Here is a 57,671-nt window from a genome sequence, read left to right as displayed (position 1 = left end):
CCATTTCACTGTGAATTTTAAGAGAAAATACAATATTCCGTCTATAGTTTTTTTATAACTTAATAAAACATTTACATTTCATTATTCAGTGGGGGATGAAGAACCCCTCCACTGATGGAAGTTTTATTTAGTTTAAGGTTGTTGCAGAAGGGGTAGAAACTGTTGAACAAGAAACGTTACTACAATCAATGGGATGTGACTATGTACAAGGATTTTATTATGCGAAACCGTTAACAGTATCAGAATTAAAAAATGAATTTTAACCGAAAAACACTAGCTCCCTGAAGAGCTAGTGTTTTTGAAATTAACTAATTTTTGTATCAAGTGTTTCTGTATTCTTTTCAGTAGTATTTTTCATGATAAATGGATAAAGAACTAATCCGATTACGAATAATCCTATTCCTAGTAAGAACGTTTTTATATCAGCTGTCCCTGTTTTGATAACCCAAATTGAATATATAAGAGCAAGTACTGTAATTACTCCGTCAACTTTGCGAGAGCCTTGCATGATGTCATATGTTTCGCCAGTAATAACGAGTTTTAATTGATACAATGTTGAGACAAGGTACGGAATTAAATAGGCAAGTGTAGCGACAACAATTGCAAAGTTATACGCCTCTGATACTGAACCAGAAATAGTAGAGAATAAGAATATTTGTGTCATGATATTTGTTAATAATAATGAGTTCGTTGGGCTTCCTTTTTTATTTGTTTTTCCAAAGAAAGCTGGGAATAATCCGCTTTTTGCTGCTTGATAAGGAACCTCTGCACTTACAACAATCCAGCCGACTGTAGAGCCGAATAGAGAGACAAGTGCTAGGAATGCCATAATATATGCACCTTTATTACCGATAGCCATACTTAATGCGTCAACCAATGGTTTTTGTGATCCTTTTAGCGCCTCTTGTGGAAGAGCACCCATTGTTAACAATGTAATTGATACATAAATAAGAAGCGCAATTACTAATCCGAAAATCGTTGCTTTTTTTACATCGCGCTGTGATTTTGCACGGTTTGAAAGCATAACGGCTGACTCAATACCAATAAACGCCCAAAGTGTTGAGATGGCAGCAGCATTGACTTGTCCGCCTAATGGGATAGACTTTCCAGCTTCATTCATAAACGTTTGCCCATCACCGAAATTCGCTGCATTAAAGATGAATAATGTAATGATAATAAACATCGTAAATCCAATAATTTTTGCAACAGTTGCAAGTAAGTTCATATTACCAGCACGATCAATATTTTGAGAAAGAATATATTGAATGCCCCATAGCATGATACTACATACAGCAAATGTTAAGGCTTTTCCTAGTTCTAATGAGAAACCATTTGTCGTGAACAAAATTTGTTTACTTTGCATAACTGGGAAAAACGTAGATAAATATCCTGCAAATGAAATAATAACAGAAGCTGTTGCTGCCCAGTTTGCCGCCCAGTAACCCCACGCCATGCTATAACCAGCAACTTTACCAGCTTTTGGTGAAGTGAACATTGCTTGCGCATAGCTTTGCGGACCTGCTTTTAAATTTGGTTTTCGCATTGCTAAGTTTCCAAACACGAGTGCAATCATAAATACACCAAGCCCGGTAATTGTCCATGCAAGGGTGGACCCCATTGGTCCTGATACTTGTGCTAAATTTGCCGGAAGCATAAACACGCCGCCACCAACCATATTTCCAACAACGAATGCTGTTAAAATCCATAAACCCCATTTTTTTGTGTCCATGATCGTCTAACTCCTTTTGATGATAGTTTTTTTTGTTTTATGATTTATTGTACCTAGTGTTTTTTGGAAATAAAAAAGAGCCATGTAGATAAAAAATACCTACATGGCTCTTTGCCTAACGTAGGTACAACGGGAATAACCCTTGTACCTACGCGTGAATTTTTCCGCTAGGTTTCAAGGGTTTACGTATGATGATGATGTTTTTGTGCAAATGTAACTACAGTTGTATTTGTAAGCATAGTTCTTTGCTCCCTTTCTCCTCTGATTTTGAAGTAAGTATACTACATGTTTTTTAGAAAGGGAAGAGAAAAATACAAACTTTTTTATAAAAATTCATCCTGGTGATTAAATATTTATAGCGATGAAAGTATGTTTTTGTATTTATATCTCTTTTTACAGGGAATATTAAGGCTGTTACTGAGCGTTCGTAATATTTTTTGATGAACATGGAGGAAAGTAAATGAAAAATAGGAAGTCGGCTAGATCTCTTGTTTTGGGGATAATATTTGTAGGTGTTGTCCTTTTTAACTTTTCAAAACCAACATACGCTTATATTCCTTCTGAAGATCAAATTGTAAAGAGCAAACCAAATCATTATGGAACTGAGGAAAATCAACCGGCATACGATATTTGGGGACAAACGATTTCGCAAAAAAAGGCGAATGAGTTGTTGAAGACGAATGAAGGCAAAACGTTATTATCACCACAAAACGGAGCAGTGAAAATTGACAATAATTTATTAAAAGTGGGGAGAGAGTCTTTTTATGAAGAAACATTTGGAAATGAAGTGTTTCTTACAGACATAATGGGTATTTTAAATGGAGCGTTAACTTTAGAAAATATTAAAAAAGCAATTTACGACTTGCATGGAAAAGGGACAACAAATTTACGTGTTGAACTGGCGAAAACTGTGAAACTAGGAGATAAAACGTTTGAAAAAGGAACAAAGATTGATACTGGTTTAGATGTTGCAAGTGGTTCTAATGAAGTGTTAGGGATGCCTATTATTAAGTCTGAAGGAAGAGAGAAGATAGGAGTAAGCTGTGCTGCATGCCATGCAACGGTAACTAGGGATACAAAAAAAGTTATTGAAGGTGCTGTAAATAATGATTTTAATGGCGGTCTCATTTTAGCACTAGGGACAAATTCAGCAGCTTATTTTTCTCGTGCAGAAATTCAGTCATTACAAGACTATATAAAAGATTTAGGGCGAACAGTAGTAACTTCTGATGGAAAAAAAGCTCCACTTCCTAATCCAGAGATGATAGAGGAGACTGTAGATCGTACTTTATTAAAATGGCCAAGAGGAAATTTTGATGCGAGTAGTGATTTGGTGAATAATCCAACACAAATTCCAGATTCTTTTACATTTGGAGATCATCCTTATGGGTGGAATGGGTTTGCGCAAGCTGGTCCGTTTAAAGGACTAAGTGTAATTAATAGTGCTGTAAATATTCAAGGTTCAGATTTAACGACATTAGCGCATGCTAGTCCATTCCTTTTCAAAATCGACAAGGAAGTTTATTTAGGAACAATGTTACAAAATGCAGCGAATCTAAAATATCGATATGATCCTAAAAGTGGAAAGAAACCATCTGAGTTTTTTGCTTCAGTAGACCCTACTCCAGAAGTTCCAGGAGTAAATGAGTTAATTACGCTTCCGACGTTTCCAAGACCGTCTTTAATCTCTCCTAATGGTTTATTATCAAGTTCTCCTGGCTATCGGGTTATGGAGCAAAATAATGGAATGTCTGCGTTACAAAATACATTTGTTTCCCCTAAACCACCATTATCTGTTGATAATAAGACGATGAAAAAAGGGAAGACCGTATTTGCACGTGCAGGCTGTATTACTTGTCATGCGGGACAAACCTACACAAATAATCGAATTATTCCAGTTAATGAAATTAAGACCGAGCCATCAAGAGCAAAATCATTTGAAGCAATAGGTAAAAACTTAGCAGAGCCTATTATGTATTCACCGGATACATCTGTACCTATACCAAAAGGAGCAAAATTGTTAAAAGTTCCAGCCTATACATTAGATAAAGAAAAGATTAACTTAGCATATATGTTAAATGGTTCACCTGGTGGTTACAAAGTTCCAAGCTTGTTAGGGCTTTATTGGGGAGCGCCGTATTTACATGATGGAGGCGTTGCGGTTGGCCAAAATGTGGAGAGTGAGCTAGGTATGACAGGAACGGTATCAAAAGGAATTGAGCCTAATCCGTTTAACAGCTTACGAGCATTAATTGACCAAAACTTGAGAAGAAAAGTAATCGAAGCAAACAAAAATTCAAAAGATTTACAAGACGCACATATTACGGGAGAAGGACACGAATATTGGGTAGATTCTTCTACAGGTTTCTCAAAACAAGAGCAAGATGCGTTAATCAACTATTTACTCACATTAGAATGATTTAGAAGTATACTGTAGCGAACAAGCACTGGAAGATAAATAATCTATTTTTTATCCCGCTATTCGCGGGCAGGAAGATCCCAAACCTTAAGATTTAGAGAGAAGCATTGTTCAGCTCTAGCGGCTAGAATCTCCGGTCGTTTCGCCCCCTCGGGGGCGAGGCAAAAAGCGCCTCTCTGTCGGGTGCTCCAACGTCCTGCGATTCTGAGCGAGCCGCTTCCGCTTTTCTTAAGAAGATAGGTGGGAGATGAAGAAACCCCCACTCATGGAAGTTTCATCTTATCATTAGGGATTCACTCTTATCCATTTATAATCACTCCACCGTTTACATGAAGAATTTGTCCTGTCATATAGGAGGAGTCGTCCGACGCTAAATAAACATAGGCAGGTGCCAGTTCAAAAGGTTGTGCAGTACGCTTCATTGGTGTAATGCTTCCCAATGTTGCATAAATTTCTGGCGGAGCGCTTGAAGGGATAAGAGGGGTCCATACAGGCCCTGGAGCAACGCCATTGACCCGAATTCCTTGATTAATGACTGATAATGCTAACGAGCGGGTAAATGCAACGACAGCTCCCTTGGAAGCGGCATAATCAATCGCGGGATCAAGTCCGTTGTACGCGGCGAGTGAAGCCGTATTGATAATAGAGCTTCCATTTTTTAAATAGGGCATGGCTGCTTGTGTTAAATAAAAATATGAAAAAATGTTTGTTTTAAAAGTACGTTCGAGCTGCTCTGCTGAAATGTCGCTGATACTTGCTTGTGTATGTGCTTCTCCCGCATTATTGACTAGGATTTCAAGATGGCCAAATGCTTCCATTGTCTTTTTAACGACATAATGACAAAACCCGGCATCCCCAATATCACCTGCGATTGTCAGGCATTGTCTGCCCAATTGGTTCACTCTGTCTTTTGTTTCGGATGCATCCCCATGCTCATTTAAATAAACAATTACAATATTCGCCCCTTCTTTTGCGAAAGCAAGGGAGACAGCCCGGCCGATCCCGCTGTCTCCCCCAGTAATGATGGCGACTTTGTTCAATAGTTTGTTGCTTCCAGAATAATTAGGGTTTTCGGAGATAGGTCTTGGAATCATCAAAGATTCAATACCCGGCTGCTGAGGTTGGTACTGCGGGGGGAATTCGATTGGAACTGTATCGCACTGTTCTATAAATCCAAAATGCTCATACATAATAAGCCAGCCCCTTCGGTTATATGTGATTTAGCATATTCTTAAAAAGAGTATAGGTGCATGCCCTGTGTCCTGGCTTTTAATTTTTTCGACCCATTCCCTGTCTGTGTAAACACGAAGTTGGACATCATTAGGCACTTCCGTTGTGGACAGCAGCTTCCCGCAGTTGTAGAGCATCTTTACCAATGAAGTAACTTTCTCCGATTACCCGACAACTTGCATTAACCTACCACTTTAGCTCAATAAGAAAAACGAAATTATTTTATTCATTTGATATTTTCATGATAAATATTATTTAGAAATTACTGTAAATAAAAGGGCGATGTGATAATCTTATAAAGAGGTTTTTTTAAGGAGTGGGAGCTTGCCGTATGTCGTACATATTTTAAGTGTTTTTATGATTTTTGTAGGAGGAATCAGTTTATATCGCTCTCTTAAATATAAAGGGTATGGAGCGTATTTTAAAGTAAAAAAATTGAAAATTCCATTATGGATTATTACGTTAGGGGTTTCACTATTTGTTATGAGCATGGGTATTTATGCGCTAATATTAGAGGGAACATGGTAGTAATATAAAGATGGAATATACGATTGTATAAGCTTTAATCTAAGTGAATTATAATAAAGTGAAACTTCCATCAGTTGGGGGGCTTCATTTCTCAACTATCTTTTTTTGCTTTTCCCTGAATCTTGAGGTGGGGTGGCTTACTGTCTGTTAATACGGGATAAATTTGTTAACTTAATATAGTCATATGTTCTCTATTAATAGGGTTGAAAAGGAGTAGAATATTCTACTCCTTATATTTTTACAATTGTTCATGTATTGGTGTATAACATACATTTGAGCGAGGATTGCGAGCACTTTGTTACATTTCATAGCAGTGATTTTAAGGTTCATAACGAATTAGTAGAGAGGATAGAAAAAGGAGGGGTTATATGGAGTTAGCAGTTGAACAAGTATTTACAAAAGAAATTTTACAAGAAGGGGCAAATCGTTTTGGTGTAACTGTTATGGAAGAACCGCTTGGAGATTTTGAAAATTATATCTTTCGTGCAGAGGGAAAAGGAAGTACACCGTATGTTTTGCGTTTGACACATTCATCTCATCGTACATATAAGCAAATTGAAGCGGAACTAGATTTCCTAGCATACCTTGGGGAAAACGGTGCAAAAGTAGCGGCACCGCATCGGTCACAGAACGATATATTTGTAGAAAGCTTACAAGCGACAGATGGAACATTTTTTTATGTTTCTCTTTTTGATTATGCAAAAGGAGAGAGGGCGAAAGATAACGATCTCGATATTTGGAATGATACGCTCTTTTATGCATGGGGGAAAGCAATTGGTCAGTTACATAGACTTACAATGCATTATCCCAAAACAGAGAATCGTGTTACGTGGATGGATGATGAAATTACAATTATTGATATGTTAAAGGAAAATCATGAGCTGCAGCAAATCGCTTATGAAATTATAGAAGAAATTAAGAATTTACCTTCTACAAATTGTACATTTGGATTAATTCATGGAGATATTCATCATGGAAATTTCCACTATGAAAATGAAGAGCTAACAATTTTTGATTTTGATGATGCAACGTATAATTATTTTGTACATGACCTTGCAATGGTTTTGTATTATTCTGTCTTACAAAAAGATTGGCCGGAAGATAAGAAGACGATTTTTGCACGTCATCAGTTGCAAGTATTACGAGAAGGATATGAGACAGAGCATCAGCTTGACGATTCCTCATATAGTGCTCTGCCACTTTTCATGCGCCTTCGAGATGTTGCTTTATATGGAACAATCATGAAAAAGTTTAACGGTAAGAAAATGCCAGAGCATTTTCAAACATTAACAAGGGCTATTCATCAGAGAATTCTTGCAAGAAAAGCAATTATTGAATGTTAAGAAAAAAAGCTGACCTAAAGCACTCTTTAGTGGAGTCATGGTCAGTTTTTTTTAGGCTAGTTTGGGTATAGAGATTATATTAGATAATTGCCGTTCTGTTTTTTACTAAATAAATATATTATGTGTTTTTATGCGAAAATGTGTTTATTTTCTCAAAATAATATTGAATTGCATAAGGTGTATATTTTATACCTTTTGTATATCCTGAAAATTCCAATTTAAATGAAGGAGGATTTGTGGAAACTTTTGTGAACTGGTATTGATAGAAAAGATAAACAAGAAGAGGTTTCGTAAAAAGATAAAAGTGAAAGAAGCAAAGAGAGCAATCTCTTTGCTTCTTTTTCGTGTCTAAAAGATTACTAGTTATTTTTTTAGGTGTTTTCGAATATAAAAAACTGTATAGGCTTTTTTGAGTTGTAAAGGAGGGGAGTAGATTGATTGTCTTTCGCGATGTCAATAAATATTACGGCAGCTTTCAGGTTTTAAAAAATATTAATTTGCAAATTGAAAAAGGGGAAGTCGTCGTGGTCGTTGGTCCATCGGGATCAGGAAAAAGCACGTTGCTGCGCTGCATGAATCAACTAGAGATGATTACGAATGGTGAATTGTTTGTGAATGGTGTAAACGTGCATGAGATAAAGAAAGATATAAATCAACTAAGACGAAGCATCGGCATGGTATTTCAACATTTTTATTTATATCCCCATAAAACGGTGCTTCAAAATATTACACTTGCCCCGATAAAAGTACTCAAAAAGCCGAAAGAAGAAGCAGAAAAAATTGCTATGTTTTACTTAGAAAAAGTGGGGATTATTGATAAAGTAAATGCCTATCCGCACCAACTATCAGGCGGACAGCAACAGCGCGTTGCCATTGCAAGGGGGCTAGCAATGAGGCCGGAGATCATGCTGTTTGATGAACCAACTTCTGCACTTGATCCCGAAATGATTGGCGAGGTACTCGACGTTATGAAAACATTAGCAAAAGAAGGAATGACGATGGTTGTTGTTACACATGAGATGGGGTTTGCTCGTGAGGTAGCTGATCGTATTTTATTTATGGACAAGGGTCAAATTGTGGAAGAAGCAGCACCTGTTGATTTCTTTGCAAATCCAAAGCAAGAACGAGCACGGTTATTTTTAAGTCGTGTGCTTAATCATTAAGGGAGGAATTCGATGATTAAAATGAAAAAGTGGTTTACACTTATCGCTTTTGCGTGTTTATTTACATTGATTGTAGCTGGGTGCGGAAATAAGAAAGAGGAAACGAAAGAAACTGTAAAAAATGAGAAAGAAACTGTTATTGATCAAATTAAAGAACGCGGAAAATTAGTTGTCGGTGTGAAGTATGATACGAATCTATTTGGATTAAAGAATCCGTCAACGGGCAAGGTAGAAGGATTTGATATTGATGTTGCGAAAGCACTTGCTAAAAAAATTCTAGGCGATGAGAATAAGTTAGAATTAAAAGAAGTTACTTCTAAAACGCGTATCCCGATGTTGAAAAACGGCGATATTGACGCAATTATTGCGACAATGACAATTACCGAGGAACGCAAAAAAGAAGTTGATTTCTCAGATGTGTATTTTAAAGCAGGACAATCTTTACTTGTGAAAAAGGGAAGTAAAATTAAGGATATAGCTGACGTGAAAAAAGGTGTAAAAGTGTTAGCTGTAAAAGGCTCTACTTCTACGAACAATATTCGTGCAAAAGCACCGGAAGCGACTGTACTTGAATTTGAAAACTATAGCGAAGCATTTACGGCATTGAAGGCAGGGCAAGGCGATGTTTTAACAACAGATAATGCCATTTTATATGGTATGGAAAAGCAAGATGCAAACTATGAAGTTGTTGGAAAAATCTTCACCGACGAACCATATGGTATTGCAGTGAGAAAAGGAGAAACAGAGCTTACGAAAGTAATTAATGAGCTATTAAAAGAGATGAAAGCAAATGGAGAGTACGATAAGTTGTATGAAAAGTGGATTGGGAAAAAGCCTGAGTAAAACTACAAAATATATGATAACAAGAGGATGAGAAATAATCATCCTCTTGTTATAAAGAAAGAGGGGGAGAGTTTGTGCCCGATTTTTCTATTCTCTCAAATAATCTAGATTTGTATTTAGAGGGATTCCGATATACATTGATGTCTAGTATTGTTGCATTAATTGGTAGTTTTATTCTTGGCATCATAATCGCAGTGATGCGAATTGCACCAATTCGGGTTCTAAATTGGATGGGTACAACATATGTAGAGTTTATTCGGAATATCCCTTTAGTTCTAATTGCATTTGCTTTTTATTTTGCTTTTCCGGTAATTGGCGTTACATTAAGTGGCTTTGTTGCTGGTACAACTGCACTTACTATATATACAGCGGCTTTTATTACAGAGGCAATTCGTGCAGGAATTTTATCAGTTCCGAAAGGGCAGATGGAAGCAGCGCGTTCTTCTGGTTTAACGTACGTGCAAGCGATGTATTATATCATTTTACCGCAAGCAGTAAAAATTGTGATTCCGCCACTAGGTAATCAATTCCTAAATTTAGTGAAAAACTCTTCTATACTAGGTATTATCGCTGGGGCGGATTTAATGTACCAAGGTGATTTAATCTCTACAAGAACATTTGTCACATTTGATGTATATATATTTGTTGGTATGTTTTATTTACTGTTAACTGTTCCGCTTAGCATGGGTGTTCGATACTTGGAGAAACACTTGGCGAAAGGAGCTGTGTAAATGGATTTTCGGGGTGCCTATACAGGAGATCATGTTATTTTTTTACTAAAAGGACTACTTATTACGTTAGAAATCGCTCTTATAGCAATCTTCCTTAGTTTTATAATTGGTAGTGTAATCGGTACGTTACGATATGCGAAAATACCGGTTGTATCAGCATTACTTGCCTGTATTGTTGAAACCATTCGTAATTTACCGCTGTTATTAATTATTTTCTTTACATATTTTGCGCTCCCAGAAGCTGGCTTGAAATTAGAGATTACAACAGCAGCCATTGTGGCTTTGACGATATTTGAAGCAGCGATGATATCAGAAATTGTTCGCAGTGGTTTATTATCAATTGAGAAGGGACAAATTGAAGCAGCGCGCGCTTCTGGACTATCGTATGTACAAACGCTTCAGCATATTATTTTACCGCAAGCACTGCGACGTATGGTGCCGCCGATTGTCAGTCAATTTATATCCCTTTTAAAAGATACATCGTTGGCAGTCGTAATTTCATTGCCAGAATTAATGCATAATGCTCAAATTATTAATGGTCAAAATGTAAACTATATGATTCCAACTTTTATTCTCGCCGCATGTATGTATTTCATTGTAAATTATAGCTTGTCTCTTTTTTCAAGACGTTTAGAGAGCAGATAAAGTGAAACTTCCATCAGTAGGGGGCTTCATCTCCCACTGATGGTTAGTTGAACCAATCGGGCATTAACGGGCAGTTATCCCCACCTATCTTCTTCGCTTTTCTCCCAATCTTGAGGTGGGGATCTTACTGCCCGTTAATGCGGGATAACTCTTGCATATTATTTTATGCAAGAGTTATTTTTTTAGAAAAGTTTTAATTTTATATAGAAATTGTAAACGCTTTATTGTATATTTTATATTATCAGAAATTTTAAAATACAGAGTGCGTTTAGGGGAGGAAGAAGATGAAGCAAACAACGAATGAGCAATTACAGCGTACAATGAAAAGTAGACATTTATTTATGATTGCACTCGGAGGAGTAATCGGGACAGGTTTCTTTCTCGGATCAGGATATACAATTAATCAAGCAGGACCAGGAGGAGCAATTCTTTCTTACCTAGTCGGTGGGCTTATTATGTATTTAACGATGCTTTGCCTTGGTGAACTAACAGTTGCAATGCCTGTTTCTGGATCGTTTCAAAAGTATGCAACGAAATTTATCGGACCTGGAACAGGATTTATGATTGGCTGGCTGTATTGGTTAGGCTGGGCTGTAACTGTTGGTTTAGAGTTAACGTCAATTGGTTTAATGATGAAAAGATGGTTTCCAGATGTTAATACTTGGGTATGGTGCCTTGTGTTCGGTAGTCTTTTATTCATTACAAATGCAGTATCAGCAAAAAGCTATGCAGAATTAGAATTTTGGTTTTCAAGTATTAAAGTAGTTACCATTATTGGATTTATTCTTCTTGGTGGAAGTGCAATACTTGGGTTTTTACCATACGACGGAAAAGAAGCGGCGCCGCTTTTTTCTAACTTTGTACAAGATGGTGGATTATTTCCAAATGGACTTGGAGCTGTGTTACTAACAATGATTACTGTAAACTTCTCTTTCCAAGGAACAGAGTTAATTGGAATTGCAGCAGGTGAAAGTAAGGAACCGGAAAAAACGATTCCGCGTGCAATTCGTAATACAGTATGGCGCATTATGTTATTCTTCATTTTAACAATGACGATTTTAGTAGGACTGATTCCTTGGAAAGAAGCGGGAGTTATTGAAAGCCCGTTTGTTGTTGTATTTGATAAAATCGGTATTCCATATGCAGCGGATATTATGAACTTTGTTATTATTACTGCTCTATTATCTGTAGCAAACTCTGGGTTATATGCAGCAACACGTATTTTATGGTCGCTATCAAATGAAGGTATGGCACCAACTTCCTTTAAGAAGTTAAATAAAAGAGGTGTTCCTATTACTGCATTAGTTGTGACGATAGCTGTTGCAGCACTATCTTTATTAACAAGTGTATTCGCAGAAAGTACAGTATACATGTATTTACTATCTGTTGCAGGTTTATCAGCGGTAGCGAGTTGGATTATTATCGCATTTTCACAAATTCGATTTAGACAACAATATTTGAAGAATGGTGGCAAGCTGGAAGAATTAAAATATAAGACACCATTATATCCGATTGTTCCAATTGCAGCGCTTATTTTAAATAGCATTGTTGTGATTAGTTTAGCTTTTATCCCAGAACAGCGCATGGCATTATATTGCGGCATTCCATTTATCATTTTTTGCTACGTGTATTATTATATAAATAAGAAACGACAGCAAACGGTGCAAGTAGAAATGGGGAATGCATATGAAACTAACAGTCAAGCCCAATGAAATAACAACTGACCTTCCGTATGGTGAATTACAAATTGGAAAAGAAAATGGGTATACACCATTAGAACTTCTAATTGCTTCGATTGCAGGATGCAGTTCGATTGTGTTTCGAACGATTTTAGAAAAAAAACGTATTACATATAATGAGTTCACAATTGAAGCTGAAATTGTAAGAAGTGAAGTTTTGTCAAAACCAGTGGAGAGTATTCATTTGCACTATAAAATAAAGGCGGAGGGAATCGCGCAAGAGCAGTTAGAAAAGGCGTTAGAGCTTGCTGTGAAGAATTGTACGATTGTTCAATCCGTGAAGGATAGTATCCAAGTTATTGAAACAATTGAATTGATTTTATAAAAAAGTGAAAACTACCATTGCTATGTTTTGTATACATAGTAATGGTAGTTTTTGTTTTTGTAAAATTATCCCTCATAGTTTTATACTCTAATTTTTCTTGATTTTTGTTATGAGTTTGGTTATAAAATTGTGGGCGTTTTCATTCCGCTATTTGCGGCAAGTAAGCTCCTCTCGCCTGAAGATTCTAAGAAAACAAAGAACATAGGTGGAAGATAAAAATGTTTGACATTATTAATTGCACAGTTTAATATTTAAAGATGTTAAATATTTTAGGGGTTAAATAAGAGGTGGAACATATGCAAAATGATATAACTCATATTGATAAAATTCAGGCTCTTACATTTTCTATTGGAAAGAAAATGCAAACGGAGTTATTAGAGCAATTGCAATCATCTGGACTAACACCACCGCAATTTTATATTTTAAAAATCTTAAATCATTACGGTACAGCAAGAGCGACAGAATTAGCGAAGAAAATGTATGTGAAGCCAAGTGCAATCACAGTGATGATCGATCGTTTAATCGATCACGAATTAGTTTTACGCTATCATGATAAAAATGATCGCCGCGTTGTCGTAATTGAGTTAACGGCGAAGGGGAAAGATGTATTAGAAGAGGCAATGACTGCTCGGAATCAACATATTGCAAAATACTTTTCACAATTAGAAGTACAAGAGAGAGAAGACTTACTTCGTTTGTTTGAAAAACTAGAAGCAATTATTTGCCAAACATCAGAGAAGAGAGAGAAAAAATAAAGAGAGTCGAGGAGATTATATGGAACAACAAGAAAATCAAAATAGAACATTGTTGTTAATTGGTTTAGTTATCGCAATGTTATTTGCTGCATTAGACGGAACAATCGTCGGTACAGCAATGCCGCGTATTGTTGGTGAACTTGGCGGATTAAGTTTAATGACGTGGTTAACAACAGCATATATGTTATCATCAACAACGGTTGTACCAATTGCTGGTAAGCTGGCAGATTTGTTAGGTCGCCGCAATGTATATTTGACAGGATTAATTATCTTCATGGTTGGTTCTGCGCTTTGTGGTATGGCAAATGGTATGACAGAATTAATTATCTTCCGTGGTATTCAAGGGCTAGGCGGCGGTATTATGATGCCAATGGCCATGATTATCATTGGGGATATGTTTACAGGGAAAGAACGTGCGAAATGGCAAGGGATTTTTGGAGCACTTTATGGTCTTGCTTCTGTCATTGGTCCACAAATTGGTGGTTGGATTGTTGATTCAATGAGCTGGAGATGGGTGTTCTACATTAACTTACCAGTTGGGATTATAGCGACAATCTTTATCGCAATGGGCTTAAAAGGACAGAAACAAACTGGCCCAATTCAAATTGACATCGCGGGTATTTTTACTATGATTCTCGGTGTTGTGAGCTTATTATTAGCATTAACATTTGGCGGGAAAGACTATGCTTGGGGTTCTTGGCAAATTATTGGGTTATTTGCGCTTGCAGTTATTGGTCTCATAAGCTTTGTCATTGTCGAAACAAAAGCGAAAGAACCGATTTTACCTATCCATTTCTTTAAAAATCGTACATTTACACTATTAAATACAATTGGTTTCTTTATGAGTGTTGGAATGTTTGGAGCCATTACGTTTGTACCATTCTTTATGCAAGGAATTGTAGGTGTAAGTGCTGCTGAATCGGGAACAATTATGACACCAATGATGATCACGATGATCATTACAAGTATTATTGGTGGTCAGCTTGTATTAAAGGTGGGAGTAAAGCCACAAATTATCACTGGAATGCTCATTATGGCCGGTGGATTCGGGCTTTTAACTACAATGGATATGCATACAAGTAAGCTCGTCGCATCGTCATATATGATGGTTATTGGTTTAGGAATGGGTCTTGTAATGCCAACCTTAACATTAGCATTACAAGAAAGCTTCCCGAAAAAAGATCTTGGAGTTGTGACTTCATCAAGTCAATTCTTCCGTCAAATCGGTGGTACATTTGGGATTACTATTTTAGGTTCTATTATGAATAACACATCCGGTACAGTATTAACAGATAAGTTAGTACCTGTGCTAAATACGTTCCCACCACAAGCAGGGGAAATAGCGGCGAAGTTTAAAGACATGATTCACACAAATCCACAAGGGCTATATTCAATGTTATTTAGTCCAGAATCATTGAAGCAAATGCCAGAAGCAATCGCAAATAGCATTGTACCTGTCTTGAAGACATCATTATTAGATTCTCTTCATCATGTATTTATGACTGGATTAGTATTTATTGTAGTCGGTGCCGTATTTACACTTTTCTTGAAGAAAATTAAGCTTTCTGGTCGTAAAAAGGGAACAGAAGAACAAAAGAATGAAACAGAAGAACAAAAGAATGAAACAGAAGAGAAAGATGCAAGTGTATCTTATTCATAATAAGGAAGAGCATCGCCTATAATGGCGATGCTCTTTGTATTTTTACATAGATTTAATCGCGTCTTTTTACTTATAAACAATTGACGGATTTTACTGAATAAGTTATATTATTTGTGTAAACGGTTACATATGATAGAGAGGGAAAAGAATGAGTACGATAAAAGACGTCGCTAAACTAGCAGAGGTATCCGTTGCTACTGTTTCTAGAGTATTAAATAAGAATGGCTATGTGCATGAAGATACGCTCAAAAAAGTAAATCGGGCAATTGAGTTATTAGATTATAAGCCAAGTACGGTGGCACGTTCTCTATCTAATAAGAGTTCTCGTCTAATCGGATTAGTTGTCCCAAACATCGTAAATCCATTCTTTCCAGAGATAGCCCGGGCAGTAGAAGACATAGCTCATAAACAAGGATATACGGTTGTGCTATGTAATTCTGATGAAAGTTTAGAAAAAGAAAAACAATACATTGATGTGCTTATACAAAATAATGTCGATGGCTTTATTGTCGCAACAAGTCCGCAAAATAGTAGTAATTACATGAATCTACAAGTGCCGGTTATAGCGATTGACCGCGTGTTTCATGAACGTATTCCAACAGTATATGCCGATAACTATGCTGGAAGTAAACAAGCGACAGAGCTTTTATTAGCAAAAGGATGTCAAGCGATTGCGCATATTCGTGGACCGCGAAATCTCAGTACTGCAAATGAGCGTTTTCAAGGATTTATCGATACTGTCACGAAACAAAATGTTTCTTACGTTATTGCAGAAAGTGAATTTCATCCTATGAAAAGTGAATATGTTGCTTCTGAACTGCTGGAGAAGCATCCGTATATTGATGGTATTGTAGCAGGAAATGATTTGATTGCACTAGGTACAGTAAAGGCAGCATTGCAAAAGGGAATATCTATTCCAAATGAATTACAAATTATCGGATTTGATGGAATTTCTTTAGCTGAAATGATGTATCCAGCTATCACAACCGTCGCACAGCCTATTTATGAGATGGGTAAAATTGCAACGCAGTTATTAATTGAGAAAATAGAAGGGCGTCAATTAAAGGAAGAGCATCATCGTTTAGCAATTACAATTATAGAGCGAAATACAACGAAGTAAGGAGAGAAAAAGATTGGCGAATATTGCGGTAATCGGCAGTATTTCCGTGGATTTAGTTGCCATTTCAAAAAAACGCCCCAAAGCTGGGGAAACAGTAATTGGGGAAGCATTTCATACTGTTCCAGGTGGAAAGGGTGCAAACCAAGCTGTAGCTGCAGCACGTTTAGGCGCAAATGTTGCGATGGTTGGAGCGATTGGAAATGATAATTACGGAAAGCTTGTTCGAAAAAATTTAGAAAATGAATGTATTTTTATTGGTTGTGTGGAAACGATTACAAATGAAACAACAGGAATTGCCCATATTGTATTGGCTGAAGAAGATAATAGTATCATTGTTGTACAAGGTGCAAATCGTCTTGTAAGTGAACAACTTGTAAATCATGCAAAAGATCTTCTTATGAAAGCGGATATGGTTGTTTTGCAGTTAGAAATCCCACTCGAAACAGTAAAGTATGTACTAAAAATTTGTGAAGAACATCAAATTCCAGTAATTTTAAATCCAGCTCCAGCACAAATACTGCCAGAGGAATTGTTACAAAAAGCAACGTATATTACACCAAATGAGCATGAATGCCGAATTATTCTAGATGATTTCACGTCACCAATTGAATTGTTACTTGAAAAATATCCTAATAAATTGTTGATGACAGAAGGCGGAAACGGTGTTCGATTTCATAATGGAACAGAGATTGTTCATGTACCAAGTATTTCTGTTGAAGTTGTCGATACGACAGGAGCTGGAGATACATTTAGCGGTGCATTAGCAGTTGCAATTGCAGAAGGAGAAGAATTGCAAAAAGCGATTCATTTTGCAAACATTGCAGCGGGACTCTCTGTAACAAAATTAGGAGCTCAAGGTGGAATGCCATCACGAGATAAAGTACGAGAAGTGCAGATGATTCTTGGATGGTGAAGTATTTATTAGTGTTGTTATGGCAACATTAAATTTAACGTATATTGAACTGTCGAATACATTTAAAATTATGACTTTTAGCGTAATTTTAACTTAGAGGTATTGACTTATCAGTAGGTTCTATTTTAGCATTACTACATACACTTATTGTTGGTATGAAATCGTTTTTTGCAATAGGAGTGGGATTGCTTGCTGTTCTTATAATGGGAATTATAAACGGTGTCATCGTTGAGAAAGGGGAAGTAGCAACTTTTATCAATAATGATGTTGTTTAGGGGCTTTATACTCGTTTGTATGGACAGACGTCTGATCATTAGTCTAGTTATTGCTTTGATATTTCAGTATGAGATATAACGAAGATAACTGCTGTTGCTATACTGTACTTGATTCTAAAGAAAAACAACGTATTGGTAGGTATGAAGAAGCAGAGATGTGGCGTTACATAAATAGTAGTTGATGTACAAAATGATTCAGAAAATCTCGTTCAAAAAAGCGTATATGTAACCGGTATCATCTTTACAGATTCCAAAGTAGTTGCGTCAGCGGTAAGTGTGGAAAAAGAAAAAAGCGAAGAAAAAAAGTAAAAAAATTATTTTGATTGAATTAGGCGTTATTAAGCAAAAATAAACATATACTTGAATCCAGAAAGGAAGAAAAAACATGAAATTTTTTATTGATACAGCAAACATTGATGAAATTAAAGAGGCAAATGCTCTTGGCGTATTAGCAGGTGTAACAACGAATCCATCTCTTGTTGCAAAAGAAGGCGTAGATTTTCATGAACGCATTCGTGAAATTTGCAGTGTTGTAGAAGGCCCTGTAAGTGCAGAAGTTATTAGCTTAGAAGCAGATAAAATGATTGAAGAAGGAAAAGAATTAGCGAAAATTGCACCTAACGTTGTTGTAAAAGTACCGATGACAACAGAAGGTTTAAAAGCAGTGAAGGCTTTTTCTGATCTAGGTATTCGCACAAATGTAACATTAGTGTTCTCAGCTGTACAAGCATTACTTGCTGCACGTGCTGGTGCAACATATGTATCACCATTTTTAGGTCGCTTAGATGATATTGGTCACAATGGTATGGATCTAATTCGTCAAATCGCAGATATTTTTGTAATTCATGACATTAAAACAGAAATTATTGCAGCATCTGTTCGCCACTCTGTACACGTAACAGACGCAGCATTAAATGGTGCACACATTGCAACAATTCCAGCAAATGTTATTGCTTCATTAGTGAAACATCCATTAACAGATCAAGGAATTGAAAAGTTTTTAGCTGATTGGGAAAAAACACAAGGAAAATAATTTTCTATGGAACGGTTCAACTTTCAAGTTGAACCGTTTTTTTATCCCGAATGAATGGGTAGTAAGCCCCCCACGGAAGGAAGTCTTGTTTTATTGAATTTTCTGTAAATTTGTAGAAAAAATGAATATTTCCTGGGGAATTGCCGGAATATGGCTGATACTTGCACATTTTTTCTGCAAATTGATTGTATCAATATGCTTTTGAAAATAAAAAACAATGATGGAATCTACCCCATCATTGTTTTTTTAAATCTTCCTCTTATATAAATCATCGAAGCAAATGTAAGCAAGAAAGCTGTTCCAATTACAAAACTTACGCTCGGTGATGCTCCGATTGCTCCAACCGTAAATGATCCGCCAACGACACCGAGTGAGAAGAACGCATAGAATAATCCGAATGCTTTTCCGCGATTATCTTCTGTTGTATTTTCAACAAGTAAAGTATTAATAGAAGGAAAGAGAATTGCAAATCCAATTCCGTAAATGATCATGACAATAAAGAGCATGCCTTTTGTTGCAAATATACCAAGTAACGATAATGCAAATGCCATAACTGCAATACCAATGACCATCATTTTTTGACGGTTAAAGTAATCGTATATACGGTTTGTTGGCAGTAAGAAGAAGAGGATTGCGGTGATTCCAAAGACACTAAGCATCATTCCTGTTAAGGATGATTTAAGTCCTAAAGCTTCTATTTTCATAGGTAACATATATGTGACAATTCCTTGTGAGAACATTAACGTAAAGGCACCGATGTATGCTTGTAATAACGGTTCAGATTTTAATAATCCAAGCATCTCTTCTTTGTTTAATATTTGCGTTCGTAATGTATTTGTTCTTGTTATATGATTTGGCAACAAGAAGAGCGAGACGATTGTACCAAGTACCATTAAGATAGAAATTGTAATGAAGACCCAGTGTATACCCGCGGTTGCTTTCATAATCCCACTGAAAGCAGGACCCACGATAGCTGCTGTTCCAACAGCTGCACCAGATAAAGCCATTGCTTTCCCTTGCTTTGTTGCTTCTGTTTGTTTTGATAAGAAAGTAAAGGCAGCTGGTATTAAGAAGCCGTCACTAAATCCGTGTAGAAAACGAACGATAATAAGTTGTTCACCGTTTTGGACGACGGTATACAATAAAACTATGAGACTCGTAATTGCCATACTAATAGAAAGAACTTTTTTGGCTCCATATTTATCAACAGACGCACCTGCAATAATATTGCCGATCATATTTGCAAATGAGTACATTCCAACGACAAGGCCGATAATAAGAGGGGTTCCTCCAAGACTTTGTGCGTATGTACTCATAATTGGTAATTGTGAAAATGTATCTAAGAATGCAATGATAACAATAAAATAAATAAAGTATTTCAACCTGTTCACCTCTCTTTTGCTATTATGGCATAATGCTATTTTTCTCTGCAATGAAATTAATTTGTTATGTATGGAAAATTGTACACTTTAAATAAAAATTAATGAAAATAGTAACGATTTTATTTTCTTAATATTTACACTATTTTATCAATCTTTTTGCACGAGATTAACATTTCCTCACTATAATTAAACTGAATCATAACAATATATATATGTATTAATCTATCTTTTGTTTATATTTTTATATCTCATTTCAAAGATATAAAATCATCAAAAGATAGGATATCCGTATAATAGATTTACCAAATAACATCAGAAGTTCTACTTCATGAGGATATAAATATAAAATGGGAGGATTTTGTATGAAAAAGAAAGTATTAGCATTAGCAGCTATGGTTGCTTTAGCTGCACCAGTTCAAAGTGTAGTGTTTGCACAAACAAATAATAGTGAAAGCCCTGCACCAATTTTAAGATGGTCAGCTGAGGATAAGCATAATGAGGGGGTTAGCACTCATTTGTGGATTGTAAATCGTGCAATTGACATCATGTCTCGTGATACAACGATTGTGAAACCAAATGAAACTGCTTTATTAAATGAGTGGCGTACTGATTTAGAAAATGGTATTTATTCTGCTGATTACGAGAATCCTTATTATGATAATAGTACATATGCTTCTCATTTTTATGATCCGGATACTGGACAAACATACATTCCTTTTGCGAAACAGGCAAAAGAAACAGGTACAAAATATTTTAAGCTTGCTGGTGAGGCATACCAAAAACAAGATATGGCACAGGCATTCTTCTATTTGGGATTATCGCTTCATTATTTAGGCGATATAAATCAGCCGATGCATGCAGCAAACTTTACGAATCTTTCTTATCCCATGGGCTTCCATTCTAAATACGAAAATTTTGTGGATACAATAAAAAATAATTATATAGTTTCAGATAGTAGTGGATATTGGAATTGGAAAGGGATAAATCCAGAAGATTGGCTTCAAGGAGCAGCGGTAGAGGCTAAACAGGATTATCCTGGTATTGTGAATGATACGACAAAAGATTGGTTTGTAAAAGCAGCTGTATCTCAAGAATATGCAGATAAATGGCGGATGGAAGTGACACCGGTAACAGGAAAGCGCTTAATGGAAGCACAGCGCGTTACAGCCGGTTATATTCATTTGTGGTTTGATACGTATGTAAATCGCTAATGACTTATAGAAAGACCAAATACTTACTATTTAAGTATTTGGTCTTTTTTCATACTAACCTAGACACAGTTATAGCTAAAGGAAGGTGCTTTATAATTGTTTAGTTAATAAATAGTAAAAGATAACAACAATGTTGAATTAAATTTTGTAATGCCTGATGTTGTCGATTGTTTTCTGCATGTCCACTTACAACCGTTAATACATTTTCATGTAATGAAGTGATAACATTTTGATGTTCTTTCTCTTTTTGATGTAATTGCTGTTCTAACTCTTGTACTTGATTCTGTTTTTGTAAACATAATATTTTCCCCAAGCTTCTATGATTTGCTATTTCCTTTGTTAATAGATAGTAAGATTTTGCTTATAGAAGTTTCACTTTATCGGCAGTAAGACTCCCACCTCAAGATTATGAGAAATCAAAGAAAATAGGTGAGAGATAACAACGGCCCGTAAAATCCCAATTGGTGAGGGCTTTCCATCAGTAGGGATGAAGAACAAACTCACTGATGAAAGTTACACTTTATATTAAAATTTCAGCATGATTTTTAAATATATACATATGAAATTTAAAAAATATTTAACTGTATTTATTATATTTTTTGATATCTGTTATTTTTATCCATAAAAAATAAACTGTATTTAATGAGTTTGTAAACAAACTGTAAAACAAATAATGTATAACTATAATATGAAGGGAGTCGGATTATGAACTATTTTAAGCGTATCAGTAGCGTTGTATTAGCTGGATTCATTTGTTTTTCTAGTACAGTTGCTGTAAAAGCTGAGTCAAACGACGATAAACTAAACAACATGCAGCAGCAATTGCAGCAGAATGACAATACTATTCAGCAAAAAGAACAAGAGAAGCAAGCTGTAATGAAAGAAATTGAAGGTATTGAAAAAGAATTAAAAGACTTAAATGATACTATTTCTAAAAATAAAACAGAGCAAGACCAAATTCAGCATAAAATTGATGAGACAAATAAACAAATTGAACAAAAAAAGAAAGAGATTATTGCGTTAGAAGATAAAGTACTTATGCGTAAAGATATTATGAAAAAACGTATGGTCTCTGTTCAAGAGAGTTCAAATGTGAGTTTAGTAGTAGAGGTAATTGTAGACTCAAAAAATATTGCAGATCTCTTAGAACGTATGAATGCGGTTTCTACAATTATGGATGCAGATAAAGAGATTCTTCGTTTACAAGAACAAGATCTTCGTCAAATCGAAGATGATAAAAAAGCGATTGATGAAAAAGAAAAATCTTTAGAAGTAGACAAACAAAAATTAGCAAAAGCACAGAATGAGTTACAAGAGAATTTAAAGAAACGTCAAGAAAGCTTACAGTCTGTGCAAGCAAAATATAATGAAGTTTCAAGTCAACTTACGCTTGCTGCACAAGAAAAATCAAAGATTGAAGCAGATATGAAGAGCGTACAAGATACAATTGCTCGTGAGCAAGCGGCAGCAAAAGCAGCAGCAGAAGCACGCGAAAAAGAAGCTGCAGCGGAAAAAGCATCTGCAGCAGAAGAAGCAAAGGCAAGAGGAACAGCATCAGCATCAGGATCAGGATCTACATCAAATAACGGCCCTAGCAAAGGCGGAAATGAGATGTATGTAGAAGCTACGGCTTACACAAATGATCCAAGTGAAAATGGGAAGCAGCCTGGTGAGCATGTATATACGAAATGGGGAGAATATGATTTAACTGCAAATCCAAATATGAAAGTAATTGCAGTTGATCCATCGGTTATTCCATTGGGCTCACACGTATGGGTTGAAGGATATGGAAATGCGATTGCTGCTGATACTGGTAGTGCTATTAAAGGACATAAAATCGATGTTTTCATGCCAGATAAAGCATCCTCTAAATCTTGGGGTAGAAAACAAATTCGTGTTGTAGTTTTAGACTAAAGTAAAACCTACTTTGTAATAAGCAAAGTAGGTTTTTTTATTATTAAATGTTAAGTTGAGTTTACATTTTGTAAAGTTTAGCATACAATAATGACAAGAGGTGGTAAAATTGACCATTTACAATCGGGTAAAAGAGCTGCGAGCTCGTTTTAATTTTACACAAAGCATATTGGCCGAGAAAGTAGGTGTAACGAGGCAAACCATTGCTGCCATTGAAAAAGGGGATTATGTGCCATCATTATTATTAGCGCTCATGATTTGTGATGTGTTTGGTTTACAAATGGAAGAAGTATTTGTATTACAAAAGGAGGAAGAAGAAAATGAATAGAATTGGTCTTTCTTATGTAATAAATATATTCATTCTTGCTATAACTAGTTGGGGATTTATTGAATATTTTCATGCTATTACGGATCTTGCAAACATCATCCGTACTGAAAAACAAACGTGGACTGTTGCGATGAATATAACGCCAATTATATTGATATTGATTATAGCGATAGGAGTATTCATTGGTTACAAGGTACAAAAAAAGAAATATAAGAAATTATCATTTTGGACATTTCCGTTATTATTTCCAAGTGAAGATGAGAGAGAGGAAATATTGACTGCGAAGGCGTGTCGAACTACACTTCTTTCATCATGGTTTATTATGCCTTTTGCAGCTGCCTCGTTAATTGCTTATCCACTATTCAATCGAAACATCCCAGAATACCCGCTGTATGTATTATTTGTCATTTTATTAATTCAAATGACAGTATTTCATATTTCTTTATATCGTAATAAGGTTGTGTGAAAGATGTGCAAAATCGCACATCTTTTTTTGCATTGGGAAGTGTCGTTCAAATCTTGCGTATGTTCTTGTATATCTAGCATTCTTATTTTATCATTTTATATAAGGGGAATTTTGTGAGAGAAAGGAATTGTGGCATGAATAAAAAAAAGATTTACAGTATACTAGCACTTCTTTTATTTATTGTAGGTGGCGTTTTAATTGCAAAACCTTTTTATGACGGTTATAAAGCTGGAAAAATGCAAGACGAAAACCTACAAACTGTTAAGAAAATGAAGTACGAAAAACAAGAAACAAAATTCGTTGATGCTTCTAACATAAAACAACCAGATTTAGCGGATGTGGCAAATGCTTCATTGGATAAGAAGCAAGTTATTGGGCGCATTGTTGTTCCAAGTATTAGATTAGAGCTACCAATTCTAAGTTCTTCAACAGAGAAAAATTTATTATCAGGTGCAGCAACGGTAAAAGAGAAACAAGAGATGGGAAAAGGGAATTACGCATTAGCAGGACATAATATGTCAAAAAAAGGTGTATTATTTAGCGATATTTCGAAATTGAAAAAGAACGATAAAGTATATTTATATGATAGTGAAAATGAGTATGAGTATGCGGTACAACAGATAACAGAAGTAACGCCGGATAAATGGGAAGTTGTTGAAGATCACGGGAAAAATGAAGTAACCCTTATTACGTGTTCATCTGTGCTTGATAATTCGAAACGATATGTAGTGTCTGGGGATTTCGTACAGATGAAAAAAATAAATAGTTAAAAAGAAAGTCCACCTTCAACGAAAGTGGACTTTCTTTTTAACTAATAATTGGGAAGTAAAAGAATATTAAAGTGTATATTACAAAATTCATTTATATTTGTATAATAAATGTATTATATATAGATTTAGGGAGGATGCAGTATGATTAAAAAAGGAAAGTCATTTATCTTAGCAGCAGGTATTGCAGTATTAGTAGCACCGATTTCAGCTTATGCACATCCAGGGAATACAGATGCCAATGGTGGACATACGTGTCGTACAAACTGTGAGAAGTGGGGATTACAATATGGAGAATATCACTACCATAATAAGAAGGAACCATCTTCTAATAGCGGTACAACACAACAAGCACCTAGCCAAGATAATAGTGCTATAGAAGCACAAAAGCAAGCTGAGGCAAATCGTAAGGCTGAAGAAGAAAAACAGCGTGTGGCAGAAGAACAACGAAAAGCTGAAGAACAACGAAAAGCCGAAGAAGCAAAGCAGAAAGCGGAGATGGAAAAGGGACAAGTTGAAGGGAAAACAGCTGGAGAAAAAGATTTTCAAGAAGGGAAGAATAATGTAGCAGAGCATTTGAATGGAAAATCAGACTCCTATAAGCAAGCATTTACTGAGGCTTACACAGCGACATGGTCATTATTAGAACAAAAAAAGGTGCAATTTGAAAAAGGGAAAGAGCAAGGATTAGCTCAAGAAACAATGGACGATAGTCACGTTTCCTCAGAATTTAAAGCAAACTTTGCGGAAGGCTTTCAGGTAGGGAATAAAGAGAGAACCGAAAAAATTAAGAAAGAGCAATTTGAGTTAGGCGAGAAGGCTGGAAAAGAGTTAGCAGAAAAAAAGCCTATAAATATGGATAAAGCAGACTATGTGAAAGCATATGAAGAAGGGTATGAAAAAGGTTATAAATCTGTGAAAGAGAAGGTAGAAAAAGAAGGGTACACAACTGCATTTGAAAGCTATGATTTAAAAGTTCCAACGAAGTATAAAAAGAATGAATTGTTAAAGAAATGGTTTGAAGAAGGATTTAAATCGAATAAGAAGGCAGCCGAAATTCGTGAAGCAGGATATGAAAAAGGCGCAAGTTGGACTTCATTCTTCTATAAGCTCTTTGTACCAAGTGATTACAAAGAATATAAAGAGTTATATAAGCAAGCGATAGAAAAAGGAGAAAATGAATAAAAAAAGATGAGGGATTGCACCCTCATCTTTTTTATTCCATCATTTTTACTAATTTCTTTGAAAGTAATAGCAATATACATCCTAAGAAAATAGCGGTAGCTCCAATAACAGCAAATACTTCTGAATAACCTAATGAAGTTGTAAAGTTTGCTAACTGTCCACCTAAAATATTAGCGACACCTGTACTTGCGAACCAAACACCCATTAATAAAGATGCGAGTTTGACAGGAGCGAGTGCACTTACCATTGATAGCCCGACTGGGGATAAGAACAATTCACCTAACGTATGGAATAAGTAAGTAAAGACAATAAAGAGTAGATTTGCTTTTTCGGTAATGTCTTGTTCATTACTTCCTGTTTTTAATGTAGCGACAAGAAGAATCATATAACCAATTCCAAGTAAAATCATTCCGAGACCCATTTTTGTTGGAATTTTCAAATCACCGCGTTTTGTAGAAGCAAGCTTTGTCCAAAGTACTGAAACAACTGGTGCTAATAAAATAATAAATAGTGGGTTTACAGATTGAAACCAAGATGTTGGAATTTCCCAACCGAATATAGTGCGATCTACAAAGCTATTTGTATATAACGTTAAAGAACTACCAGCCTGTTCAAATCCAGCCCAGAAGAAAACAACGAAACAAGTTATTATGATAATAACAGCTGTATGCTGTTTTTCTTTTTTTGTTAATGGTGTATTTCCAGCTGTTTTGTTGCCAGTTCCTGTTTGTAAAGCTGCTGTAGGTTTTTTACCAATGTCACCAAGATAACGATTGGATAATGTTGTAAATAAAATTTGTCCGATAACCATCCCGATGGAGGCAGCTAAAAATCCATATTGGTAACCATAATGAATAACGCCATCTACTGTTGTTTTAAACAAATCTTCTGATAAGTATCCGCAAACGAGTGGAGCAAGGAATGAACCAACGTTAATTCCCATATAAAAAATCGTAAAGGCACCATCACGACGTGAATCATTTTCTGGATATAACTCTCCAACAAGAGTGGAAATGTTTGGTTTAAAGAAACCGTTCCCGATAATAATGAGCGCTAACCCGAGGTATAGCCCTAAGTGACTTTGCAGTGCAAATAATGTAAGGTTACCAAGTGCAATTGTTATACCACCGATTGTAATAGCTAATCGTCTACCAAGATAACGATCTGTTAAGAATCCACCAATTAACGGGGTGAAATAACAAGCGCCTGTATAAAAACCGTAAATAGTAAGTGCCCAGCTTTTACTAAAACCAAGACCACCGTTTATTAAGGCCGTTGTTAAATATAATGTTAATAATCCTCGTAATCCGTAATAACTAAATCTTTCCCACATTTCTGTGAAGAAGAGTAAGTATAAACCTGGAGGATGCTTCTTTTTTTGCTGTTGTTTCTCATCAAGGTGTATGGCAGCTTCCATATATAATTCCTCCTGACATGAATAAAAATAAAATTAATAGTTTTCTCTAATTAATAGTTTTACATATTTAATAGTTTATATTGTTAACTATTAAAAGTCAATAAAGGTAGAGTTTCCGTAAGAAATTGGAAATGGAATTTGTATAAGTATGTTTAGTGAAACGAATACAATAAAAGTAAAAGAAAAAAGATGATTCCAAATAACACTTTAGTTAATTTGGAATCATCTTCTTTGGTTAAATTATTCATGTCATATATTACACGATCGCCGATATTGTAACGGTTTATTATATCTATTCATTCATAAACTTCTGAATGAATAGATAGTCATCAAATTGAACTGACGGGCAGTAACAACCTTGATTCGTTTAATTAATAATCAGTGTAGGGTGAAGAAAACCACTGCTAATCAAAGTTTTACTTTATCCTATCTTTGAAGGAGATTTAAGCAGTTTATCTGTTTTATGAAATCCTTTCATATAATAAACAGCAACTAAAGCGATAATCCAAATCGGTCCAACGATTAATGCGATACGTGTATCAGTAGAATATGCCATAACTCCTAATACTAAAACAAGGAAAGCGAGTGTAATATAAGAGCTAAGTGGATACAGTGGCAATTTGTACGTTAATTTATTTTGTGCTTCCTGTGATAATCCTTTACGGAAGCGTAGCTGCGCAACTAAAATGACGCCCCAAGTCCAAATTGCTCCGAATGTTGAAATACTAGTTAGCCACGTAAATACTTTCGCAGGAACAAGGTAGTTTAAAGCAACGCCTATTAATAATACGAAAGCTGTTGCTAAAATTCCTTTACTTGGAATGCCATTTTTATTTAAATGACCAAACTTCTCTGGTGCCTGTTTTTGCTGTGCTAATGTAAATAGCATACGGCCTGTACTAAAGAGACCACCATTACAAGAAGAAAGGGCAGCTGTTAATACAACAAAGTTAATAATCCCTGCTGCTTTCGCAATGCCAATTTGTTCAAATGTTAGTACAAATGGACTTCCGTTGTCGCCAAACTCATTCCATGGGTAAATCGCCATCATAACGAATAGAGCCCCTACATAGAAAATTAAAATGCGCCAAAAAACGTTATCGATTGCTTTAGATAATGTTTTTTTCGGATTTTCTGCTTCTCCAGCTGTTACACCGATTAACTCCACTCCTAAGTAAGCAAATAGTACCATTTGTAGAGAAAGAAGAAGACCAGAGAAACCATTCGGGAACCAACCACCGTGAGACCAAAGATTTGAAATTCCAGTCGCTACGCCGCCATTTCCAAAACCAAATAGAATAATACCAGTACCGATTACAATCATACAGATAATTGTGACAATTTTAACTAGAGCAAACCAAAATTCAAGTTCTCCATACACTTTAACAGATAAAAAGTTTAATGCACTCATTAATACGAGAGCAATCAGCGCCCAAATCCAACGTGGAATGTCAGGGAACCAATATTCCATATAAATACCTGCGGCTGTAATTTCAGCCATACAAGTAACAACCCATAAAAACCAATAATTCCAGCCTGTTATATAACCTGCTAATGGGCCTAAATAGTCATGTGCATATTTACTAAACGAACCGGCAACAGGTTGTTCAATTGCCATTTCTCCAAGCGCACGCATAATGAAAAAGATAGCAAGGCCTGCAATGATATAACCAAATAAAATGGATGGTCCTGCTAGTTTAATAGCAGAAGCTGATCCTAAAAATAACCCAACTCCAATAGCAGATCCAAGAGACATAAGTGTAATATGTCGTTGTTTTAATCCGCGATTTAAAGTTTCTGCTTTGTCTGTGTGCTTCATAGTAAGCCCCCTTTATTATAAGAAAAAATATTGTATTCGCTTACAAAATGTCTAACTATTTAAAATTATAAAACATTTATCGCTGTTATGCTACAAAAAAAGACAATGTTTTCTGTACTATATCTATAGAACGTTAAATTTAATTTTAAAATTCGAACTATTAGTAAGTATATTGACGCTCTTTTTTAGTAATTGATAAGATTAAGTATTATATTTTTTCGCGCAATAAAAGCCTCATTATTATTGCTGTTAGAAGAAGTTAATTTGAGAAGGTAGTTATAATCATAATTTTATTAAGTAGGAAGGATAGCTAATATGTTTCAATTAAAGAAATACAATACTTCTGTAAAGCAGGAGGTTTTAGCTGGTATTACGACGTTTTTCACATTTGCGTACATTCTTGTCATCAATCCGAAGATTTTGTCTGATGCAGGAGTGCCGTTCGATCAAGCCTTTACGGCAACAATTATTGCGACAATTGTTGGAACATTATGCATGGCATTTTTAGCAAATTACCCAATCGTGATTGCACCGGCAATGGGAATGAATGCCTACTTCGCGTACTCTGTTGTTCAAAACGCAGAAGGCATTACATACGTTATTGCATTTTCAGCTGTATTTTTGACAGGTATTATTTTTCTTTTACTTTCATTTACATCATTTCGTCAAAAACTAATTGAGGCGATTCCGGATAGTTTAAAGCATGCGATTGCAGCAGGAATCGGTTTGTTCATTGCATTTATAGGGCTTCGTTTATCTGGTATTATCGTAGATCATCCTACAAACTTAGTTACCATTGGAAATTTTCATTCTCCCTCTGTTGTGCTAACGTTAATTGGTTTAGTGTTAGCTGCAGTATTAATGGCATTAAACGTAAGTGGTGCACTGTTCATTAGTATGATTGTAACGGGAGTAATTGCCTTTTTTACAGGACAATTGGAGTTTAGCGATAAACTTGTAGCAGTTCCGCATTTACCAGAAGGAATGATTACATTTAACCCGATTCACGCTGTGACGGATGTAATTGAATACGGATTATATGGTATTGTTTTTTCATTTTTGCTTGTATTGTTATTTGATACAACAGGAGCATTGCTTGGGTTAATTAAGCAGACTGGTTTAAAGACAGATAATGCAGAAGGGCGTTTTGGAAAAGCATTTATTGCAGATGCAATTGGAGGAACAGTAGGAGCAATGTTTGGAACAAGTCCAACAGCTGCTACAATCGAATCTTCTGCTGGTATTGCAGCAGGAGGGAAGACAGGATTAACAGGTATAGTCGTTGTTGGATTAACAATTATTACAGCTTTCTTTAGTCCTGTAATTGCATCATTATCAAGTGTAGCGGCAATTACAGCACCTTCTCTTATTATTGTTGGTAGCCTAATGGCGCAAAATGTTCGGGAAGTAAATTGGAATGACTTTGAAGATGCGCTTCCAGCATTCTTTATTTTCGTTGGTATTCCGCTCACATCAAGTATTGCGAACGGTATAGCACTTGGCTTCTTAATTTATCCGATTTTAAAAATTGTAAAAGGAAAAGGAAAGGAAGTACATCCGTTTCTTTATTTCTTTGCAATATTATTTGGTTGTCATTTGTTTTTATAATAAGTTAAAAAAAGAGCTTCTCGTAGGAGACGCTCTTTTTTGTACATAGTAAAATAGATTATAAGATTTTGTACATTAATTTGTGTAATCCAATTGGAGGAATATCGAATACTTCACCATATTCTTGAAATCCTAATCGTATATAATAATTTGCAACAGTGATTCGGGCATTACACCATAGAAGCTGTGCACGGCGCTCTGTTAATATTGCTTCAGCACTGTGAATTAGAGTGCTTCCAGCATGCTGTTTGCGGAAATTTTGTCTTGTGGCCATTCCTCTTAAGCGATAATGAATGCCTTCTCCTAAAGAAGGATGTGTTTCATAAGAAAAGGAAGCAATACTAATAAGCATATTGTTCATAAATGCTCCGAGGTGAAAGGTATTTTCTTCATTATCAGAAGTATATTTACAGTCTTCTAAACTTTGATTAGGCCGTAAAATTTCGTGGCGAAGTGCATATGTTTGCGAGCAATCAATTCGCTTTATTTCGACCATACACATACCTCTCTTCTTATGTCATATTAACGGACAGGAACAGCTCTTATTTATCGGTTTTATCCCGCATTAACGCTCCGCCTCAAGATTCAGAGAAAATCGAAGAAGATAGGTGGGGGATGAAGCCTCATCCACTGATGGAAGTTTCCCTTTATTTTCATAGAATAGTAATTGCTTGTTTCCCCATTTGTTCCCATGCTTTTTCAAATTGAGCACGCGGAATACCTTTACGCGGTTTGTTTGCCAATGGATCATTTACATATACAAAATTTTGATCATAACCAACAATAACAGCGCTATGTTCATAATATGTAATCTTTACTTCTCCAGAATCTGTGTTCCAAGTTTCAAAGCTTCCCTCATCTAGCGGCTGAAAAGTTGTATTGACAATAACCCATACCGGTGAACCAGCACTAAGCACTTTATATATATCTTCTATCTCTCTTCCTGTTAAATCAATTGTTTTATCTGGAACATATTTTTGTGCTAATTGAAAAATCGGCTGATGGTATACACCGTAACCTGGTTTAGACTTTGTATAAATATTTCCTACAAATCCTTCATGAGGATTTCCTCGCAAACCGTTCGCCTCAAACGGTACACGTTCAATTTCATCCGCAAGCTTCATTTTGTCAACTTGAATTCCTTTATATTGCAGTAACATTGCTAAACTTGTTACTTCACAACCTCTTTCTAATTCAGGAAGTTGCTTTATAAATGGCACATTTTCAATCATCGCTTGATCCTTCATTTCATATGAAAAGTCTAAGCGGAGTTCCTCAGTTTTTTGTAAAATTTTATTTTTCCCTGTTTCAATTACTCCCATAACATCCTTACTGCATGCCGCACTAACAATAACTCCAATTCCTAAAACACATATGTATTTGACCATCCTAAACATATATCTAACTCCATTACATAATTATTTTCTTACATTTTCCAAAATAATACTCTCTTTATTGTACCGTTGTTTTCACTAGTTTACTAGAATGATTCTACGAATTGTTATTTTAGTATACCGTCATAAAATTCGTATTTTTTAAAATAAAAAGATTTTTTTGATATACAATTTCAGAATATTTTGTTAGAATAAAACATGCTTAACTTAGTGAACCTTCTTCATTAAGGATAAGCGAATTAACTAGGGGATTTAATTGTAATTCTACTAAAAAATATGAGGTGAGGGGTATATGATACAAAAAGAGACTCAGCAAAATGAACTAAAACGTACGATGCAAAGTAGACACCTCTTTATGATTGCTTTAGGAGGAGTTATCGGAACAGGGTTATTTATGGGATCAGGACAAATTGTTCACAACGCTGGACCTGGCGGAGCTATTCTTGCCTATTTAGTTGGCGGATTTGTTATGTATTTAACTATGCTTTGTCTCGGAGAGCTAACAGTTGCGATGCCTGAAGCTGGCTCTTTCCAAAGCTACGCTAGCCGATTTATTTCACCTGGTTTTGGATTTGTCGTAGGATGGATGTATTGGCTAAACTGGGCTGTTACCGTTGGAGTTGAACTAACGACTGTCAGCATTTTAATGAAACGTTGGTTCCCAGATGTTTCATCTTGGATATGGTGTGTTGTATTCGCTGCCGTGCTCTTTATTGTAAACGCTTCATCTGCACGTGCATACGCAGAAGCTGAATTTTGGTTTGCGAGTATTAAGGTAATAACGATTATTGTATTTATTATACTCGGCGGTGCCGTCATGTTTGGTCTATTAGACTTTAACGGTAAACCGGCGCCAATGTTACATAACTTCACAGAAAATGGCGGATTATTTCCAAACGGACTTCCAGCTGTTCTTCTTACAATGATTACCGTTAACTTTGCGTTCCAAGGAACAGAGTTAATCGGTATTGCCTCAGCTGAAAGTAAGCAACCGGAAAAAACAGTACCACGTGCTATAAAAAATACAATTTGGCGTACGCTTTTCTTTTTCGTCCTTTCAATTTCTGTGGTCGTTGGATTACTACCGTGGCAAGAAGCAAATCTTGTAGAAAGTCCTTTCGTACTCGTTTTTGACACAGTTGGAATTCCGTATGCAGCAGACATTATGAACTTTGTTATTATTACAGCTGTATTATCGGTAGCAAATTCTGGTTTATATGCAAACTCTCGTATGCTTTGGGCGATGTCAAAACAAGGAATGGCAAGTCCTGCCTTTTCAAAATTAACGAAAAAAGGTGTACCGCTCAATGCATTAATTTTCAGCCTTATATTTGCTAGCCTTTCTCTTTTAACAAGTGTATTCGCTGCTGATACAGTCTTTTTAGTATTAACATCTATTGCAGCGATGGCAGCTGTCGTTGTTTGGATGTCCATTGCTGCATCTCAATTTTTCTTTAGAAGAGAATTTATAAAAAATGGTGGGGATATACGAGAATTAAAATACCGCGCTCCACTTTATCCACTCGTTCCTATTTTGGCGTTCTCTTTAAACTTTATTACATTTATAAGCTTAGCGTTTATTCCAGATCAACGTATTGCTTTATATTGTGGAATCCCATTCATGATTATTTGTTACATTTTTTATCGTGTAAAATTTAAAAAAATTGTCACATTTGAACAACAAAAAAATGTTTCATGAGTAATAAAATAAATATATGAAATATTCGGCTATTTCAACTTATTATGAGATAGCTTTTTTCTATTTTTTGGATATTCTGGTATAACTTTATTTATCTTAAAATTTTTAAAATCGAGATATGGCGTCAAAAATAGTTTACAATATTAGCAAGTTACAAAAGTTTTTCATCGTAAAAACTGTGTATTTGTGTCTATTTTTTAACAATATCTTAAAAACTATTGCCATCTATAAATTAATAGGTTTATATTGTTTTATTGGCATAGTTTCAATCCAAGGAGAAAGGAGATTTTCAATCGTGCAACTGAAAAAAAAGTTTTGGAAGTTGGCTTCACTTCTTCCACTATCACTACTCTTGTTCCTCGGTGGATGCGACAAAATCGCTGTATTAAATCCACAAGGACCTGTTGCAAAAACACAGTATGATTTAATTGTTTGGTCAATGATACTGATGTCTGTAATTATTCTAGTCGTATTCGTCTTGTTTACAGTTATTTTAATTCGTTACCGTGAAAAACCAGATAATATGGACTATGAGCCACCTGATATACATGGTAATACTCTTTTAGAAATTATCTGGACTATTTTCCCTGTTATCATCGTGATTGCATTATCAATTCCGACGGTAAAAGCAACATATGCATCGGAAAAGCCTCCAGCACAATCAAAAGATATAAAACCTGTTGAAATTTACGTTACATCTGCAAACTGGAAATGGTTATTCAGTTATCCTGAGGAAGGAATTGAAACCGTTAACTATTTAAATGTACCAGCAGGTGTACCAATTCAATTTAAATTAACTTCTGTCGGTCCAATGAATGCTTTCTGGATTCCAGAACTTGGTGGTATGAAGTATACAATGGATAATATGGTCATGGATTTATACCTACAAGCTGATAAACCAGGTTCTTATACTGGACGTAGTGCGAACTTCTCTGGTGAAGGATTTACTGACATGGAGTTTGAACTTGAAGCTAAAACAAAAGAAGACTACAACAAGTGGGTAACAGAAGTACAAGAAACTGCCCCTAAATTATCAGAAAACAAGTATAAAGAAATTATTGAACCAGGTGTAGTAGGGCGTATGACGTTCTCTAGCAATCATTTAAAATATGTAGATCCAAAATCACTTGAATATTGTGATTACAACTACTACAAAAACAAAAAGTAATAACGACTATTCCAACAGATTGGAGTGAATACAGTGAAGCTTGATGAATTTTTTGTCACAGGCGATCCGATTATCTACGGAGCGGACGTATCTATTGTTCTTGTGACATTAGGAATCCTTTTCGTACTAACAAAGTACAAAAAATGGAGATGGCTTTGGGATGAGTGGTTAACTTCTGTTGACCATAAGAAAATTGGGACTATGTATATTCTTTCAGCGATTTTAATGCTGTTCCGTGGTGGTATGGACGGCTTAATGATCCGTGCCCAATTAACGTTTCCTGACACAACTTATTTAAATGCTGAACACTATAACGGAATCTTTACAACGCACGGCACTGTAATGATTCTCTTCATGGCAATGCCATTTGTTATGGGATTAATGAACATTGTTGTACCTCTTCAAATTGGGGCGCGTGATGTTGCATATCCTTTCTTAAACTCATTAAGTTTTTGGTTATTCTTTGTAGGTGCTATGTTATTTAACATCTCCTTCGTTGTCGGTGGTTCTCCAGACGCTGGATGGACATCGTACTTCCCAATGGCTGGTAAAGAGTTTAGCCAAGGCGTAGGAAACAACTATTATTCAATTGCATTGCAGATTGCGGGTCTCGGTACGCTGATGACAGGGATTAACTTCCTTGTTACGATCTTGAAAATGCGTGCACCAGGCATGAAGTTAATGAAAATGCCAATGTTTACATGGTCTATTTTAATCACATGTGTAATCATTATCTTTGCTTTCCCAGTATTAACAGTTGCTCTTGCATTAATGACATTTGACCGTCTATTTGATGCTCACTTCTTTACGATGGCGAGCGGTGGTATGCCAATGCTTTGGGCGAACTTATTCTGGGTATGGGGTCACCCTGAAGTATATATCGTTATTTTACCGGCATTCGGTATTTTCTCTGAAATCATAAGTACATTCTCGCGTAAACGTCTATTCGGATATAGCGCGATGGTTTACTCAATGATTGCTATCTCAGTTTTAAGTGGTCTTGTATGGCTCCATCACTTCTTTACAATGGGCGCAGGACCATCGGTTAACTCATTCTTCTCGATTTCAACAATGGCGATTTCGATTCCAACCGGTGTTAAAATCTTTAACTGGTTGTTTACAATGTATAAAGGTCGTATTCGTTTTACAGTTCCAATGCTTTGGTCATTGGCGTTTATTCCAAACTTCGTAATCGGTGGAGTTACGGGTGTTATGCTTGCGATGGCAGCAGCTGACTATCAGTACCATAACAGCTACTTCCTAGTTGCTCACTTCCACTACGTATTAATTGCAGGTACAGTATTTGCGATGCTTGCTGGATTTACATTCTGGTATCCAAAAATCACAGGTCATATGCTAAATGAACGCCTTGGTAAATGGACATTCTGGATCTTTATGAGCGGATTTAACATCTGTTTCTTCCCAATGTACTTCCTAGGTTTAGACGGTATGACACGTCGTATGTACACATACTCTGCAAACCTTGGATGGGGTGGATTAAACATGATCGCATCTGTTGGTGCGGTAATGATGGGTATCGGCTTTATCTTATTATGCTACAACGTAGTTTACAGCATTCGTCATGGCGAGCGTGATTTAACTGGAGATCCTTGGGATGGCCGTACACTTGAATGGGCAACACAGTCTCCTGTACAACATTACAACTTTGCAGTAGTACCAGAAATTAAGCAGAGCGATATATTCTGGGAAATGAAGAAAAACGGTGAGTCTATTACACCAAAACCTGAAGACTTGAAACCAATTCATATGCCAAGCAATTCAGGTGTTCCAATTATTATGTCTTGTTTTATTGGTCTTGCAGGTTTTGCATTAGTATTTAGCTGGTTCGGGTTAGCAATTGTCGGTGGTATTGGTATGTTAGCTTGTATGATCTGGCGCTCGTTTGATTACGATAACGGATATTACATTAGCGTAGATGAAATTAAAAAGACAGAACATGTTGCATGAGAGGTGAAACGAAATGGCGGCTTTAGATAAAAGCTTACCTCTAGAATATCAAACTGAACAAAGCAGATTGAATATTTTAGGGTTTTGGATTTTCCTTGGGGCTGAAATCGTGCTATTTGCAACGCTTTTCGCCTCTTACCTAGTATTAGCTGGTAGTACCGCAGGTGGTCCAACACCAGCACAACTTTTCGAAGTAAAGCCTGTTATGATTGAAACACTTTTACTTTTAACAAGTAGTTTCACATGCGGGATCGCAATTCATGAAATGCGTAAAGAAAACAAAAATGGTATGCTCCTATGGTTTATCATTACATTACTGTTAGGCGCTGGCTTCCTTTACATGGAGATTGAAGAATTTGCACTGTACGCAAGCCACGGTGCTACACTACAAACAAGTGGTTTCTTATCTGCGTTCTTCGTTCTTCTTGGAACGCATGGTGCCCACGTAACAGGTGGTATCATTTGGGCAACTTGTGTTATTGTCCAAATTTTAAAACGAGGACTGACACCAGTTACAGCTCGTAAAGTATTTATTATCAGCTTATACTGGCATTTCCTTGATGTTGTTTGGATCTTCATTTACACACTAGTTTACTTGAACGGGATGGTGGCGTAATAATGGGACAAAACAATACACAAGCAAATCAACACGCTCATAGCGGATTTCCATGGTCACACGTTTTCGGATTTATTTTATCACTTGCATTAACGTTCCTTGCTTTATATGTAGCGTTATATACAAGTTTGCCATTTGCAACAATCTTAACGAGCATTCTTATAATGGCAGTGGCACAAGCCGCGTTACAATTAGTTATGTTTATGCACATGACAGAAGGAGAAGGCACAATACAAACACTCACAATCGTATTCCACTTCTTCATCGCTGCAGTAACGGTTGTTGGTACGGTTTGGATTTTCTTCTCTATGTAACACGTATTTTCAAAAGTCTGTTGGGGCAATGCCTCAGCAGGCTTTTTTATATATCTTAAATACTTATATACATATAATGGTTTAGCACTGCGTCTTCTACTCCCCTTACATAATGTACTCATTATTCAAAATCATTAATATCTCATGGTATTACGAAACTATAGCATGGAGATCCCCCCAATAATGAAATTTTTACCTTATTCTTTATAGAAGAAATTAATTTATTAAACCTTAATTGCGCAGTAAGTTCGCAATATTCCTTAAGTTATATGTATGGTAAAATATTACTATCATATGTAGCTAAGGAAGTGTTAAGACATGTCAATATCAACTTTAGCTCTTTTATTACTTGGGGAAGTACTTATCGCAATTATACTGATTGGCCTCAGCATTGAAATTTGGAGTTATGGATGGAAAAAAACAAACGGAGTAAAGTATTCTTGCATTTTACTTTCTCTTATTATTGGAACCAGTAGCATATTGGGGCTTTGTATAGCACCAGCCTATTTTTTCATACAACTTACAGATAAGGTAAAATTTTAACTATATGGCTATTGATTATTAGTTGAACCAATCGGGCTTTTACGGGCAGTAAGATCCCCCACCTAACTTCTTCGATTTTCTCTGAATCTTGAGATAGGGGTCTTACTATCCGTTAATGCGGGATAAAAAAGCTATCAAATCCGATAGCTTTTTTATTTTTTTTAAATCAATAACATTTAATAGTGATAATTATCAGAATAATGTTTGTTTTGTTGGCTGTACGCGCTATAATAACAGGTAATTTAGTGGAGAAAGGATGATTGTATATGGATATTATACAAGAAGCATCTATTTCGAAAGAGCAGCTTATTCAATGGAGAAGACATTTTCATATGTATCCTGAGCTTTCTTATCATGAAGAAAAAACATCTCAAACGGTTTACGACATACTACAAACATTTCCTCATCTAGAGGTTTCACGTCCAACGCAGTATAGTGTGATGGCAAAATTGGTCGGTAAACAGCCAGGAAAAACAATTGCGCTTCGTGCTGATATGGACGCACTACCTATTGACGAAGAGAATGAGTTTGATTTTGTTTCTAGATATCAAGGAGTTATGCACGCGTGTGGACATGATGGACATATTGCGATGTTACTTGGAACAGCATACACACTTTCACAAAAACGGGATCAAATTCAAGGTGAAATTCGTTTTTTGTTTCAACATGCTGAGGAGAACTTTCCGGGCGGTGCACAGGAAATGGTTGACGCTGGTGTTATGGAAGGGGTCGATTATATTATTGGTGCACACCTTTGGGCACCACTGGAAGTTGGGAAAATTGGTGTTGTATATGGTCCAGCAATGGCTGCTCCTGATGCGTTTTCGATTACGATTGTGGGAAAAGGCGGGCATGCTGGTATTCCGCATGAAACGGTTGATAGTATTGCAATTGGCACACAAGTTGTTTCTCAATTACAACAAATTGTCTCCAGGCTTACTAATCCGTTAGATTCATTAGTGTTATCTGTAACACAATTTCATGCAGGGACAACTCATAATGTAATTCCTGACAGTGCGACAATTGGAGGAACAGTAAGAAGTTTACGAGATGAGCTTCGGAAGCAAACAGCAGAGCGAATTGAGAGAATTGTAAAATGTATTACAGAGGCATACGGGGCATCTTATACATTTACATATGAATATGGATATCGCCCAGTTGTAAATGAAGAGAATGTAACAAGGCATGTAGAAAATACGGCATTGCAACTTTTAGGAAGGGAACAAGTTGTTCATTTACAGCCGACGATGGCTGGAGAAGACTTTTCCGCGTTCTTACAAAAAGCCCCAGGTACATTTTTCTTTATTGGAGCTGGAAATCAAGAGAAGAGAATTATATATCCACATCATCATCCGCTTTTTACAATTGACGAGGATGCCTTGCCAGTCGGTGTAGAAATATTTGTTTCGTCTGTTTTGAATTTCATGAGAAATAGGGAATAAGATAGTGTTTTACTCGAGTTATCCTGTTACAAAAGGATAGCTCTTTTTGTATATATTTGTTTGAAGTGGAGAAATATAACTACAACATTTTGAAAAAAGAAAGTTAGATGATAAAGATGATTCAGTTAGATGCTAACTTATCGAAAATTACCAATGCAATTCGAGAAAAGTTAGATTCGCCTAATGACTTAACTGTGCGTGAATTTTCTCTTTCAGGAACAAACGATCGATGTGCAGTTATATTTTTATGCGGACTAAGCAATAAAGACATGATTTATCGTTTTGTTATTCGTCCATTGCAGTATGAAGACATTCCTAAACAAGCTCCAATTATGCAAACATTAATCGATCAATTTTTATCAGTTGGAGAAGTGAGTATCGCAAAGACATTTCCGGATGTTATGAATGCACTATTAGCAGGCGATACAATTGTGCTACTGGATGGTATTCCTTCTGCAATAATTGTAAATTTTCGTGAATGGGAGAAACGAAGTCTCGATTCACCTTCTGCGGAGACAATCATTCGAGGGCCTAATTTAGGATTTATTGAAGATGTGAATGTAAACAAAATGTTAATTCGGCGTCACATACGTGACCCACAATTACGTTTTCATTCCTATATTATGGGGAAACGTTCACAGAAGGAAGTAACACTAGCTTACATTGAAGATATTATTAATCCTTATATTGTAAAAGAATTAAACCGGAGACTGCAGTCTATTGAAACAGATATTATTTTTGAAACAGGAACGATTGAACAACTCATACAAGATAATAGTTTGTCTCCTTTCCCTCAATTTTTAAATACAGAAAGACCAGATAACGTCGCAGCTTCACTTGCAAAAGGGAAAGCAGCTATTTTAGTAGATGGTTCTCCGTTTGCACTTATTGCTCCAATGGTGATGATTGACATATTTCAATCACCGGAAGACCACTATGAACGTTGGATGATTGGAACGTTGTTAAGAGGACTTCGAATGTTAGCGGGCACGATTGCGATTTTATTACCGGCTATGTATGTAGCTCTTGTCTCTTATCATCAAGGGCTTATCCCCTCTACTCTTGCATATTCAATTGCTGGAGCAAGAGAAGGTGTTCCGTTTCCAGCATATATTGAAGCGCTCATAATGGCTTTTACAATGGAGCTGATTCGTGAAGCTGGAATTCGTCTTCCGAAGCCAATGGGGCCAACGATTGGTATTGTAGGAGGCCTTGTTATTGGGGAAGCTGCTGTAAGTGCCGGTATTGTAAATCCATTTCTTGTCATTATTATTGCAGTCACGGCCGTAGCTACATTTTCACTACCAGTATATAGTATTACAATTACCTTTCGTATTTTATTGTTTGCGTTTATGTTGGCCGCCACAGTCTTTGGCTTGTATGGAATTATTTTAGGATTAATTGCCTTAGCAATTCATATCGTAAATTTAACGAGTGTTGGAGTACCATATTCTGCACCGATTGCACCTGCTTTTTATAAAGATTGGAAAGAAGATGTTGTACGTTTGCCTAAAGCAATGTTGAAAGAAAGACCGGAGTACTTACAACCAAAGGATAAAACGCTGCGTTCAAAGGAGAGGGGATGAAGTGAAGTCGTTTGAGTATGGAGATGAAGAAGTTGGTACTCGTGAACTCACGTTTGCTATATCTTCTACTATTATTGGTACAGGTGCACTTGCCATGCCGCGTGTTATGGCGACTCATGCGCTTTTTGCGGATGGATGGATTCTTTTATTCCTAAGTGGGTTAATATGTACTTGTTTTGCGTGGCTTATCATGAAGGTTGCCATTTTATTTCCGAAACAAAATTTTGTTCAATATACGAGCGTGTATTTAACGAAGCCGATTACTTATCTTGTCTGTTTTATTTTAATACTAACATTTGCAGGAATTACGGCTTATGAAGCGCGAACAATTTCTATTATTTCTCAAACTTATTTATTTAGTGATACACCTGTTCAGCTTTTGTCTTTTTTTTATTTGCTCGTTGTTATTTATGGCGTTTGTGGATCTAGGGCAGGATTAATAAGACTTAGTGTTCTATTTTTACCCATTGTTTTTATTGCTATTATTTTGTTATCGCTGCTAAATGTTAATTTAATGGAATTTGAAAGTTTATCCCCATTTTTTCAAACTAAAATGAGTAAATATATGGGTGGAATCAGGGAATCTGCCTTTACGTTTATTGGATTTGAAGTAGGTTTTTTCTATGCTGCTATACTAAAGTCAACTAAAAATGCCCCTATGGCAGCGGCAAAAGGGGTTATGATTACTGTTTTATCCTATCTGTTAATTTATATTACTTGTATAAGTGTATTTACTTATTTAACAACTAGCACTTTAACATATCCAACGATTGAACTTGGAAAGGAGATTGAAATCGGGGGAGGTTTTCTAGAGAGATTTGATGCAATCTTTTTTATAACATGGATTATTACCGTTTTTAATACAACTGCATTGTATTATGATGTCGCTATTTTTTTATTTTGTGCAATGTTTCCTGCAATAAAAAAGCATACGTTTATTTTTATTAGTGCGCCTATCATTTATGTTGTAAATAATATTCCAGGTAATTTGGATGTGATAAGTAAGTATGGTACATATTTAGCTTGGGTTGACATGTCTGTTATGTTTGTTGTTCCTCTTCTCATTTTTATTTTCTATAAAATAAAAGGAGGGGGGAATAAAAATGAACCTTCTTCTTAAAATAATGAGTTGTCTGTTTTTGATTTTACTTATAAGTGGCTGCTCTGAACGGCAGGAAATTGAAGAAAGAGGTTTTGTTGTTGGTGTTGCATTAGACAAGGCAACGAATAAGGGAGAAAAAAGCGAAACGACAACTTCCAGTCATTCCCCCCTTATAAAAGGAACGTATCAAATTGTGTTGCCTAGTTCTTTAACGCAGCAGGGAAGTAAGCCGTCAAGTGGAAGAAATTACATTAATATTAATGCAACGGCTGATAGTGTATTTGCTCAAATTCGGATTATCTCTAAGAAAATAAGTCGGTCCTTATTCTTTCCCCATATAGAAGCGCTTATTTTTTCTGAGGACTTATTGAAAAAACCTTTCGTTTTAGAAGATACATTAGATGTATTTTTTCGTGATCATGAGATGCGAAGGAATATTCGGATCTTTATTTCAAAAGGACGAGCGGAGGAAATTTTAAAGCAGAGTGCAAAACCAGAAAATTTACCCTCTAAATACGTAAGTATGATATCAAATCATGCGCAGAAAAATGCCCAAATGTTAGAAGCAACTCGAATTGGTGAGTTGCAAGAAAAAATGTCTGCTGATCGAAGTTTTGTTCTTCCTGTCTTAGGGCTAACTCGACAGGGAATTAAAATGGAAGGAGCAGCTGTATTTCGTGGAAAAGATACTAAATTTGTAGGTAGTCTGAATGGGATGGAAACACTAGGATTAAATTATATTGTTGGAAAAAAAGTAGGGGGCTTTTTTAAAATAAAAAAAGGAAATCAGCTTATTGTATTTGAAATTCGTGAGATGCGTAGAAAAATCCACACATTCTTAACAAATCCTAAAAAGCCTAAATTTGTAATTGATGTATATTTAGACGGAACATTAGCAGAAGTGTATTTAAGGAAAGATAATAAGGCGATGAGTTCTGAAGAAATTAGTAAATACCTTGCCAGTGAAATTGAAAAACAGATACAAAAAACAATTAAGGTTGTCCAAAAAAATTTAAAAGTAGATGCACTTGGATTAGGAGAATATTATAAGCGTCAAAATTATAAGCAATGGATAAAAATTAAAAAAAATTGGGATCAAGGCCAAAATTATTTTAGTACGAGTAACATTATTGTTCGTGTGCATCCAAGTATTGAACATACAGGATCTGTTTTACCAGTAAGAAGGTGAGTAAAGGAGCGGCATAATGTTTACAACTTTAGGGATTATATGTACGATTTTAATGGCAATCCTCCCCTATACTGCTTATTTCATTCATAAAAAAATAGAAGAATACGGTGCACAGCCTTGGCAAAAACAAATACAGCAAAAAAAGAAACCCGAATAATACGTTGGGTTTCTTTTTTATCCCGCTATTCGCGGGCAGTGAGACCCCCACTGTGGAAGTTGTACTTTATCGGAAAATTGGCAAGAAAACCCCATCTTCAAAACGCGCAGGGTATAGCCCAGTATAAGGTGGGGATGAATTGCCATTACATTTGTAAAAAATTTTGGGTATCAATACGAATGTATGTTCTTTTTTGCGTTTTGTAGTATCATTAGGGAAAGAAGGAGGTGAAAATGATGACAAAAGAAAAAGAATATGCAACCTATCAAATTTGGATTAAGAAAGGTCACAAATTGCACGCCTACTTCATGGAAATGTGTCAAAATGCAAAAAATCTCTACAATACAACAAACTTCTATATTCGCCAAGTGTATACGGCCTTACATACTGAAAAGCCATTACAGCCGCTTCAACAAGAAGTTCTTCATGCATTACAAGCACATATTGAAATTATGAATGAAAATCAACTTCATGCGTATCAAAAACGCGTGCAAAAACAGAAAGAAAAACCTGTTAAAGAACAAAAAGAAATGAAATGTAACTTGTTTACATTCCCGACAAAAGAGAAATCGTTTCTATCCTATAACTTTCTAGATTGTTTGTTTAAAACAATGAAACAACAAGATTATATGAACTTGCCAGCGCAAACGAATCAAGCGGTTATGAAAAAACTCTATCAAAACTGGAAATCATTCTTCGCTTCCATCAAGGCATACCAAAAACATCCTTCCACTTTTACTGGTAGACCTCGCATTCCCAAATATATTAGATCATCTATGAGAGAAATTATATTCACAAATCAAGTATGTAAACTTCAAGATAAATACATTCGTTTTCCAAAAACAAGCATAAAATTAAATATTGGTAAATTGTTTGAGCGGATTGGCAATCTCAAAGAGGTACGTGTTTCTCCTGCTTACGGGAAGTTTAAAGTTGAAATTGTGACAGAACAGTCCGAACCAGCACCTGAGGGTGTTGAAAACAACCGTTATATGAGTATTGACTTAGGGATCAATAACATTGCAACTATCATAACGAATACAGGGGCTACTCCTGTGTTAGTAAAGGGCAATGTTATTAGAAGTATGAATCAATACTACAACAAACAAACGGCTCATTTACTCGGGATTCTTCGTCATGGAAAAGAACCAAAAGAAGGACCACACACATCCAAGCGTTTAGATAGGCTTCATGAGAAACGGTTTCTTAAAATAAAAGATCTCTTTCACAAAATGAGTTACCATATTGTCAATTTCGCAGTTCAACATGAGATTTCTATGATTGTGATTGGGAAAAATACATCATGGAAACAAAACAGTGATATGGGGAAACGACAGAATCAATCGTTCTGCCATATCCCGCATAACCTACTCATTGAAATGATCACCTATAAGGCAAAACGAAAAGGTATTGTTGTACGAGTTGTAGAAGAATCGTATACAAGTAAAGCATCCTTTCTAGACAATGATGTAATCCCAACTTACGGTGAGGAAGACATCCCTGTATTCAGTGGGAAACGGATCAAACGTGGCTTGTATCGTACGAAAGAGAACATCCTATTAAATGCAGATGTGAATGGTTCCTATAACATTTTAAAAAAAGCAGTTCCAAAGGCGTTTGCCGATGGAATAGAGGGGTTGTGCCATCAGGCAGCTGTGTCAACTCCACTCGTGTTAAGCATCTTTTGAGGTGATACACGAGAAACCCCCACTTCAAGATCCGAAGGAGATAAGTGGCGGGAGTTTTCATATAAGTCCTAACCAATGTACCAATTGTGCCGTAAGGAATGTAACAACAATGGCAATTACAGTAGGGATGGCAAATGAAAGAAATGTCCATTTTGCACTTTTTGTTTCTTTATATATATTAACTAGTGTTGTTCCGCATGGGAAATGAAGAAGGGAGAACAACATCATGTTTAATGCAGTTAGCCAAGTCCAACCGTGATCAAGAAACAGTTGTTTAATTTGTGTTAAATTGTCTAACTCTGTTAATGAACCTGTTGATAAATAAGCCATTAATAAAATTGGAACAACAATTTCGTTTGCAGGTAAGCCGAGAATAAATGCTGCTAAAATGTATCCGTCAAGGCCAAGTAATTTTGCAAACGGATCTAAAAAATTTACGATATACATAAGAAGACTTGTGTCTCCAATAAATACATTTGCTAATACCCATGTTAATACTGCAGCGGGTGCTGCAACGATAACGGCACGTTTCAGAACGTATATTGATTTATCAAGCGTTGCACGTACGATTGTATCCCAAATTTTTGGCTTTCTATAAGGTGGTAATTCTAACGTATAGTGAGTTGGAACACCTTTTAAAGCTGTTTTTGAGAGTGCCCATGATACGGTTAAAGTTACGATAATGCCAATTACAACCATGCCAACAACAACTCCGGCTGTTACAAGGGTTTGCATACCACCTGTATATCCAGCGGCCATAAATAAAGATGCTAATAAAATAAGCGTTGGCCATCGACCGTTACAAGGAACAAAGTTATTTGTTAAGATTGCGAGCATACGTTCACGAGGTGATTCAATAATACGTGTTGACATAATTGCAGCTGCGTTACATCCAAATCCCATTGCCATTGTTAAAGATTGCTTTCCATGTGCCCCGGCACGTTTAAAGAGACGATCCATGTTAAAAGCAACGCGCGGTAAGTAACCGTAGTTTTCTAATAAAGCAAACATTGGGAAGAAAATAGCCATCGGTGGCAACATAACACTAATAACAGCTCCTGTTCCGCGGAATAAACCGAGAATAAGGATGCCATGTAACCATTCCGGGGCATGCATCGCTTGGAACCAAGCAGTTAAATAACCTTCTGCCCATCCAAAAAATTCAGCGATCATATCAGAAGGAACGTTAGCTCCGGCAATTGTAAGATAAAAAATAACAGATAAAATAGCGAGCATAATAGGGAAACCGAATATAGGAGAAGTAAAGATTCTATCAAGCTTCTCTGAGCGATATAATTTATTTTTATCTGTGTATTGAACCGAATTCTTACAAATATTAGCTGAAGCACGGTAGATATCAACGACAATTTCATCGCGAATGTCTTCTTTTACAAGCGTTTGCGCACGCTGCACGATATAGTCTAATGGAAGAGCGTTACTGGTTGAATGAGATTCCATTGATTACAACCTCCCTTACAAGTGGTTCTTCATGATGTTTTTGAAGAGATTCTAAGAAATTCTTATCTCCATCTAGAATGCGCAGTGCAATCCAACGTGCAGGATAGGAATCTCCAAAAACTTTATATATTTGTGGTTCGAGTTCTTGAATCATCTGTTCTATTTTTTCGTTATAAGTAATTTGAAAAGGAGTAGAAATTAATTTTCTATTAGCTACTTTTTCAATTATATTTAACAACTGACCGAGTCCAATTTTGTTACGTGCAGAAATTTTTACAACAGGAACTCCAAGCGATTTTGCTAATTTTTTCTCATCGATTATAATTCCTTTCTTTTCTGCTTCGTCAATCAAGTTAATACAAATGACAACTTCTTTTGTCATTTCCATAACTTGCAAGGCTAAGTTCAAGTTTCGTTCCATTGCAGTAGCATCTACAACAACAACTGTTACATCTGGTTTTTCAAAGATAATGTAATCACGTGCAACTTCTTCATCGGCAGAGTTTGAGTATAAGGAATATGTTCCTGGTAAATCGATTACGGTGTAGAGGCTTCCGTTATGTTCATATTCGCCTTCAGCTTTTAATACCGTTTTCCCTGTCCAGTTTCCAGTATGTTGTTTCAATCCAGTTAATGTATTAAATAATGTACTTTTTCCGGTGTTCGGATTTCCTGCTAATGCAATACGATGCTTATTCATTTCGGATCATCTCCTATCAATGTCCCTGTTATTCGTGAACTTTCTTCATTTCGAAGGGCGATTGTCGTGTTACTTACTTGATATGCAATGGGATCGCCAAGCGGACTTTTCTGTAACACTTTAATCGTTGCACCAGGAATAAATCCTAAATCAAGCAGGCGGCGTTTCATGGTTCCTTCTAATTGAACCTTTTCAATTTGTACAAGTTGACCTGTTTTAAAAGTAGAGAGTGGTTGGGTTTTAACCGATACCATAAGAGTTACCTCGCTTCTATTTTTTTAGTACGAGTTCAAAATGTTTCCTTAGGGAAACATTTTGTTAATAACATACTAGGTTATATTGAGCGTTGTTGTCAATTACTACTTTAAAAATATTCAGGTATTTTTTGAATGGTTCCTATAACATCTTAAAAAAAGTAGTTCCAAAGGCGTTTGCCGATGGAATAGAGGGGTTGTGCCATCAGGCAGCTGTGTCAACTCCACTCGTGTTAAGCATCTCTTGAAGGTGATACACGAGAAACCCTCACTTCAAGATCCAAAGGAGATAAGTGGCGGGAGTTTTCATATGGCTAACTTGCATGTTATTTCATGTTTTGTTGTGGATGTTGGTGTTTTAACAAGGGGAAGTAAAGCTTTTGGAAAAAACATCTTAACAAAAGCGTAAAAGCGAGGATAAGAATTTACAATCAATTTACATTCTTAAAATTAAATTTACAATACGTTCTGTTTCTTAAGGTTTTTTACTTGTTTTATGTTAAAAACAATGAATATATAAGGATTTTTCTATGAATCCCCTGTCTTTACTTAAAATTAAAAAACGCTTAACACTGACATAATATTATTATCCTACAATGAATTTGTACTACGAGATATGCACATAATAATGTAGAAATGAAAAGTGATAATCAAATGGGGGTACAAGACATGGTTATGAAAAAAGGCTTTAAATTTTCGTTAGCGGCATTAGTGGTTGCTGGTGCTTTAGTAGGTTGTGGGAAAGCAGACACTACAAAGACAGAAACTGCTAAAGGTGGTAACGAAGCGAAGCAAGAATTATCCGGTACAATTACAGCAGCTGGTTCTACGGCGCTTCAACCACTTGCAGAAGAAGCTGCTAAAGAATTTATGGGAGAAAATTCAAAAGTATCAATTACGGTTCAAGGTGGCGGTAGTGGAACTGGAATTAACCAAGTAGCTTCTGGCGCTGTTCAAGTTGGTAACTCTGATGTTCCTGCTGCAGATAAAATAAAAGAAGCAGATAAAGCAAAAGAATTAGTTGATAACAAAGTTGCAGGTATCGGATTTGCGTTAGTTGTAAATAAAGATGTAAATGTTGATAACTTAACATTAAAACAAGTACAAGATATTTTCTCTGGTAAAGTTACAAACTGGAAAGAAGTTGGCGGAAAAGACGAAAAGATTAATGTAATTAATCGTCCAGCGGCTTCTGGTACACGTGCTACATTTGAAAAAACAGTTATGAAAGACGCAAAAATTAACGATGCTACAGGTACAACACAAGATTCAAACGGTGCAGTAGAGCAAGCGATTAACTCTACACCAGGATCTGTTAGTTATTTAGCTAACTCTTACATGGTTGGTGACAAAAAAGGTACTTTAAAAACAATGAAAATTGATGGTGTAGAACCAACAACTGAAAATATTTCTTCTGGTAAATATCCGTTTTGGTCTTATGAATACATGATTACAAAAGGTGAAGCAAAAGACGCAACAAAAGGTTACATTGATTATGTAAAAGGTAAAGACTTCGAGAAGAAAGTAGAAGAAATGGGTTACATCCCAATGTCTAAATTAAAGCAATAATATAAAACGGGCTGGCTATTTAGCCAGTCTTGTTCATTTCAATATAGGAAGTAAGGTTGTGGTCTTGTGATGAAGGGGAAAAAACAAATTAACTACGTAAAAAGTGAATATATTGGAAGAACACTTGTGACGCTTTGTGGTTTATTAATTGTTGCTGTTACATTAGCTATTATCGCATTCATTTGTGCAAAAGGAATTCAATCATTTACGCAAAGCAATATCTCAATTTCAGAAATATTCACATCAACAAAATGGGCTCCGAATGATGGAAGTTTTGGAGCTGTTATTTTCATAGTTGGATCTACTGCTGTATCTCTCGGTGCAGTAATTATTAGTGCGCCGATTGCAATTGCACTAGCAGTGTTTATGAATTTAATTTCACCAAAGTTTGGAAACAAAGTACTAAAGCCGGTTTTAGAATTATTAGTAGGGATTCCGTCTGTTGTATATGGTTTACTAGGGGTTACCATTTTAATTCCGCTTTTACGTGATTCTTTTGGTGGTGTAGGATTTAGTTTAATTGCAGGTATTGTTGTATTAAGTATTATGATTTTGCCAACGATTGCAAGTATTGCTTCCGATGCAATTCGTGCAGTTCCTTTTGAATATTTAGAAGCCTCTTATGGTTTAGGATCGACGAAATGGCAAGCGATTAGCCGCGTCATTGTTCCGGCGGCGAAAAAGGGGATTTTAACAGGGGTTGTTCTTGGAATAGCTCGTGCTTTTGGTGAAGCATTAGCAGTTCAGATGGTAATTGGTAATACAATAAAATTACCAGAAGGACTATATAGCCCAACTTCAACTTTAACAGGTATTTTGACAATGGATATGACAAATACGTTAAATGGGACAGCTTGGAATAATGCGCTATGGACATTAGCGATGATATTACTTCTTATTTCCTTCTTATTTATCTTAGTAATTCGAGCGATTGGCCAAAGAGGTGAAAGATAACGATGAATGCTAGAACAGTTAATAGTATATGGACAGGGATTTTATATGCGGTTGCAGTGCTTGTAGTCGCTTTACTCGGTTTTCTTGTATACGAAATCTTACGACAAGGTTGGGGATTTTGGGATCCAAATTTTTTATTTGGAGAACCAAGTAATACAACAGCAGGAGGAGGGATTGGTCCTCAATTATTTAATTCCTTCTATATGCTTGTTATTACATTAATTATCTCAATTCCTTTAGGTCTTGGTGCGGGAATTTATCTTGCGGAATATGCAAAGCAAGGTCGATTTTTAAATTTTGTTCGTCTATGTATCGAAACAATGGCATCTTTACCTTCTATTGTAGTTGGTTTATTTGGATTACTTGTGTTTGTTACGATGGCAGGTTGGGGTTATACTGCTATGGGCGGGGCGTTAGCTTTAACGATTTTAAATTTACCAAGTTTAACGCGCGTTTGTGAAAATGCAATTACAGAAATTCCATCTAATGTGAAAGAAGCAAGTCTTGGATTAGGTGCAACAAAGTGGCAAACAATTGTTAGAATTATTCTTCCATCTGCATTACCACAAATTATTACCGGTGTTATTTTAGCGGCTGGACGTATTTTTGGTGAAGCGGCAGCACTAATTTATACAGCTGGATTAACGTCACCAATTTTAAATGCAGCAGCAGATCTTTCAAGTCCTGCTAATCCGTTGAACCCATTTCGACCAGCAGAAACATTAGCAGTGCATATTTGGAAGTTAAATTCTGAGGGAATTGTTCCTGATGCGAAGTTAATTGCAGCAAAATCAGCAGCAGTATTAATTATTATGGTATTACTATTTAATATTCTTGCTCGCTTTATAGCATCTGTACTGCATAAACGCTTTACTGGTACGAAAAAATCCCGTAAAAGTAATAAAGTAAAAGCAGCATAACTTCTTGTATCCCATATAGAATAAAGAGGGTGTCCTAAAAGTCCGATAAAATCGACCTTTTGAGGATGCTCTTTTTTGTTTATACACAATGAAGAGATAGAGAGTGAAAAAAAGTGTCCGATCTATCTTTTTTATAAAAAACGTTTTCAAATCAAACCCCCAACATATTAGACATATATAATGTGTTGGGGACTGTCTTATTATATAAATATGTTCCATTTTGGAGAACTAAAGATTTCTTAATTGAATTGATCAAAAAAAATTGATTTAACTGTTGTATTGAACAAAAAGTCTCGCGTATAATAAAAATATCAAAAAAAATTGATGAACGAGGTTGGATGATATGAATAAACAATTTGAACAATATGAGAAGAAATTTAAAGCCCTTGCAGATCAAAAAAGATTAGAAATTATGTATGAACTTTGTCAAAGGGGAAGAACTTGTGTATGTGATTTAACAGAAGTATTTGGGATGACACAATCTAAATTATCTTATCACTTGAAAATTTTATTAGATGCAAATTTAATAATCAAAGAAACGCAAGGTACTTGGAGTTACTACGATTTAAATGATACTGAAGTAAATAATCTATTATCAGAAGAACTTTGTTGTATATTTAGAAAAACAGGAAAAGGAACTTGTTGTTAATTTTTTTAAACTATACATCAATTTTTTTTGATTAATATTATGTAAAATCAAAGGAGGAATTTATGATGAAATACGTACATGTTGGGATTAATGTTACAAATCTAGAAAAATCTATTGAATTCTATGAAAAAGTATTTGGAGTAAAACCAGTTAAAGTAAAGAATGATTATGCAAAATTCTTATTGGAAATTCCAGGATTAAATTTCACCTTAAATGTAATAGATAATGTGAATGGAAATCAAGTTAATCACTTTGGATTCCAATTAGAAAATGAAGAAGAAATAAAGGGCCATAAGGACCGTTTAGAAAAAGAAGGTTTTTTCGCACGAGACGAGATAAATACAACATGTTGCTATGCCGTACAAGATAAATTTTGGATAACTGACCCAGACGGTAACGAATGGGAATTCTTCTATACAAGGGCGGACAGCGACGTTCATAAGATAGAATCTACATCTTGCTGTTAATCTGAAAGGAGAACTTTATGAAGCGACTATCATTTTTAGATCGATACTTAACCATTTGGATTTTTCTTGCTATGGCTATAGGAATCGGTATAGGAATACTATTTCCACAAATCACAAGTAACTTAAATAAATTACAAGTGGGTACAACATCTATTCCACTTGCAATAGGTTTAATTTTGATGATGTATCCTCCTTTAGCGAAGGTTCGTTATGAAGAGATGGGAAGAGTTTTTAAAGATGGAAAAGTATTAGTTTTATCACTTGTTCAAAACTGGATCGTTGGTCCTGTTCTGATGTTTGCTTTAGCGGTAATATTTTTACCAGATAAGCCAGAATATATGGTGGGCTTAATTATGATTGGTTTAGCCCGTTGTATCGCTATGGTCATTGTTTGGAATGACCTAGCAAAAGGTGATATAGAGTATGCGGCAGGATTAGTTGCTTTTAACTCTGTTTTTCAAATGTTATTTTTCTCAGTGTATGCGTATGTATTTGTAACAGTAATTCCAGAATGGTTGGGAATTGAAGGTGCTATTGTAGATATTACAATGGGGGAGGTTGCAAAATCGGTATTTATTTACTTAGGAATTCCATTCATCAGTGGGATATTAACGCGCTTAATCTTTGTAAAAACAAAAGGACGTATTTGGTATGAAAAAGTATTCATTCCAAAGATTAGCCCGATTACATTAATCGCATTATTATTTACAATCATTGTGATGTTCTCATTAAAAGGAGAAGTCATTGTGAGTGTACCGCTTGATGTTGTACGTATTGCGATTCCGTTACTTATTTATTTTGTATTAATGTTTTTTGTTTCTTTCTTTATGGGCAAAAAAATTGGGGCAAGTTACGGAGTAACAACTACATTAGCATTTACAGCTGGAAGTAACAACTTTGAATTAGCAATTGCCGTAGCTGTAGGTGTATTTGGAATCCAGTCCGGCGCAGCATTTGCAGCAGTTATCGGGCCTTTAGTCGAAGTTCCCGTTATGATTGCTCTTGTAAATGTAGCACTGTGGTTTCAACGTAAATACTTTCAAACACAACCCAAATAACTATTCATAAAAAAGGTGGAATTCATATGGAAAGCAAAAAAACAATTTACTTCTTATGTACAGGAAACTCTTGCCGTAGTCAGATGGCTGAAGCTTGGGGTAAAAAATATTTAGGTGACAAATGGACTGTACTCTCTGCTGGTATTGAGGCACATGGAGTAAATCCTAATGCAGTTAAAGCGATGAAAGAAGTAGGAATCGATATTACTGACCAAACATCTGATGTCATTGATCCAGAAATTTTAGATAAAGCTGACTTTGTAGTAACTCTTTGTGGTCATGCGAATGATGTGTGTCCAACTACACCTTCATATGTAAAACGAGTTCATTGGGGATTTGACGATCCAGCAGGAAAAGAATGGTCTGAGTTTCAACGAGTGCGTAATGAAATTGGAGAGCGCATTCAACAATTTGCAGCAAAAGGAGAATAATTCTTTCAATAAGAGGTACCGTCAACACTTTGAGCATCTGCTCTAGTTTGTTGACAGTATCTCTCTCTTTTCTTAAAACAGTTTAAGCACTTGTAATAAAGTTGTATCCAGAAGTCTGAATGTGGCTGTTGTATTTTATCCCGTATTAACGGGTAGTAAGACCCCCACCTCAAGATTGAGAGAAGTGAAGAAGATAGGTGGGGGATAACTGCCCATAAAAGACCAATTGGTTCAATTAACTATCAGTGGGGGATGAAGAAAACCCCTACTGATGGAAGTTTCACTTTATGAGTTTGGAATATCCGTATAAGAATCATGTTGTTTTTTGCGATGCTTCCTGCTACCAATTCGATCTAGTAATTCGTACATAACAGGTACAACAACCAGCGTTAGTAATGTAGAAACTAATAAACCGCCAATTACTACAACAGCTAAGCTTTTGGATACCATGCTTCCAGCTTGTGTATCACCGAATAGTAGAGGAAGCATTGCGAAGATTGTTGTAATAGCTGTCATGATAATTGGGCGTAATCTTATTGAGCCAGCTTCTAATAGTGCTTCTCTTGTTGGCATTCCTTTTTCGCGATTTTGTTGTACACGTTCTATTAATACAATTGCATTTGTCACAACGATTCCGATTAGCATTAAGGCACCGATAAGAGAGTTTAAATCGACAGGTGTTCGTGAAATAATTAAACCTAAAATACCGCCAACAGCAGCTAATGGAAGAGAGAATAAAATTGCAAACGGCGCACGTGCTTGCCCGAAAGTAATAACCATAATTAAGTAAACGACACCAATTGCAATTCCCATAATTTTAAATAAATCAGTGAAACTTTCTTGCATCGATTCTGTTGCTCCGGCAATGTTAACTTTCGCTCCATCAGGTAATTTTAAATTTGTAATAGCTGTATTTACATCTTTACTTACTTTACTTAAATCGTCATCTTTTGCTTCTGCTGTAACTTGAATTGTTTCTTTTCCTTCCTTATGGAATATTTCTGTTTGTATTTGTTTTTCAGAAATGGTTGCAACATCTTTTAATGCAATCAAACCAGTAACTGGAGACAAAATATTTGAGTCTAAAATCGCATCTTTATTATGGATGTCTGGTTTTTGATGTTCTAGTACAATAGTTGTTTTTTCATTATCGAGTGAAATTTGGCCAATTGGTGATTTTTTCATTAAAAATGCGACTTGTTGTGCGATGACTTCAGGAGTTAATCCCGCTTTCTCTGCTTTTGTTTGATCGACGTTGATGACCCATTCTTTTTTCTCTTCTTCCACATTTGTTTTTACTTTTGAAAGACTATCTAAGCCTTTTAATTTTGTGGTAACAAGATCGGCAGTTTTCTTTAAATCTTCACTATTGTTGGCCGTAACGTTAAATTGTAAAGTATTCCCGCCACCGAAGTTTGAAAAACTCACTTTTATATAATCAAATGTTGCGGGTTGAAATTGATTCTGCTCTTTTTTTAGTTTGTTAATGTATGCGTCAAGGTCAATTCCTTTTTTAAATCCTACATATATACTTGCAAGATTGTTTTTCGTCGTTTGTCCCCACTGCGCATCTTCTGAAGCAGATCCCATTCGTAATGTAACGTCTTGTACCTGTGTATCTGCAAGTAATTTCTTTTCTAATTCGAAAGCTTGTTGTTTCCCTTTTTCTAAATCGTAATTAGCAGGGAATGTCATATTGATAGAAAGCATTGTGTTATCGTCAGATTTAATATTCGCTTTTGGAAGTACAATGTAAGCTACAATTGAACCGACAAACAATAAGGAAGAAGTAAGTAAAATGATAAATTTATGTGATAACGACCATTTTAAAATGGCTGTATAACGTCTCGTTTCTTTTCGCTCTTCGTGTCTTGTTTTCTTTAACAGTAGAAAGGCCATGAGCGGAACAACTGTTAAGGCCACTACTAGAGAGGAAAGAATTGAATATACAACTGCCAACACCATAGGCAACATAAATTCACCGATTCCGCCTGATACAAAGCCAATTGGTAAAAAAACAGCGACGGTCGTTAAAGTGGAAGACGTAATTGCGATTGCAACTTCTTTCGTAGCATCAATAATAACGTCTTTTGAGAAAGAATCTTTTTGTAAACGACGGAAAATGTTTTCGATTACAACGATGCTATCATCGACAAGGCGTCCGACAGCAACTGCTAATCCACCTAATGTTAAAATATTTAAAGTGATATGAGATTGATCAAGTAAAAAGAGTGTGAGAAGTATAGATAAAGGGATACTGACAATAGCGATTAAAGTAGTACGAATGTTACGTAAGAAAATTAAAATGATGAATGTAGCAGCGATAGCACCGAGAACAACTTCTTTAGCCATGCTTGTAACAGCATTTTCGACTTGTTCGTGCGTTGACATAAGTGTTTTTATAGTGAAAGTGTCTTTATATTGCTTGCTCATATTATGAACTTTTTTCTCGATTTCTTTTCCAATTGTAACTGCATTTTTGCTCGGTTCCTTCATAACGACTAATACGGCACCATCTTCTCCATTAATATGAGAAATTGCATCATGATGTTGTTTTAGCTCAATTTTTGCAATATCACTTAGTTTTACTTCTGGTGTGAGTGTAATGTTTTTTATGTCTTCAATATTTTTTATTTCTCCAATTACACGAAGTAGATGATTTTCATTATTTATAGATATTTGTCCAGCGGGTATAGAAACTTCTTTTCCTTGAAGGGCAGATACAATTTGTGATGTTATGATGTTTTTATCTTTCATTTTAATGGGATCTAATATAATAGATAATTCAGCTGTTGATTTCCCATAAAACATAACATTGGAAACACCATCGATATTTTCAAGTTGCGGGATAATTTCTTTTTCAATTTGTTTTTCATCGGCTTGTGTAAAACCGTTTTTCTTTTGAACTGTAATTTGTGCGAGTGGAATCATAGAAGTGTTTAGTTGGCTGACAACAGGTTTCATTGCGTCTTTTGGAAGTGGTATTCCGTTTGTGAGTTTTTCAACTTCACGTGTTGCATCTTTCATGTTTGCTTCTGAGGTGTACGTAATATCAATCCGTGATAATCCTTCGCTTGTTGACGATGTAATGGTATCGACGTGTGAAAGGTTTCGAAATTGTTTCTCGAGAGGTTCTGTTACTTCTTTTGTCATTGTTTCAGCATCTAGCCCCTCGGATAAGGTGGTGATTGTTATTACTGGATTATCGATACTTGGTAAAAACTCCATCGGTAACTTAGAGCCGGAATAAATACCTAATACAGAGATGAGAAAAACCATGATGATAATAGCGGCCCTATTTTTTAATGAAAACTTCGTCAATCTTTCCATAAATAAATTCCTCCATAATAGGGTTTGATGGTTTACTGTTTTACTATATAACAAATGACAGGGAAGTAGAGTTAAAAATATGTAAAAAATTTCTAAAAAAAATCTTAAGTAAGGGATTCACTTTGTGGTGAGTTAACAAGTTATAGGTATACAAAAAACTTTATATATTTTTTAAAAAAGTACTTGCGCTTTAAAAATACAGATGATATATTAATAAACGTCGCTGCTGCACTACAGCAGAAAGCGAAAAAGAAAAATAAAAAAATGTTGACATCGAATAACTGAGATGTTAACATAGGGAAGTCGCTAATCAAGCGGCGGACAAGTTCTTTGAAAACTGAACGAAACAAACAACGTGAAACGTCAATTTTTATTTATGATGCTAGACAAACACTTTATTGGAGAGTTTGATCCTGGCTCAGGATGAACGCTGGCGGCGTGCCTAATACATGCAAGTCGAGCGAACC

At 35.8% G+C, this 57,671-nt stretch carries 52 protein-coding genes, 1 rRNA gene and 1 pseudogene; 42 read left to right on the top strand and 12 right to left on the bottom strand.

Annotated features, from left to right (window positions below; all coding sequences use genetic code 11):
• Positions 1-137: 137 nt before the first annotated feature.
• A pseudogene (locus ACTDJC_RS18675) lies at positions 138-263 on the top strand (EAL domain-containing protein); the annotation flags it as partial.
• Positions 264-304: 41 nt separating this feature from the next.
• On the opposite strand, the gene ACTDJC_RS18670 reads toward ACTDJC_RS18675, so the two are convergent.
• Positions 305-1,729: an amino acid permease gene (locus ACTDJC_RS18670; RefSeq protein ID WP_440604336.1), complete on the bottom strand. Its 1,425-nt coding sequence runs from the start codon at positions 1,727-1,729 to the stop codon at positions 305-307.
• 460 nt (positions 1,730-2,189) lie between these two features.
• Here ACTDJC_RS18670 and ACTDJC_RS18665 point away from each other — a divergent pair, with 460 nt between their 5' ends.
• Positions 2,190-4,148, top strand: a complete 1,959-nt coding sequence (locus ACTDJC_RS18665; RefSeq protein WP_440604335.1) for an electron transport protein — start codon at positions 2,190-2,192, stop codon at positions 4,146-4,148.
• Positions 4,149-4,447: 299 nt separating this feature from the next.
• Here ACTDJC_RS18665 and ACTDJC_RS18660 read toward each other — a convergent pair whose 3' ends face one another.
• Positions 4,448-5,338, bottom strand: coding sequence for an SDR family oxidoreductase (locus ACTDJC_RS18660; RefSeq protein WP_440604334.1), 891 nt, complete (start codon positions 5,336-5,338; stop codon positions 4,448-4,450).
• A gap of 364 nt (positions 5,339-5,702) precedes the next feature.
• Here ACTDJC_RS18660 and ACTDJC_RS18655 point away from each other — a divergent pair, with 364 nt between their 5' ends.
• The 13 genes from ACTDJC_RS18655 (at position 5,703) to fsa (ending at position 18,451) form a co-directional block, all read left to right on the top strand.
• Positions 5,703-5,906, top strand: coding sequence for a hypothetical protein (locus ACTDJC_RS18655; RefSeq protein WP_253628600.1), 204 nt, complete (start codon positions 5,703-5,705; stop codon positions 5,904-5,906).
• 368 nt (positions 5,907-6,274) lie between these two features.
• A complete protein-coding gene (locus ACTDJC_RS18650) occupies positions 6,275-7,249 on the top strand; it encodes a phosphotransferase enzyme family protein (RefSeq protein WP_440604333.1) in 975 nt (324 codons plus the stop codon).
• Positions 7,250-7,683: 434 nt separating this feature from the next.
• Positions 7,684-8,412 (top strand): amino acid ABC transporter ATP-binding protein, encoded by a 729-nt coding sequence (locus ACTDJC_RS18645; RefSeq protein WP_440604332.1) that lies wholly within the window; start codon positions 7,684-7,686, stop codon positions 8,410-8,412.
• Between the two features lie 12 nt (positions 8,413-8,424).
• Complete coding sequence (locus ACTDJC_RS18640; protein WP_253628604.1) at positions 8,425-9,255, top strand: glutamate ABC transporter substrate-binding protein; 831 nt, start codon at positions 8,425-8,427, stop codon at positions 9,253-9,255.
• A gap of 74 nt (positions 9,256-9,329) precedes the next feature.
• Complete coding sequence (locus ACTDJC_RS18635; protein ID WP_098309056.1) at positions 9,330-9,986, top strand: amino acid ABC transporter permease; 657 nt, start codon at positions 9,330-9,332, stop codon at positions 9,984-9,986.
• Complete coding sequence (locus tag ACTDJC_RS18630; protein ID WP_440604331.1) at positions 9,987-10,631, top strand: amino acid ABC transporter permease; 645 nt, start codon at positions 9,987-9,989, stop codon at positions 10,629-10,631.
• 284 nt (positions 10,632-10,915) lie between these two features.
• On the top strand, positions 10,916-12,343 hold the full coding sequence (locus ACTDJC_RS18625) for an amino acid permease (RefSeq protein WP_440604330.1): 1,428 nt from the start codon (positions 10,916-10,918) through the stop codon (positions 12,341-12,343).
• Entirely contained in the window at positions 12,318-12,695 is a 378-nt protein-coding gene (locus tag ACTDJC_RS18620) for an OsmC family protein (RefSeq protein ID WP_440604329.1), read from the top strand. The genes ACTDJC_RS18625 and ACTDJC_RS18620 overlap by 26 nt, the downstream gene beginning before the upstream one ends.
• 296 nt (positions 12,696-12,991) lie before the next feature.
• Positions 12,992-13,450, top strand: a complete 459-nt coding sequence (locus ACTDJC_RS18615) for a MarR family winged helix-turn-helix transcriptional regulator (protein WP_440604328.1) — start codon at positions 12,992-12,994, stop codon at positions 13,448-13,450.
• A 19-nt stretch (positions 13,451-13,469) separates the two neighbouring features.
• Positions 13,470-15,110 (top strand): MDR family MFS transporter, encoded by a 1,641-nt coding sequence (locus ACTDJC_RS18610; RefSeq protein WP_440604327.1) that lies wholly within the window; start codon positions 13,470-13,472, stop codon positions 15,108-15,110.
• 148 nt (positions 15,111-15,258) lie between these two features.
• On the top strand, positions 15,259-16,230 hold the full coding sequence (locus tag ACTDJC_RS18605) for a LacI family DNA-binding transcriptional regulator (RefSeq protein ID WP_440604326.1): 972 nt from the start codon (positions 15,259-15,261) through the stop codon (positions 16,228-16,230).
• Positions 16,231-16,243: 13 nt separating this feature from the next.
• The gene (rbsK, locus tag ACTDJC_RS18600; protein ID WP_440604325.1) at positions 16,244-17,143 is read left to right on the top strand and encodes a ribokinase; all 900 of its coding nucleotides are present in this window, start codon (positions 16,244-16,246) and stop codon (positions 17,141-17,143) included.
• Between the two features lie 660 nt (positions 17,144-17,803).
• A complete protein-coding gene (gene fsa, locus ACTDJC_RS18595; RefSeq protein WP_440604324.1) occupies positions 17,804-18,451 on the top strand; it encodes a fructose-6-phosphate aldolase in 648 nt (215 codons plus the stop codon).
• 227 nt (positions 18,452-18,678) lie between these two features.
• On the opposite strand, the gene ACTDJC_RS18590 is transcribed toward fsa, so the two are convergent.
• Positions 18,679-19,833 carry an MFS transporter gene (locus tag ACTDJC_RS18590; protein WP_440604323.1) on the bottom strand — a complete coding sequence of 385 codons (1,155 nt, stop codon included), beginning with the start codon at positions 19,831-19,833 and terminating at the stop codon, positions 18,679-18,681.
• A 362-nt stretch (positions 19,834-20,195) separates the two neighbouring features.
• On the opposite strand from ACTDJC_RS18590, the gene ACTDJC_RS18585 reads away from it, so the two are divergent.
• Positions 20,196-21,044, top strand: coding sequence for a phospholipase C (locus ACTDJC_RS18585; RefSeq protein ID WP_440604322.1), 849 nt, complete (start codon positions 20,196-20,198; stop codon positions 21,042-21,044).
• A 100-nt stretch (positions 21,045-21,144) separates the two neighbouring features.
• Here ACTDJC_RS18585 and ACTDJC_RS18580 read toward each other — a convergent pair whose 3' ends face one another.
• Positions 21,145-21,357, bottom strand: a complete 213-nt coding sequence (locus tag ACTDJC_RS18580; RefSeq protein ID WP_440604321.1) for a hypothetical protein — start codon at positions 21,355-21,357, stop codon at positions 21,145-21,147.
• A 392-nt stretch (positions 21,358-21,749) separates the two neighbouring features.
• On the opposite strand from ACTDJC_RS18580, the gene ACTDJC_RS18575 reads away from it, so the two are divergent.
• From ACTDJC_RS18575 to ACTDJC_RS18555, 5 genes are all read left to right on the top strand, one after another.
• On the top strand, positions 21,750-22,958 hold the full coding sequence (locus ACTDJC_RS18575) for a 3D domain-containing protein (RefSeq protein WP_440604320.1): 1,209 nt from the start codon (positions 21,750-21,752) through the stop codon (positions 22,956-22,958).
• A gap of 109 nt (positions 22,959-23,067) precedes the next feature.
• Complete coding sequence (locus ACTDJC_RS18570) at positions 23,068-23,286, top strand: helix-turn-helix transcriptional regulator (RefSeq protein ID WP_440604319.1); 219 nt, start codon at positions 23,068-23,070, stop codon at positions 23,284-23,286.
• On the top strand, positions 23,279-23,752 hold the full coding sequence (locus ACTDJC_RS18565; RefSeq protein ID WP_440604318.1) for a DUF2178 domain-containing protein: 474 nt from the start codon (positions 23,279-23,281) through the stop codon (positions 23,750-23,752). Before ACTDJC_RS18570 ends, ACTDJC_RS18565 begins: the two co-directional genes overlap by 8 nt.
• A gap of 134 nt (positions 23,753-23,886) precedes the next feature.
• Entirely contained in the window at positions 23,887-24,522 is a 636-nt protein-coding gene (locus ACTDJC_RS18560) for a class A sortase (RefSeq protein ID WP_440604317.1), read from the top strand.
• 141 nt (positions 24,523-24,663) lie between these two features.
• Positions 24,664-25,704: a YHYH domain-containing protein gene (locus tag ACTDJC_RS18555; RefSeq protein WP_440604316.1), complete on the top strand. Its 1,041-nt coding sequence runs from the start codon at positions 24,664-24,666 to the stop codon at positions 25,702-25,704.
• Between the two features lie 31 nt (positions 25,705-25,735).
• Here the strand turns inward: ACTDJC_RS18555 and ACTDJC_RS18550 are convergent, their stop codons facing one another.
• Both ACTDJC_RS18550 and ACTDJC_RS18545 read right to left on the bottom strand, forming a co-directional pair.
• Entirely contained in the window at positions 25,736-27,121 is a 1,386-nt protein-coding gene (locus ACTDJC_RS18550) for a peptide MFS transporter (RefSeq protein WP_440604315.1), read from the bottom strand.
• A gap of 421 nt (positions 27,122-27,542) precedes the next feature.
• Positions 27,543-28,940: an amino acid permease gene (locus ACTDJC_RS18545; RefSeq protein ID WP_440604314.1), complete on the bottom strand. Its 1,398-nt coding sequence runs from the start codon at positions 28,938-28,940 to the stop codon at positions 27,543-27,545.
• A 315-nt stretch (positions 28,941-29,255) separates the two neighbouring features.
• Here ACTDJC_RS18545 and ACTDJC_RS18540 point away from each other — a divergent pair, with 315 nt between their 5' ends.
• The gene (locus ACTDJC_RS18540) at positions 29,256-30,548 is read left to right on the top strand and encodes an NCS2 family permease (protein ID WP_253628623.1); all 1,293 of its coding nucleotides are present in this window, start codon (positions 29,256-29,258) and stop codon (positions 30,546-30,548) included.
• Between the two features lie 58 nt (positions 30,549-30,606).
• On the opposite strand, the gene ACTDJC_RS18535 is transcribed toward ACTDJC_RS18540, so the two are convergent.
• Together ACTDJC_RS18535 and ACTDJC_RS18530 are read right to left on the bottom strand one after the other, a co-directional pair.
• Positions 30,607-31,044, bottom strand: coding sequence for a GNAT family N-acetyltransferase (locus ACTDJC_RS18535; protein ID WP_098309073.1), 438 nt, complete (start codon positions 31,042-31,044; stop codon positions 30,607-30,609).
• 157 nt (positions 31,045-31,201) lie between these two features.
• Positions 31,202-31,945: a C39 family peptidase gene (locus ACTDJC_RS18530; RefSeq protein WP_098309074.1), complete on the bottom strand. Its 744-nt coding sequence runs from the start codon at positions 31,943-31,945 to the stop codon at positions 31,202-31,204.
• Positions 31,946-32,234: 289 nt separating this feature from the next.
• Between ACTDJC_RS18530 and ACTDJC_RS18525 the strand changes: the two genes are divergently transcribed.
• From ACTDJC_RS18525 to ACTDJC_RS18470, 12 genes are all read left to right on the top strand, one after another.
• Entirely contained in the window at positions 32,235-33,641 is a 1,407-nt protein-coding gene (locus tag ACTDJC_RS18525; protein WP_440604313.1) for an amino acid permease, read from the top strand.
• A 295-nt stretch (positions 33,642-33,936) separates the two neighbouring features.
• On the top strand, positions 33,937-34,809 hold the full coding sequence (gene qoxA, locus ACTDJC_RS18520) for a cytochrome aa3 quinol oxidase subunit II (RefSeq protein WP_098309076.1): 873 nt from the start codon (positions 33,937-33,939) through the stop codon (positions 34,807-34,809).
• Between the two features lie 33 nt (positions 34,810-34,842).
• Positions 34,843-36,777, top strand: coding sequence for a cytochrome aa3 quinol oxidase subunit I (qoxB, locus tag ACTDJC_RS18515; protein ID WP_141525027.1), 1,935 nt, complete (start codon positions 34,843-34,845; stop codon positions 36,775-36,777).
• 13 nt (positions 36,778-36,790) lie between these two features.
• Complete coding sequence (gene qoxC / locus ACTDJC_RS18510; protein WP_440604312.1) at positions 36,791-37,393, top strand: cytochrome aa3 quinol oxidase subunit III; 603 nt, start codon at positions 36,791-36,793, stop codon at positions 37,391-37,393.
• A gap of 2 nt (positions 37,394-37,395) precedes the next feature.
• Positions 37,396-37,707 carry a cytochrome aa3 quinol oxidase subunit IV gene (gene qoxD / locus ACTDJC_RS18505; protein WP_098309079.1) on the top strand — a complete coding sequence of 104 codons (312 nt, stop codon included), beginning with the start codon at positions 37,396-37,398 and terminating at the stop codon, positions 37,705-37,707.
• A gap of 318 nt (positions 37,708-38,025) precedes the next feature.
• On the top strand, positions 38,026-38,250 hold the full coding sequence (locus ACTDJC_RS18500; RefSeq protein ID WP_154711198.1) for a DUF4022 family protein: 225 nt from the start codon (positions 38,026-38,028) through the stop codon (positions 38,248-38,250).
• 266 nt (positions 38,251-38,516) lie between these two features.
• Positions 38,517-39,692: a M20 family metallopeptidase gene (locus tag ACTDJC_RS18495; RefSeq protein WP_440604311.1), complete on the top strand. Its 1,176-nt coding sequence runs from the start codon at positions 38,517-38,519 to the stop codon at positions 39,690-39,692.
• Between the two features lie 116 nt (positions 39,693-39,808).
• The gene (locus ACTDJC_RS18490) at positions 39,809-41,278 is read left to right on the top strand and encodes a spore germination protein (RefSeq protein WP_440604379.1); all 1,470 of its coding nucleotides are present in this window, start codon (positions 39,809-39,811) and stop codon (positions 41,276-41,278) included.
• 1 nt (position 41,279) lies between these two features.
• Complete coding sequence (locus ACTDJC_RS18485) at positions 41,280-42,398, top strand: GerAB/ArcD/ProY family transporter (RefSeq protein WP_440604310.1); 1,119 nt, start codon at positions 41,280-41,282, stop codon at positions 42,396-42,398.
• Positions 42,382-43,569 (top strand): Ger(x)C family spore germination protein, encoded by a 1,188-nt coding sequence (locus tag ACTDJC_RS18480; protein WP_440604309.1) that lies wholly within the window; start codon positions 42,382-42,384, stop codon positions 43,567-43,569. Before ACTDJC_RS18485 ends, ACTDJC_RS18480 begins: the two co-directional genes overlap by 17 nt.
• A 16-nt stretch (positions 43,570-43,585) precedes the next feature.
• Positions 43,586-43,726 carry a hypothetical protein gene (locus ACTDJC_RS18475; RefSeq protein WP_440604308.1) on the top strand — a complete coding sequence of 47 codons (141 nt, stop codon included), beginning with the start codon at positions 43,586-43,588 and terminating at the stop codon, positions 43,724-43,726.
• Between the two features lie 236 nt (positions 43,727-43,962).
• A complete protein-coding gene (locus ACTDJC_RS18470; protein ID WP_440604307.1) occupies positions 43,963-45,414 on the top strand; it encodes an RNA-guided endonuclease InsQ/TnpB family protein in 1,452 nt (483 codons plus the stop codon).
• Positions 45,415-45,471: 57 nt separating this feature from the next.
• Here the strand turns inward: ACTDJC_RS18470 and ACTDJC_RS18465 are convergent, their stop codons facing one another.
• Genes ACTDJC_RS18465 through ACTDJC_RS18455 form a run of 3 tightly spaced genes read right to left on the bottom strand, consistent with a single transcriptional unit; the run spans position 45,472 to position 47,826 of the window.
• Positions 45,472-46,872, bottom strand: coding sequence for a nucleoside recognition domain-containing protein (locus ACTDJC_RS18465; RefSeq protein ID WP_440604306.1), 1,401 nt, complete (start codon positions 46,870-46,872; stop codon positions 45,472-45,474).
• The gene (locus tag ACTDJC_RS18460; protein WP_440604305.1) at positions 46,850-47,572 is read right to left on the bottom strand and encodes a FeoB small GTPase domain-containing protein; all 723 of its coding nucleotides are present in this window, start codon (positions 47,570-47,572) and stop codon (positions 46,850-46,852) included. The genes ACTDJC_RS18465 and ACTDJC_RS18460 overlap by 23 nt, the downstream gene beginning before the upstream one ends.
• The gene (locus ACTDJC_RS18455; protein WP_098309088.1) at positions 47,569-47,826 is read right to left on the bottom strand and encodes a FeoA family protein; all 258 of its coding nucleotides are present in this window, start codon (positions 47,824-47,826) and stop codon (positions 47,569-47,571) included. Before ACTDJC_RS18455 ends, ACTDJC_RS18460 begins: the two co-directional genes overlap by 4 nt.
• A 669-nt stretch (positions 47,827-48,495) precedes the next feature.
• On the opposite strand from ACTDJC_RS18455, the gene ACTDJC_RS18450 reads away from it, so the two are divergent.
• The 7 genes from ACTDJC_RS18450 (at position 48,496) to arsC (ending at position 53,874) form a co-directional block, all read left to right on the top strand.
• Positions 48,496-49,395 carry a phosphate ABC transporter substrate-binding protein PstS family protein gene (locus tag ACTDJC_RS18450; protein ID WP_440604304.1) on the top strand — a complete coding sequence of 300 codons (900 nt, stop codon included), beginning with the start codon at positions 48,496-48,498 and terminating at the stop codon, positions 49,393-49,395.
• 69 nt (positions 49,396-49,464) lie between these two features.
• Positions 49,465-50,349 (top strand): phosphate ABC transporter permease subunit PstC, encoded by an 885-nt coding sequence (gene pstC / locus ACTDJC_RS18445; RefSeq protein ID WP_141525029.1) that lies wholly within the window; start codon positions 49,465-49,467, stop codon positions 50,347-50,349.
• Between the two features lie 2 nt (positions 50,350-50,351).
• Entirely contained in the window at positions 50,352-51,269 is a 918-nt protein-coding gene (gene pstA, locus ACTDJC_RS18440; protein ID WP_253628628.1) for a phosphate ABC transporter permease PstA, read from the top strand.
• A 343-nt stretch (positions 51,270-51,612) separates the two neighbouring features.
• On the top strand, positions 51,613-51,918 hold the full coding sequence (arsR, locus tag ACTDJC_RS18435; RefSeq protein WP_098309092.1) for an arsenical resistance operon transcriptional regulator ArsR: 306 nt from the start codon (positions 51,613-51,615) through the stop codon (positions 51,916-51,918).
• A gap of 65 nt (positions 51,919-51,983) precedes the next feature.
• Positions 51,984-52,385, top strand: coding sequence for an ArsI/CadI family heavy metal resistance metalloenzyme (locus ACTDJC_RS18430; protein WP_440604303.1), 402 nt, complete (start codon positions 51,984-51,986; stop codon positions 52,383-52,385).
• Between the two features lie 17 nt (positions 52,386-52,402).
• Positions 52,403-53,443 (top strand): ACR3 family arsenite efflux transporter, encoded by a 1,041-nt coding sequence (arsB, locus tag ACTDJC_RS18425; RefSeq protein WP_098309094.1) that lies wholly within the window; start codon positions 52,403-52,405, stop codon positions 53,441-53,443.
• Positions 53,444-53,469: 26 nt separating this feature from the next.
• Positions 53,470-53,874, top strand: coding sequence for an arsenate reductase (thioredoxin) (gene arsC, locus ACTDJC_RS18420; protein WP_253628629.1), 405 nt, complete (start codon positions 53,470-53,472; stop codon positions 53,872-53,874).
• A gap of 285 nt (positions 53,875-54,159) precedes the next feature.
• Here arsC and ACTDJC_RS18415 read toward each other — a convergent pair whose 3' ends face one another.
• Positions 54,160-57,204, bottom strand: a complete 3,045-nt coding sequence (locus ACTDJC_RS18415) for an efflux RND transporter permease subunit (protein ID WP_440604302.1) — start codon at positions 57,202-57,204, stop codon at positions 54,160-54,162.
• Between the two features lie 395 nt (positions 57,205-57,599).
• On the opposite strand from ACTDJC_RS18415, the gene ACTDJC_RS18410 reads away from it, so the two are divergent.
• Positions 57,600-57,671 (top strand): 16S ribosomal RNA (locus ACTDJC_RS18410); the annotation flags it as partial.

The sequence above is a fragment of the Bacillus sp. GB_SG_008 genome (assembly GCF_052038115.1).
GTDB classification, from domain to species: Bacteria; Bacillota; Bacilli; order Bacillales; family Bacillaceae_G; genus Bacillus_A; species Bacillus_A rhizoplanae.
Note: the sequence above shows the minus strand (reverse complement) of the source record. Positions and strands in the feature narration are given on the sequence as shown.

Bases quoted from the DNA above. Each gene is read 5' to 3' on its own strand.
- ACTDJC_RS18670 (WP_440604336.1), bottom strand. From the start codon at position 1,729: ATGGACACAAAAAAATGGGGTTTATGGATTTTAACAGCATTCGTTGTT.
- ACTDJC_RS18665 (WP_440604335.1), top strand. From the start codon at position 2,190: ATGAAAAATAGGAAGTCGGCTAGATCTCTTGTTTTGGGGATAATATTT.
- ACTDJC_RS18660 (WP_440604334.1), bottom strand. From the start codon at position 5,338: ATGTATGAGCATTTTGGATTTATAGAACAGTGCGATACAGTTCCAATC.
- ACTDJC_RS18650 (WP_440604333.1), top strand. From the start codon at position 6,275: ATGGAGTTAGCAGTTGAACAAGTATTTACAAAAGAAATTTTACAAGAA.
- ACTDJC_RS18640 (WP_253628604.1), top strand. From the start codon at position 8,425: ATGATTAAAATGAAAAAGTGGTTTACACTTATCGCTTTTGCGTGTTTA.
- ACTDJC_RS18630 (WP_440604331.1), top strand. From the start codon at position 9,987: ATGGATTTTCGGGGTGCCTATACAGGAGATCATGTTATTTTTTTACTA.
- ACTDJC_RS18625 (WP_440604330.1), top strand. From the start codon at position 10,916: ATGAAGCAAACAACGAATGAGCAATTACAGCGTACAATGAAAAGTAGA.
- ACTDJC_RS18620 (WP_440604329.1), top strand. From the start codon at position 12,318: ATGAAACTAACAGTCAAGCCCAATGAAATAACAACTGACCTTCCGTAT.
- ACTDJC_RS18615 (WP_440604328.1), top strand. From the start codon at position 12,992: ATGCAAAATGATATAACTCATATTGATAAAATTCAGGCTCTTACATTT.
- ACTDJC_RS18610 (WP_440604327.1), top strand. From the start codon at position 13,470: ATGGAACAACAAGAAAATCAAAATAGAACATTGTTGTTAATTGGTTTA.
- ACTDJC_RS18605 (WP_440604326.1), top strand. From the start codon at position 15,259: ATGAGTACGATAAAAGACGTCGCTAAACTAGCAGAGGTATCCGTTGCT.
- fsa (WP_440604324.1), top strand. From the start codon at position 17,804: ATGAAATTTTTTATTGATACAGCAAACATTGATGAAATTAAAGAGGCA.
- ACTDJC_RS18585 (WP_440604322.1), top strand. From the start codon at position 20,196: ATGAAAAAGAAAGTATTAGCATTAGCAGCTATGGTTGCTTTAGCTGCA.
- ACTDJC_RS18575 (WP_440604320.1), top strand. From the start codon at position 21,750: ATGAACTATTTTAAGCGTATCAGTAGCGTTGTATTAGCTGGATTCATT.
- ACTDJC_RS18565 (WP_440604318.1), top strand. From the start codon at position 23,279: ATGAATAGAATTGGTCTTTCTTATGTAATAAATATATTCATTCTTGCT.
- ACTDJC_RS18560 (WP_440604317.1), top strand. From the start codon at position 23,887: ATGAATAAAAAAAAGATTTACAGTATACTAGCACTTCTTTTATTTATT.
- ACTDJC_RS18555 (WP_440604316.1), top strand. From the start codon at position 24,664: ATGATTAAAAAAGGAAAGTCATTTATCTTAGCAGCAGGTATTGCAGTA.
- ACTDJC_RS18550 (WP_440604315.1), bottom strand. From the start codon at position 27,121: ATGGAAGCTGCCATACACCTTGATGAGAAACAACAGCAAAAAAAGAAG.
- ACTDJC_RS18545 (WP_440604314.1), bottom strand. From the start codon at position 28,940: ATGAAGCACACAGACAAAGCAGAAACTTTAAATCGCGGATTAAAACAA.
- ACTDJC_RS18540 (WP_253628623.1), top strand. From the start codon at position 29,256: ATGTTTCAATTAAAGAAATACAATACTTCTGTAAAGCAGGAGGTTTTA.
- ACTDJC_RS18535 (WP_098309073.1), bottom strand. From the start codon at position 31,044: ATGGTCGAAATAAAGCGAATTGATTGCTCGCAAACATATGCACTTCGC.
- ACTDJC_RS18530 (WP_098309074.1), bottom strand. From the start codon at position 31,945: ATGTTTAGGATGGTCAAATACATATGTGTTTTAGGAATTGGAGTTATT.
- ACTDJC_RS18525 (WP_440604313.1), top strand. From the start codon at position 32,235: ATGATACAAAAAGAGACTCAGCAAAATGAACTAAAACGTACGATGCAA.
- qoxC (WP_440604312.1), top strand. From the start codon at position 36,791: ATGGCGGCTTTAGATAAAAGCTTACCTCTAGAATATCAAACTGAACAA.
- qoxD (WP_098309079.1), top strand. From the start codon at position 37,396: ATGGGACAAAACAATACACAAGCAAATCAACACGCTCATAGCGGATTT.
- ACTDJC_RS18500 (WP_154711198.1), top strand. From the start codon at position 38,026: ATGTCAATATCAACTTTAGCTCTTTTATTACTTGGGGAAGTACTTATC.
- ACTDJC_RS18495 (WP_440604311.1), top strand. From the start codon at position 38,517: ATGGATATTATACAAGAAGCATCTATTTCGAAAGAGCAGCTTATTCAA.
- ACTDJC_RS18490 (WP_440604379.1), top strand. From the start codon at position 39,809: ATGATTCAGTTAGATGCTAACTTATCGAAAATTACCAATGCAATTCGA.
- ACTDJC_RS18480 (WP_440604309.1), top strand. From the start codon at position 42,382: ATGAACCTTCTTCTTAAAATAATGAGTTGTCTGTTTTTGATTTTACTT.
- ACTDJC_RS18475 (WP_440604308.1), top strand. From the start codon at position 43,586: ATGTTTACAACTTTAGGGATTATATGTACGATTTTAATGGCAATCCTC.
- ACTDJC_RS18470 (WP_440604307.1), top strand. From the start codon at position 43,963: ATGACAAAAGAAAAAGAATATGCAACCTATCAAATTTGGATTAAGAAA.
- ACTDJC_RS18465 (WP_440604306.1), bottom strand. From the start codon at position 46,872: ATGGAATCTCATTCAACCAGTAACGCTCTTCCATTAGACTATATCGTG.
- ACTDJC_RS18460 (WP_440604305.1), bottom strand. From the start codon at position 47,572: ATGAATAAGCATCGTATTGCATTAGCAGGAAATCCGAACACCGGAAAA.
- ACTDJC_RS18455 (WP_098309088.1), bottom strand. From the start codon at position 47,826: ATGGTATCGGTTAAAACCCAACCACTCTCTACTTTTAAAACAGGTCAA.
- ACTDJC_RS18450 (WP_440604304.1), top strand. From the start codon at position 48,496: ATGGTTATGAAAAAAGGCTTTAAATTTTCGTTAGCGGCATTAGTGGTT.
- pstC (WP_141525029.1), top strand. From the start codon at position 49,465: ATGAAGGGGAAAAAACAAATTAACTACGTAAAAAGTGAATATATTGGA.
- pstA (WP_253628628.1), top strand. From the start codon at position 50,352: ATGAATGCTAGAACAGTTAATAGTATATGGACAGGGATTTTATATGCG.
- arsR (WP_098309092.1), top strand. From the start codon at position 51,613: ATGAATAAACAATTTGAACAATATGAGAAGAAATTTAAAGCCCTTGCA.
- ACTDJC_RS18430 (WP_440604303.1), top strand. From the start codon at position 51,984: ATGAAATACGTACATGTTGGGATTAATGTTACAAATCTAGAAAAATCT.
- arsB (WP_098309094.1), top strand. From the start codon at position 52,403: ATGAAGCGACTATCATTTTTAGATCGATACTTAACCATTTGGATTTTT.
- arsC (WP_253628629.1), top strand. From the start codon at position 53,470: ATGGAAAGCAAAAAAACAATTTACTTCTTATGTACAGGAAACTCTTGC.
- ACTDJC_RS18415 (WP_440604302.1), bottom strand. From the start codon at position 57,204: ATGGAAAGATTGACGAAGTTTTCATTAAAAAATAGGGCCGCTATTATC.